General features: G+C 67.9%; 54 protein-coding genes and 1 pseudogene (2 of these 55 cut by a window edge). 36 read left to right on the top strand and 19 right to left on the bottom strand.

Features of this window, described 5'->3' with window-relative positions; all coding sequences use genetic code 11:
• From GTH33_RS02180 to GTH33_RS02145, 8 genes are all read left to right on the top strand, one after another.
• Positions 1–1,296: the 3' portion of a TldD/PmbA family protein gene (locus GTH33_RS02180; RefSeq protein WP_163956897.1), read on the top strand. Its footprint begins 339 nt before the window's first position; the window shows 1,296 of its 1,635 coding nt (coding positions 340–1,635); the start codon falls outside the window, past its left edge; its stop codon occupies positions 1,294–1,296.
• A gap of 12 nt (positions 1,297–1,308) precedes the next feature.
• Complete coding sequence (locus GTH33_RS02175) at positions 1,309–2,643, top strand: TldD/PmbA family protein (protein ID WP_163956896.1); 1,335 nt, start codon at positions 1,309–1,311, stop codon at positions 2,641–2,643.
• Between the two features lie 133 nt (positions 2,644–2,776).
• Complete coding sequence (locus GTH33_RS02170) at positions 2,777–3,502, top strand: DUF4159 domain-containing protein (protein ID WP_249054962.1); 726 nt, start codon at positions 2,777–2,779, stop codon at positions 3,500–3,502.
• Positions 3,503–3,602: 100 nt separating this feature from the next.
• Positions 3,603–4,589: an AAA family ATPase gene (locus GTH33_RS02165; protein WP_163956895.1), complete on the top strand. Its 987-nt coding sequence runs from the start codon at positions 3,603–3,605 to the stop codon at positions 4,587–4,589.
• Positions 4,582–5,454 carry a DUF58 domain-containing protein gene (locus GTH33_RS02160; protein WP_163956894.1) on the top strand — a complete coding sequence of 291 codons (873 nt, stop codon included), beginning with the start codon at positions 4,582–4,584 and terminating at the stop codon, positions 5,452–5,454. The genes GTH33_RS02165 and GTH33_RS02160 overlap by 8 nt, the downstream gene beginning before the upstream one ends.
• A complete protein-coding gene (locus GTH33_RS02155) occupies positions 5,451–6,578 on the top strand; it encodes a BatA domain-containing protein (RefSeq protein ID WP_163956893.1) in 1,128 nt (375 codons plus the stop codon). Before GTH33_RS02160 ends, GTH33_RS02155 begins: the two co-directional genes overlap by 4 nt.
• Positions 6,575–8,677 carry a DUF4175 domain-containing protein gene (locus GTH33_RS02150; RefSeq protein ID WP_163956892.1) on the top strand — a complete coding sequence of 701 codons (2,103 nt, stop codon included), beginning with the start codon at positions 6,575–6,577 and terminating at the stop codon, positions 8,675–8,677. Before GTH33_RS02155 ends, GTH33_RS02150 begins: the two co-directional genes overlap by 4 nt.
• Positions 8,674–10,404 (top strand): carboxypeptidase regulatory-like domain-containing protein, encoded by a 1,731-nt coding sequence (locus GTH33_RS02145; RefSeq protein WP_163956891.1) that lies wholly within the window; start codon positions 8,674–8,676, stop codon positions 10,402–10,404. Before GTH33_RS02150 ends, GTH33_RS02145 begins: the two co-directional genes overlap by 4 nt.
• Here the strand turns inward: GTH33_RS02145 and GTH33_RS02140 are convergent.
• From GTH33_RS02140 to GTH33_RS02130, 3 genes are all read right to left on the bottom strand, one after another.
• Complete coding sequence (locus GTH33_RS02140) at positions 10,401–12,986, bottom strand: sensor domain-containing protein (protein ID WP_163956890.1); 2,586 nt, start codon at positions 12,984–12,986, stop codon at positions 10,401–10,403. The two genes, GTH33_RS02145 and GTH33_RS02140, sit on opposite strands and share 4 nt — an antisense overlap.
• Before the next feature lie 112 nt (positions 12,987–13,098).
• On the bottom strand, positions 13,099–13,587 hold the full coding sequence (locus GTH33_RS02135; protein WP_163956889.1) for a group I truncated hemoglobin: 489 nt from the start codon (positions 13,585–13,587) through the stop codon (positions 13,099–13,101).
• A 43-nt stretch (positions 13,588–13,630) separates the two neighbouring features.
• Positions 13,631–14,482, bottom strand: coding sequence for a DUF3034 family protein (locus tag GTH33_RS02130; protein WP_208403955.1), 852 nt, complete (start codon positions 14,480–14,482; stop codon positions 13,631–13,633).
• Between the two features lie 154 nt (positions 14,483–14,636).
• On the opposite strand from GTH33_RS02130, the gene GTH33_RS02125 reads away from it, so the two are divergent.
• The 8 genes from GTH33_RS02125 (at position 14,637) to GTH33_RS02095 (ending at position 24,145) form a co-directional block, all read left to right on the top strand.
• Positions 14,637–15,194, top strand: a complete 558-nt coding sequence (locus GTH33_RS02125) for a cupredoxin domain-containing protein (RefSeq protein ID WP_243848161.1) — start codon at positions 14,637–14,639, stop codon at positions 15,192–15,194.
• A complete protein-coding gene (locus GTH33_RS18095) occupies positions 15,194–16,459 on the top strand; it encodes a HAMP domain-containing protein (protein WP_249054960.1) in 1,266 nt (421 codons plus the stop codon). Before GTH33_RS02125 ends, GTH33_RS18095 begins: the two co-directional genes overlap by 1 nt.
• Positions 16,363–17,541, top strand: a complete 1,179-nt coding sequence (locus GTH33_RS18090; protein ID WP_249054958.1) for a putative bifunctional diguanylate cyclase/phosphodiesterase — start codon at positions 16,363–16,365, stop codon at positions 17,539–17,541. Before GTH33_RS18095 ends, GTH33_RS18090 begins: the two co-directional genes overlap by 97 nt.
• A gap of 242 nt (positions 17,542–17,783) precedes the next feature.
• A complete protein-coding gene (locus tag GTH33_RS02115; protein ID WP_163956886.1) occupies positions 17,784–18,752 on the top strand; it encodes an alpha/beta hydrolase in 969 nt (322 codons plus the stop codon).
• Positions 18,753–18,842: 90 nt separating this feature from the next.
• Complete coding sequence (locus GTH33_RS02110; protein WP_163956885.1) at positions 18,843–19,340, top strand: methylated-DNA--[protein]-cysteine S-methyltransferase; 498 nt, start codon at positions 18,843–18,845, stop codon at positions 19,338–19,340.
• A 222-nt stretch (positions 19,341–19,562) separates the two neighbouring features.
• Entirely contained in the window at positions 19,563–20,900 is a 1,338-nt protein-coding gene (locus tag GTH33_RS02105; RefSeq protein WP_163956884.1) for a dicarboxylate/amino acid:cation symporter, read from the top strand.
• 117 nt (positions 20,901–21,017) lie between these two features.
• Positions 21,018–22,511, top strand: a complete 1,494-nt coding sequence (locus tag GTH33_RS02100) for an alginate export family protein (protein ID WP_163956883.1) — start codon at positions 21,018–21,020, stop codon at positions 22,509–22,511.
• A gap of 11 nt (positions 22,512–22,522) precedes the next feature.
• Positions 22,523–24,145, top strand: coding sequence for an NAD-dependent malic enzyme (locus GTH33_RS02095; RefSeq protein WP_163956882.1), 1,623 nt, complete (start codon positions 22,523–22,525; stop codon positions 24,143–24,145).
• A 139-nt stretch (positions 24,146–24,284) separates the two neighbouring features.
• Here the strand turns inward: GTH33_RS02095 and GTH33_RS02090 are convergent, their stop codons facing one another.
• Both GTH33_RS02090 and GTH33_RS18085 read right to left on the bottom strand, forming a co-directional pair.
• Entirely contained in the window at positions 24,285–26,621 is a 2,337-nt protein-coding gene (locus GTH33_RS02090) for a hybrid sensor histidine kinase/response regulator (protein WP_249054956.1), read from the bottom strand.
• On the bottom strand, positions 26,582–27,292 hold the full coding sequence (locus GTH33_RS18085) for a PAS domain-containing protein (protein WP_249054954.1): 711 nt from the start codon (positions 27,290–27,292) through the stop codon (positions 26,582–26,584). Before GTH33_RS18085 ends, GTH33_RS02090 begins: the two co-directional genes overlap by 40 nt.
• A gap of 104 nt (positions 27,293–27,396) precedes the next feature.
• Between GTH33_RS18085 and GTH33_RS02085 the strand changes: the two genes are divergently transcribed.
• Positions 27,397–28,464 (top strand): enoyl-CoA hydratase/isomerase family protein, encoded by a 1,068-nt coding sequence (locus GTH33_RS02085; protein WP_163956881.1) that lies wholly within the window; start codon positions 27,397–27,399, stop codon positions 28,462–28,464.
• An 11-nt stretch (positions 28,465–28,475) separates the two neighbouring features.
• Positions 28,476–29,252, top strand: a complete 777-nt coding sequence (locus GTH33_RS02080; protein ID WP_163956880.1) for an enoyl-CoA hydratase — start codon at positions 28,476–28,478, stop codon at positions 29,250–29,252.
• A gap of 60 nt (positions 29,253–29,312) precedes the next feature.
• Here GTH33_RS02080 and tmk read toward each other — a convergent pair whose 3' ends face one another.
• From tmk to GTH33_RS02065, 3 genes are read right to left on the bottom strand one after another with little or no spacing between them, the layout of a single operon-like run.
• Positions 29,313–29,951, bottom strand: a complete 639-nt coding sequence (tmk, locus tag GTH33_RS02075) for a dTMP kinase (protein WP_163956879.1) — start codon at positions 29,949–29,951, stop codon at positions 29,313–29,315.
• A gap of 13 nt (positions 29,952–29,964) precedes the next feature.
• On the bottom strand, positions 29,965–30,390 hold the full coding sequence (locus tag GTH33_RS02070) for a DUF2147 domain-containing protein (RefSeq protein ID WP_212592674.1): 426 nt from the start codon (positions 30,388–30,390) through the stop codon (positions 29,965–29,967).
• A 22-nt stretch (positions 30,391–30,412) separates the two neighbouring features.
• Positions 30,413–30,691 carry a chorismate mutase gene (locus tag GTH33_RS02065; protein WP_163956878.1) on the bottom strand — a complete coding sequence of 93 codons (279 nt, stop codon included), beginning with the start codon at positions 30,689–30,691 and terminating at the stop codon, positions 30,413–30,415.
• 121 nt (positions 30,692–30,812) lie between these two features.
• Between GTH33_RS02065 and GTH33_RS02060 the strand changes: the two genes are divergently transcribed.
• On the top strand, positions 30,813–31,823 hold the full coding sequence (locus GTH33_RS02060) for a polyprenyl synthetase family protein (protein ID WP_163956877.1): 1,011 nt from the start codon (positions 30,813–30,815) through the stop codon (positions 31,821–31,823).
• A 240-nt stretch (positions 31,824–32,063) separates the two neighbouring features.
• Here GTH33_RS02060 and GTH33_RS02055 read toward each other — a convergent pair whose 3' ends face one another.
• Both GTH33_RS02055 and GTH33_RS02050 read right to left on the bottom strand, forming a co-directional pair.
• Positions 32,064–32,996, bottom strand: a complete 933-nt coding sequence (locus GTH33_RS02055) for a cation diffusion facilitator family transporter (protein ID WP_163956876.1) — start codon at positions 32,994–32,996, stop codon at positions 32,064–32,066.
• Between the two features lie 91 nt (positions 32,997–33,087).
• Positions 33,088–34,323 carry a phospholipid carrier-dependent glycosyltransferase gene (locus tag GTH33_RS02050; protein WP_163956875.1) on the bottom strand — a complete coding sequence of 412 codons (1,236 nt, stop codon included), beginning with the start codon at positions 34,321–34,323 and terminating at the stop codon, positions 33,088–33,090.
• A 398-nt stretch (positions 34,324–34,721) separates the two neighbouring features.
• Between GTH33_RS02050 and GTH33_RS02045 the strand changes: the two genes are divergently transcribed.
• From GTH33_RS02045 to GTH33_RS02030, 4 genes are read left to right on the top strand one after another with little or no spacing between them, the layout of a single operon-like run.
• Entirely contained in the window at positions 34,722–35,927 is a 1,206-nt protein-coding gene (locus GTH33_RS02045) for a trans-sulfuration enzyme family protein (protein ID WP_163956874.1), read from the top strand.
• Entirely contained in the window at positions 35,924–36,322 is a 399-nt protein-coding gene (apaG, locus tag GTH33_RS02040) for a Co2+/Mg2+ efflux protein ApaG (protein WP_163956873.1), read from the top strand. Before GTH33_RS02045 ends, apaG begins: the two co-directional genes overlap by 4 nt.
• Entirely contained in the window at positions 36,319–37,107 is a 789-nt protein-coding gene (locus GTH33_RS02035) for a LysR family transcriptional regulator (RefSeq protein ID WP_163956872.1), read from the top strand. The genes apaG and GTH33_RS02035 overlap by 4 nt, the downstream gene beginning before the upstream one ends.
• Entirely contained in the window at positions 37,104–37,628 is a 525-nt protein-coding gene (locus GTH33_RS02030) for a GNAT family N-acetyltransferase (RefSeq protein ID WP_249054952.1), read from the top strand. The genes GTH33_RS02035 and GTH33_RS02030 overlap by 4 nt, the downstream gene beginning before the upstream one ends.
• A gap of 15 nt (positions 37,629–37,643) precedes the next feature.
• Here the strand turns inward: GTH33_RS02030 and GTH33_RS02025 are convergent, their stop codons facing one another.
• Entirely contained in the window at positions 37,644–38,945 is a 1,302-nt protein-coding gene (locus GTH33_RS02025) for a serine hydrolase (RefSeq protein ID WP_163956870.1), read from the bottom strand.
• Entirely contained in the window at positions 38,903–39,757 is an 855-nt protein-coding gene (locus tag GTH33_RS02020; RefSeq protein WP_163956869.1) for an ABC transporter permease, read from the bottom strand. The genes GTH33_RS02025 and GTH33_RS02020 overlap by 43 nt, the downstream gene beginning before the upstream one ends.
• Before the next feature lie 64 nt (positions 39,758–39,821).
• Between GTH33_RS02020 and GTH33_RS02015 the strand changes: the two genes are divergently transcribed.
• A complete protein-coding gene (locus GTH33_RS02015) occupies positions 39,822–40,526 on the top strand; it encodes a GcrA family cell cycle regulator (RefSeq protein ID WP_163956868.1) in 705 nt (234 codons plus the stop codon).
• 400 nt (positions 40,527–40,926) lie between these two features.
• Here GTH33_RS02015 and GTH33_RS02010 read toward each other — a convergent pair whose 3' ends face one another.
• Positions 40,927–41,769 carry an outer membrane protein gene (locus GTH33_RS02010; protein WP_163956867.1) on the bottom strand — a complete coding sequence of 281 codons (843 nt, stop codon included), beginning with the start codon at positions 41,767–41,769 and terminating at the stop codon, positions 40,927–40,929.
• Positions 41,770–41,949: 180 nt separating this feature from the next.
• Between GTH33_RS02010 and parE the strand changes: the two genes are divergently transcribed.
• The 7 genes from parE (at position 41,950) to queE (ending at position 50,090) form a co-directional block, all read left to right on the top strand.
• Positions 41,950–43,932, top strand: coding sequence for a DNA topoisomerase IV subunit B (parE, locus tag GTH33_RS02005; RefSeq protein ID WP_163956866.1), 1,983 nt, complete (start codon positions 41,950–41,952; stop codon positions 43,930–43,932).
• Positions 43,933–43,994: 62 nt separating this feature from the next.
• Positions 43,995–45,125 carry a hypothetical protein gene (locus GTH33_RS02000; protein WP_243848159.1) on the top strand — a complete coding sequence of 377 codons (1,131 nt, stop codon included), beginning with the start codon at positions 43,995–43,997 and terminating at the stop codon, positions 45,123–45,125.
• A gap of 109 nt (positions 45,126–45,234) precedes the next feature.
• A complete protein-coding gene (locus GTH33_RS01995; protein WP_163956865.1) occupies positions 45,235–46,431 on the top strand; it encodes an aspartate aminotransferase family protein in 1,197 nt (398 codons plus the stop codon).
• A gap of 150 nt (positions 46,432–46,581) precedes the next feature.
• Positions 46,582–47,499: an ornithine carbamoyltransferase gene (gene argF / locus GTH33_RS01990; protein WP_163956864.1), complete on the top strand. Its 918-nt coding sequence runs from the start codon at positions 46,582–46,584 to the stop codon at positions 47,497–47,499.
• A gap of 114 nt (positions 47,500–47,613) precedes the next feature.
• Entirely contained in the window at positions 47,614–48,522 is a 909-nt protein-coding gene (gene hslO, locus GTH33_RS01985) for an Hsp33 family molecular chaperone HslO (RefSeq protein WP_163956863.1), read from the top strand.
• Between the two features lie 229 nt (positions 48,523–48,751).
• The gene (gene queC / locus GTH33_RS01980; RefSeq protein ID WP_163956862.1) at positions 48,752–49,450 is read left to right on the top strand and encodes a 7-cyano-7-deazaguanine synthase QueC; all 699 of its coding nucleotides are present in this window, start codon (positions 48,752–48,754) and stop codon (positions 49,448–49,450) included.
• Between the two features lie 7 nt (positions 49,451–49,457).
• Positions 49,458–50,090, top strand: coding sequence for a 7-carboxy-7-deazaguanine synthase (gene queE, locus GTH33_RS01975; protein ID WP_163956861.1), 633 nt, complete (start codon positions 49,458–49,460; stop codon positions 50,088–50,090).
• A 49-nt stretch (positions 50,091–50,139) separates the two neighbouring features.
• Here queE and GTH33_RS01970 read toward each other — a convergent pair whose 3' ends face one another.
• From GTH33_RS01970 to lipB, 3 genes are all read right to left on the bottom strand, one after another.
• Positions 50,140–50,892: a hypothetical protein gene (locus GTH33_RS01970; RefSeq protein ID WP_163956860.1), complete on the bottom strand. Its 753-nt coding sequence runs from the start codon at positions 50,890–50,892 to the stop codon at positions 50,140–50,142.
• Positions 50,893–51,077: 185 nt separating this feature from the next.
• Positions 51,078–51,341 (bottom strand): hypothetical protein, encoded by a 264-nt coding sequence (locus GTH33_RS01965; RefSeq protein ID WP_163956859.1) that lies wholly within the window; start codon positions 51,339–51,341, stop codon positions 51,078–51,080.
• 90 nt (positions 51,342–51,431) lie between these two features.
• The gene (gene lipB / locus GTH33_RS01960) at positions 51,432–52,148 is read right to left on the bottom strand and encodes a lipoyl(octanoyl) transferase LipB (RefSeq protein ID WP_163956858.1); all 717 of its coding nucleotides are present in this window, start codon (positions 52,146–52,148) and stop codon (positions 51,432–51,434) included.
• A 171-nt stretch (positions 52,149–52,319) separates the two neighbouring features.
• Between lipB and GTH33_RS01955 the strand changes: the two genes are divergently transcribed.
• Positions 52,320–53,174, top strand: coding sequence for a DUF7847 domain-containing protein (locus tag GTH33_RS01955; protein WP_243848158.1), 855 nt, complete (start codon positions 52,320–52,322; stop codon positions 53,172–53,174).
• On the top strand, positions 53,171–53,920 hold the full coding sequence (locus GTH33_RS01950) for a hypothetical protein (RefSeq protein ID WP_163956857.1): 750 nt from the start codon (positions 53,171–53,173) through the stop codon (positions 53,918–53,920). Before GTH33_RS01955 ends, GTH33_RS01950 begins: the two co-directional genes overlap by 4 nt.
• On the opposite strand, the pseudogene GTH33_RS01945 reads toward GTH33_RS01950, so the two are convergent.
• Together GTH33_RS01945 and hemF are read right to left on the bottom strand one after the other, a co-directional pair.
• Positions 53,917–54,515, bottom strand: a pseudogene (locus tag GTH33_RS01945) (GNAT family N-acetyltransferase). The gene GTH33_RS01950 and the pseudogene GTH33_RS01945 sit on opposite strands and share 4 nt — an antisense overlap.
• Before the next feature lie 7 nt (positions 54,516–54,522).
• Positions 54,523–55,380, bottom strand: a complete 858-nt coding sequence (gene hemF, locus GTH33_RS01940) for an oxygen-dependent coproporphyrinogen oxidase (RefSeq protein ID WP_163956856.1) — start codon at positions 55,378–55,380, stop codon at positions 54,523–54,525.
• 177 nt (positions 55,381–55,557) lie between these two features.
• Between hemF and GTH33_RS01935 the strand changes: the two genes are divergently transcribed.
• The gene (locus GTH33_RS01935) at positions 55,558–56,208 is read left to right on the top strand and encodes an AcvB/VirJ family lysyl-phosphatidylglycerol hydrolase (protein ID WP_249054950.1); all 651 of its coding nucleotides are present in this window, start codon (positions 55,558–55,560) and stop codon (positions 56,206–56,208) included.
• Between the two features lie 185 nt (positions 56,209–56,393).
• Here GTH33_RS01935 and GTH33_RS01930 read toward each other — a convergent pair whose 3' ends face one another.
• Positions 56,394–56,852, bottom strand: a complete 459-nt coding sequence (locus tag GTH33_RS01930; protein ID WP_163956854.1) for a tRNA (cytidine(34)-2'-O)-methyltransferase — start codon at positions 56,850–56,852, stop codon at positions 56,394–56,396.
• A gap of 194 nt (positions 56,853–57,046) precedes the next feature.
• Between GTH33_RS01930 and petA the strand changes: the two genes are divergently transcribed.
• On the top strand, positions 57,047–57,613 hold the full coding sequence (petA, locus tag GTH33_RS01925; RefSeq protein WP_163959531.1) for a ubiquinol-cytochrome c reductase iron-sulfur subunit: 567 nt from the start codon (positions 57,047–57,049) through the stop codon (positions 57,611–57,613).
• 16 nt (positions 57,614–57,629) lie between these two features.
• On the top strand, positions 57,630–57,671 hold the 5' portion of the coding sequence (locus GTH33_RS01920) for a cytochrome b (protein ID WP_163956853.1). Its footprint extends 1,269 nt past the window's final position; 42 of the gene's 1,311 nt are visible here — the first part of the coding sequence; the start codon lies at positions 57,630–57,632; the stop codon falls past the right edge of the window.

Here is a 57,671-nt window from a genome sequence, read left to right as displayed (position 1 = left end):
GCCAAGGCGGCGCAGCTCGCGGTCGCCATCGCCAAGGCGAATGCCAAGACGCAGACTGCGCCCGTCCAGCTGGCGCCCACGCCCGGCGTCGGGTCGGTCAGCTGGAAGACGCCGATCGTCAAGAATGCGATGGCGGTGCCGCTCAAGGACAAGGTCGACCTGTTGCTCGGCGTCAATGCCGCCGCACAGGGGGCTGGTGCCAATTTCGTCAATTCAATGCTGTTTCTGGTCAACGAGCAGAAGTATTTCGCCAGCACCGACGGATCGTACATCGACCAGGACGTCCACCGCATCTGGGCACCGATGACGGTCACCGCGATCGACAAGGCGAGCGGCAAGTTCCGTACCCGCGAAGGCCTGTCGGCGCCGATGGGCATGGGCTTCGAATATCTGGACGGCAACGCCAAGGACAGGTTCGTCTCGCCCAACGGCGTCGTCAATTACGGCCTGTCCTACGACATGAAGGAGGACGCGATCGCCGCTGCGAAGCAGGCGCAGGCAAAGCTGAAGGCGCCGTCGGTCAAGCCGGGCAAGTACGACCTTGTCCTCGACCCGTCGCATACCTGGCTGACCATCCACGAAAGCATCGGGCATCCCCTCGAGCTGGACCGTGTGCTCGGCTACGAGGCGAATTACGCCGGCACGAGCTTCGTCACGCTCGACAAGGTGAAGGAGCGATTCCAGTACGGCAGCGCCAAGGTCAACATCGTCGCCGACAAGCTGCAACCCGGCAGCCTCGGCGCGGTCGGCTATGACGACGAGGGCGTGAAGACCAAAAAGTGGGATTTGATCCGCGACGGCAAGCTCGTCGATCTGGAAGCGATCCGCGACCAGGCGAAACTTCTGGGCAAGAGCGCGTCGGACGGGTGCTGCTACGCCGACAGCTGGTCGAGCGTGCAGTTCCAGCGCATGCCCAACGTCAGCCTCGAACCCGGCAAGGCGAAACAAAGCGTCGCCGACATGATCGGCGGGGTCGAGAACGGCATCTACATCGTCGGCGACGGCAGCTTCTCGATCGACCAGCAGCGCTACAATGCGCAATTCGGCGGTCAGCTGTTCTACGAGATCAAGAACGGCAAGATCACCCAACAGATCGAGGACGTCGCCTACCAGATCCGCACGCCGGAATTCTGGAACGCCTGCGTCGGCGTCTGCGATGCCAGCGATTACCGGATGGGAGGGAGCTTCTTCGACGGCAAGGGCCAGCCGGCGCAGGTGTCGACCGTCAGCCACGGGTCCTCGACCGCGCGGTTCAACGGCATCAACGTCATCAACACCGCCCGTTCGCTCGGCTGAGGAGACACGATCATGGCAATCTTCACCGAAGAGCAGGCACGCGCTATCCTGACCAAGTGCGTCGCGCTGTCGAAGGCGGACGAATGTACCGCCCAGCTGACCGGTTCGATCGACGGCAACATCCGTTTCGCGCTGAACAACATCTCGACCAGCGGCATCGTGTCGAACGCCGACCTTGCGGTGCAGGTCGCGTTCGGGAAGCGCGTCGGCACCGCAACGATCAATGCGTTCGACGATGCCTCGCTGGAACGCGTCGTCCGCCGGGCGGAGGAACTCGCCCGCCTGGCGCCCGAGAACCCGGAATTCGTGCCGGCCGTCGGCAAGCAGACCTATAAGGCGACGCCGACGTTCAGTCAGGCGACGGCCGACATCACGCCGGAATATCGCGCCAGGGTGGCGGGCGATTCGATCGCGGCGTGCAAGGCGCAGAAGCTGATCGCCGCCGGCTTTCTGCAGGACGGCCAAAGCTTCGTCGCCTTTGCCAATTCCAAGGGCAATTTCGGCTATCAGCGTGCCAGCGGCGCCGATTACACCTGTACCGTGCGTAGCGAGGACGGGCGCGGATCGGGCTGGGTCGGCCGCAACGTACAGGACGTCAGCACCTTCTCCGCCGCCACCGACATCCGCACCGCGGCCCGCAAGGCGGCAGGATCCGTAGACGCACGTGCGCTGGAGCCGGGCAAATATACCGTCATTCTGGAACCGGCGGCGGCAGCCGGCCTGATCGGTTTCATGTTCAATTTCTTCGGCGCGCGCGAGGCCGACGAGGGGCGCAGCTTCCTGTCGAAGAAGGGCGGCGGCAACAAGATCGGCGAACAGGTGTTTGACCCGCGGGTCAACATCTACGCCGATCCCAACCACCCCGATGCGCCCGCGATGCCGTGGGATGACAATGGACTGCCGCGGTCGCGCTTCCAGATCGTGCAGAACGGCAAGATCGCGAACCTCGACTATTCACGCTACTGGGCGCAGAAGCTGGGCAAGCCCGCCACCGCCGAACCGGGCAACATCATCATGGATGGCGGTACCAAGTCCACCGCCGATCTGGTGCGCGGCACCCAGAAGGGCATTCTGGTGACGCGGACGTGGTATATCCGGATGGTCGATCCGCAGACGGTGCTGCTGACCGGCCTGACGCGCGATGGCACGTTCTACATCGAAAACGGCGAGATCAAATATCCGTTGAAGAACTTCCGCTTCAACGAAAGCCCGGTCATCATGCTCAACAACATCGACGAACTGGGCAAGCCCGTGCGCGTGAAGGGTGACGAGGGCGACACGATCATGATGCTGCCGCCGATGCGCCTGCGCGACTTCACCTTCACCTCGCTGTCGGACGCGGTGTAATCGGACGGGCATTGGGAAGGACACCAGCTTGCCCGGCCTCCGCCGTCACCCCGGACCCGTTCCGGGGCAGACGGTGCCGCATGCCAGGCGGCCGATGAGTGTGCGGAACGGTGGGCCCCGGAACGGGTCCGGGGTGACCACGGGCATGGGGCGGGCGCCTGGACTGACCCGCCACGACGTCCTTCGCGGCATGATCTTCGCGCTCGCCTCCACCCTCGTTCCCCGCGCCGCTGCCGCGGCGGGGGCCTATGACTTCTGGTTCACGCGGCTGCGCTACGACAGCGGCGACTGGGACGTCGACCAGCGCATGCCCAGCAACCTGCTGACCTCGCTGGTCGATTACACCAATCTGCGGATCGACCCGAAGGAACGCGTTGTCGCGCTCGCCGACCCCAAGATGCTGACCGCGCCATTCTGTTACATGGCGGGCCACCGGCTGGTTGAATTCAACGCTGCCGAACGCCGCAATTTCGAACGCTACGTCCGCAGCGGCGGCTTCGTGTTTGTCGATGATTGCAATCACGATATCGACGGCCTGTTCGCGCAAAGCTTCGAACGGCAGATGCGCGCGATATTCGGGCCCAAGGCGCTCGCCAAGCTGCCGCCGAAGCATCCCATCTTCACCAGTTTCTTCAAGTTCGACGGGCCGCCCAACACCGGGTTCGAACTCAACGGGTGGGGCGACGACCTCGTCCATGAATATCTGCGCGGCATCACCATCGATGGCCGGCTGAACCTGCTCTACAGCAACAAGGACTACGGGTGCGAATGGGATTACGACTGGCGCAACAAGCGGTTCCTGGCGCAGGACAATACGAAGTTCGGCGTCAACATCGTGATGTACGCGCTCAATTCGTGACAGACCGTCAGCGCGGGCGCAGCGCAGCAATCCAGGGTGGCATGCCCGCGATGCTGGATCGCTGCGTCGCGTCGCTCCTCGCAAGGGCGGGGTCCGTGGCATGACCGAAGCCGATATCGAAGTGCGCCTGTCCGGGCTCGCCGACCTGCGCGCCGCGATCGGGCAGGCGATCGTCGGGCAGGCGGCGGTGGTCGAGCAGCTGCTGATCGGGCTGATCGCCGGCGGCCATTGCCTGCTGGAGGGCGTGCCGGGCCTCGGCAAGACGTTGCTGGTCCGCTCGCTCGGCGAGGCGCTCCACCTCGATTTCCGCCGCGTCCAGTTCACGCCGGACCTGATGCCCAGCGACATCCTCGGCACCGAATTGCTCGAGGAGGACCATGGCACCGGCAAGCGCCACTTTCGCTTCCAGCAGGGTCCCGTCTTCACCAACCTGCTGCTCGCGGACGAACTCAACCGCACGCCGCCCAAGACGCAGGCGGCGCTGCTGGAGGCGATGCAGGAACGCACCGTCAGCTATGGCGGCACGACGCATGTGCTGCCGACGCCGTTCTTCGTACTCGCTACCCAGAACCCGATCGAACAGGCCGGCACCTATCCGCTGCCCGAAGCGCAACTCGATCGTTTCCTGCTCCACGTCCGGCTCGACTATCCGACCGAGGCGGAGGAGCGCGACATCCTTGCAGCGACCACCGGCAGCGGGCTGGCGACGGTGCCGCGGGTGATGTCGGGCGACGACGTGCTGGCGCTTCAGTCGCTGGTCCGCGATGTCCATCTTAGCCCCGATCTGCTCGACTGGATAACACGGTTGATCCGCGCCACGCGGCCGGGCGAGGCGATGCCGGACGCCGTGCGGAGTTACGTCCGCTGGGGCGCCGGCCCCCGCGCCGGCCAGTCGCTAGTCCTCGCCGCAAAGGCGCGCGCGTTGCTGCACGGCCGATTGGCGGCAACGCGTGAAGACGTCGCGGCGCTCGCTGCGCCGGTGCTGCGCCATCGTCTGATCCTCGCCTTTGCGGCGGAAGCGGAGGGGATCAGTCCCGATACCGTCGTCGACCGGCTGCTCGCCACGGTTCGAGGACCCGGTGCCTGACCTGATCCCGGCGGACGTCCGCCATCGGCTGAAAGGATTGAGCATCGTCGCCCGCCGCGCCATCGGCGATCGCGGACTGGGGATGCACGCCAGCCGCGCGCGTGGGTCCGGCCTGGAATTCGCGCAATATCGCGCCTACGAACACGGTGACGAACCGCGCCAGATCGACTGGAAGCTCTACGGCCGATCGGACAGGTTTTTCGTCAGCGAAGCCGAGCGCGAGAGCCCCGTCGCACTGTGGATACTGCTGGATGCGAGCGCATCGATGAATCAGGCCGATGCGGCGGGCAGCCGGCTGGATGCGGCAAAGGGCCTCGCCGCCGCGCTCGCCGAGCTGGCGCTGATGCATGGCGACCGTTTCGCGCTGGCGACGCTGCGCCCGGACGCTCTCGATCTGGTTCCCGCCGCTGGTGGCGCACGCCAGCGCGATCGGCTCCACATGGCGCTGCACGCGCTCAAGGCGCATGGCGGCTTTCCGGCAGAGACGACGCTGACGCCGCTATGGGATCGCATCGGCGGGCGCGACATCGTCGCGATCCTGTCCGATTGGTTCGATCCCGCGTGCCTCGAACTCGCACGCAGGCTGTCCGCGGCCGGACGCGACGTGCTGGCGATCCAGATCCTGACCGTCACGGAGCGCGATTTCGACCTCGACGGCGGATACAAATTCCGCGATCCGGAAACCGGCGAGGAACTGCTCGGCGATGCGGCGGCGTTGCGCGCCGACTATCTGGTCCGCTTCGGCGCTGCCCAGGCGGCACTCGCCGCCGCATGCGCCGCGGCTGGCATCCGCCATGCGACGCTCGTTCTCGACGAGCCGCTTGATACGCCGTTGCAGGCGTTGTTCGGACGCGCCGCCCGGTGAACCTGCTGTTTCCCCTTGGCTTGGCCGCGCTGGCGAGTGTGCTGGTGCCGCTGGCGCTGCACCTTGCGCGCCGCACCGAACAGCAGCCTTTCGATTTCGCCGCCTTGCTCTGGCTGCGCCAAAAGCCGCGTCCGCGGCATCGTCCGCGGTTCGACGAACGGCTGTTGCTGGCCGTACGCCTGTTGTTGCTGGCGGGTGTGGCGCTGACACTGGCCCAGCCGGTGCTGCCCGGCACCGAAGGCTCGGATGCGGTGATCGCCGTCGCCCCCGGTGCCACCGTGCCATCGTCTGGCACGGCACGCCGGGTCTGGCTCGCGCCCGGCTTTCCCGCGATCGACACGACACCGCCCGTCGGTCGGCAGCCGATCGCCAGCCTGATCCGCGAACTCGACGCGCAATTGCCGGCGAAGGCGCCGCTGACCATCGTCGTCCCTCATATATTGGACGGCGCAGACGCGGAACGGCCGCGGATGTCGCGTGCCGTGACGTGGCGGATCGACGGCCGGGGGACGGCGCCGGCTGCGATCGCCATGTCCTTACGGCCGATCGTTCGATACGATGCTGCGCTGCCCGGCTATCGCTATATCGCCGCCGCGGTTCGTGCACTCGGCGGCACCGACGTCGGCGCCCTGTCGGCAGTGCTTCCGTCCGTGGATGACGCGGTCGATGCGCCGGCCGGGCCTGCGCTCGTCTGGCTTGGCGCGGGCGCATTGCCCACCAGGGTCAACGCCCTCGCAAGGGCTGGCGGCATCGTGCTGGTCGCGTCCGCGTCGACGATACCGGCGGCACCATCGACGGTCATCTGGCGCGACACAGACGGATCGGCGTTGGTCGAGGCTCAGCCGCTGGGCCGCGGCCGGATCCTTCGCTTTACTCGCCCGCTCACGCCGCCGGCCATGCCGGCGTTGCTGGAACCGGACTTTCCCCGTCGCCTTGCCGCGTTGTTCGCCGCCGCGCCCGATCCGGGCCGTGTCCCTGCGAGCGCCTACACGCCCGTGCGCGGTGCGCCGGCGCCATCGCCGCCCGCCCGCCCGCTCTCTCCCTGGCTTGCCGTCGCCGTCGCGGCGGTATTTTGTGTCGAACGCTGGTTGGCCACCCGCTCGACCCGCGCGCCGTCACCATGAACGCCGATGCACGGACCGACCGCTGGACGCGTCCGGCGCGGTGCCTCGTCTGGCAGCGGACGGTGGCGGTTGGCGTGCCGCTCGCCATCCTCGGCACAGCCATTGTCTGGCGATTCGGTGGCATCCTGCCGGCGCTCGTCGTCCTGGCGGTGGCGCTCGCATGCGTGGCGGCGATCGCGCAGGTCCGCGGCCGCCGGTTCGATCGCCGCTGGCTGATCGCGGCGCTCGATGCTGCCCGCCCTGATCTGGAGGACAGCAGCGACCTGCTCTTCGCCGCATCCGACACGCTTACCCCGTTGCAGCGCGTCCAGCGCGACCGTATCGCCGCCCGCGTCGACGCCGTGGCGATGCCGCCGCTCGCCGTGCCGCACGGTCGCGGAGGTGTCGTCATCCTTGCCGCGATCAGTCTGATGGCCGCAGCACTCGTCGCGGCCTGGCCTGACCGACCCGGTGCCGCGCTCGCACCGGCGGAGGAAGGATTGCCCGCGCTTCGCGGCGTCCCCCGCCTGACCGCACAGGCGCTGGAGGTGGTGCCGCCTGCCTATACCGGCCTGCCGCCCAGATCGTCGAAGATCCTCGATGTGCGCGTGCCGGCGGGATCGCAGCTGCGCTGGACGCTGCGGTTCGCACCCGACCCCCGCGATGCCGCGCTGGCGACGATCGGACATGCGGCGATCGCGCTGCGCCACGAGCGTCGCGACTGGCTGGCGACGTATCGCGCGGACGCATCGCTATTGTATCGTGTCGCCGCCGCCGGGGCGGAACGGGCCGGACTGCCGCCGCTGCACCGGATCGATACCATCGCCGATCGCCCACCGCAGGTCCGTCTCGATACGCCGAATGTGCCGCTGACCGTGCTATCCGCCGGCCAGCGCAGCGCCGTCGTCGCCTTTGTCGCGACCGACGATTACGGCGTTGGCGCCAGCGCTCGCCTGCGCATCGTCGTCGCGCAAGGCGAGGGCGAGAACGTCCGTTTTTCCGAACGCCTCTTGACCCTGTCCGGTAGCGGCGGTCCGCGCGAACGCCGTTTCACCACACGGCTCGATTTTCGCGCGCTCGGGTTCACGGAAGCCGGCGACGTCGTCGCGCAACTGATCGTCGCCGACACCCGTGCGCCATCGGCGCAGCAGGTGCGCGGCCCCAGCATCATCCTGCGGCGCCCCGCCGCGGTCGCCCAGGGCGGTGGCCTGGAGGCGATGACCCGCCAGGTCATGCCAGCCTATTTTCGCAGCCAGCGCCAGATCATCATCGATGCGGAGGCGCTGCTCGCCGAACGCCCACGCCCGCGGGCCGATCGTTTCCTGTCGCGCTCCGATGCGATCGGCGCCGATCAGCGACTGCTGCGCATGCGCTATGGCCAGTTCATGGGCGAGGAGGTCGGCGGCGGCGCAACCAATGCGATGCCGACCAACGACGACGAGGATGACGCGAAGGTCGCGGGCGCGGAGGCCGATCACGATCACCCCGCCGCCGCCACCGCCGGCTTGGGCGTCACCGAAGACGTGACCGCGGAATATGGCCATACGCATGACGAAGCCGAGGCCGCGACGCTGCTCGATCCAGGCACGCGCGCGACACTGCGCCAGGCGCTCGACAATATGTGGCAATCCGAACGCGCGCTGCGTCAGGGCGAACCGCGTCAGGCCTTGCCCTTCGCCTACAAGGCGCTGCGGTTCATCAAGCAGGTGCAGCAGGCGACGCGCATCTTTCTTGCGCGGACCGGCACCGATCTGCCCGCGGTCGACATGGCGCGGCGGATGACCGGCGAGCGTGGCGCGATGGGGACACGGGTGCTGCCGTCGGCCGCCGCCGATCCGGTCGATGCGACCCCCGCCGCAATCTGGCGGGCGCTCGACGGACCGCGGCAGGATGCGGCGCTCGACGCGCTGTCGCGCTGGCTGCGCGCCAGCCCCGGTGTCGCCGATCCGCTGGCGCTGGCCGGCGCGATCGACACGGTGCGGCGCCGGCCGGACTGCAGCCGCTGTCGCGAAGCCTTGCGCGCGCAGATGTGGCAGGTGTTGCCCCGCCCGGTGCCCGGCCTGGCACGCCGCGGTGACGGCGGCGTGGTCGGTCGCCGCTATCTGGATGCGTTGCCATGACCCCGGACCGGCTCGTGGCGATGCTGCTGGTGATCGCGGTGGTCGCGGCATGGTGTCGTTTATGGCTGTGGCAGCGCGGAGCGCCGGTACGCAGCCCGTCGTGGCGGGTCGCTGCCCTGGCCGCGTTGCAGCCGGTGCTCGCCGGCGCGCTCTACCTCACGCTCTTCGCACCGTCCCGGCAGATCACCGCCGATACGCTGGTGATCGCGACCGAGGGTGCACCGCGGCTGATCCAGACCGGCACAGGCGAAACGATCGTCGCCCTGCCCGAAGCCGGCGCCATACCCGGTGCACAGCGTGAACCCGATCTTGCCACCGCATTGCGCCGCCATACCGCTGCCGCCGCGATCCGCATCGTCGGCAGCGGCCTCGTCGCGCGCGATCGACCGGCAGCGGCACGAATGACGGTGACCTATGCCGCACCCTCCGTGCCGCGGGGACTCGTCGCGCTCACGCCGCCCGGGCCGGTTGCGCCCGGCGCGCGCTTCGACGTGCTTGCCCGTATCGAGGGCGGTGGCAGTGCCACCCTGGTCGATCCTGCCGGCCGCGTCGTCGATACCGCCCGGCCGGACGCCGACGGCAACGTCGTCCTGCATGGCGTTGCGCGGGTCGCCGGTATCGCGCTGTTCGGGTTGCGCCTGACCGGTGGCGATACCGCAGCGGTGCCGGTCGTCACCGTCGCGGCGGCACCCGCCAGGGCAGTGATCCTCGCCGGCGCGCCGGGGCCCGAAGTCAAATTCCTGCGTCGTTGGGCCGCCGATGCGGGCCTGACGTCGCAGGAGCAATTGGCGGTGGGCGGCGGCCTCGCGCTCGGCGAGGCACCGACGACATTTGCCGGATACGATCTCGCCGTGCTCGACGATCGCAGCTGGACGGCACTCGGCGGCGGCGCCCGTGCCGCTCTGGTGCAGGCGGTGCGCGGCGGCATGGGGTTGATCGTGCGCCTGACCGGGCCGGTGCCGCACAACTGGCAGGTGGCTGGGCTCGCCACCGGCGGCGGTGCCAGCATCGTGCCGTTGCGCCTGGCGCCCGCCGCACCGAGCCAGGCGGCGCTCGACGCGCGGCGCGGCCCCGGCAGCCGCGATGCCCCGGCGTCGCTCGCCGCGCCGCTTGACGAGGTGCCGGAGCTCAGCCGCGTCGCCACCACGATCGGCGGCATTCCGCTGCTCCGCGATGCACGCGGCACGCCGTTCGCCGCCTGGCGCAATGTCGGCCGCGGACGCGTGGCGATCGTCAGTCTGGTCGACAGCTTCGCGCTGGTCACCAGCGGCAACGGCGATGCCTATGCCGACCTCTGGAGCACGCTCGCCACGACGATCGGGCGCGCCGGCTCCTCCGGTGCCGGTCCCGGCTCCGAGACGCTTGCCTGGGCCGGGCAGCGCACGATCGTCTGCGATATCCCCGCCGCCGGCGCCACTGCCGTCGCACCCGATGGCGCGACGACCGCATTGCTCGCCGATCCTGCCGCACGAGGCTGCGCGGGATATTGGCCACGGCTGCCCGGCTGGCACCGCATCGCCGGCGGCCTGCGCTACATCCATGCCGCCGGCGCCTTGCCACAGGTGCGCGCCGCCGAGCGACGCGATGCGACGCTGGCGCTGGTCGGCGATCGTGCCGCGTCGATCGCCGGGGCGCGGGGGGACGACCATGCACCGTCATGGCGCTGGTTCCTGCTGTTCCTCGCTGCCGTCGGCCTGACGTGGTGGCTGGAGCGTCGCCGCCGCTAGCGCCAGCCGACCTGCCGCATCGCCATCGCGCGGTGCAATGCGTCCGGTACGAGTTCGCGCGGCACGCTCTTCCCGAACAGATATCCCTGCGCCATGTCGCATCCCCGGTCGAGCAGGTAGCGCGCCTGCGCGGCGGTCTCGACACCCTCCGCCACCACCGTCATGCCCAGTCGGTGGCCCAGCGCGACCACCGCATCTATGATCGCCGCATCGCCCGGATCGGTGTCGAGATTGCTGACGAAGCTTCGGTCGATCTTGATGGTGTGGACGGGAAACGCCTTGAGGTGGGTCAGCGAGGCATAGCCGGTACCGAAATCGTCCAGCGCGATGTGCACGCCCTCGCGGCTGAACGTCTCCAGCGTAGTCGCGACGCATTCCGCGCCACGCCCGACGAAGACGGTTTCCGTTACCTCCAGCTCCAGCCGTTCCACCGGCACCCGGGCGCGTACCAGCCGCCCGAGAATGCGGTCGGCCAGATCCTCGCGGCGGAATTCGGCCGGTGACAGGTTGAAGGCGATCCGCCCGAAGTCGATGCCGTCGTCCAGCCAGCGCCGCATGTCCGCGACGATCGCCGACAGCATTTGCTCGCTCAGGTCGATCGCCAGTTCCAGGTCCTCGAACGCAGCGGCGATGGTCGCGGGCGATTGCGGCCCCAGCGACGGGTGACGCCAGCGCAGCAGCGCCTCGAACCCGCAGACGTGGCCGCTGTCGAGCGCCACCTTGGGCTGGTAGAAGGGCATCAGCCGGTCATCGCGGATGACGTCGCGGGCGATGCTCAACATCGATGAACGGCGTTGCAGGTCGGCGCGCATGTGTGGCTCGAACGTCGCCAGACTGCCTCGCGCCTGCGCCTTGGCGGCATAGAGCGCGATATCGGCGGACTTCAGCAGTTCGGCCGCGTTGGCGCCATGCGTGGGAAACAGCGAACCGCCCGCGGTCGCTTGGCAATCGAGGATCCGGCCGTCGTGCGACAAGGGTTCGCGCACCACCCGCAACGCCGCCTGTACGCTTGCGATGACCCGCCCCGCATCGCCGTCATGTTCGATGACCGCACCGAATTCGTCGCCACCCAGGCGGGCGAGCGCACAGTGGTCGCCCAACGCACCGCGCAGCCGTTCGCCGAAGGTACGCAGCACGACATCGCCCGCATCGTGACCGACCGTATCGTTCGTTTCCTTCAGGTGATCCACATCGAACAGCACCAGCGCCAATCCATGGCCCAATCGCTCGGCCTGTTCGATCGCGCTTTCCAGCCGCTCGCCGAACGCCGCCCGATTGGGCAGGCCGGTCAGCGCATCGTGATGCGCGGCAAAGCGGATCCGATCCTCGGCGGTGCGTTCCTCGGTGACGTCGCGGGTGGTGACGAGCACCCGGCTCAACACGCCCGATGGCGCCTCGATCCGCCATCCGCCGGTCTTGATCCAGCGTTCCTCGCCGGTATCGGCGCGATGGATGCGCAGCATCGTCTCGAAACGATGATTCCCGTCGCCCGCCTCGACGGCGGACACCAGCGCCTGCAACCGGTGGCGGTCGGCCGGAATGACCAGCGCCAGCGCCACGTCGACACTCGCCGGCTGGGACAATGGCAGGCCCAGCATAGCCTTGAACTCGTCGGACCATTCGCGCCGATCTCCCAGCGCGTCGTAATCCCAGATGCCGAGTCCGGCGGCATGGGCGGCCAGCCGGAACCGCTCCTCGCTTTCGCGCAAGGCATCCTCGGTCAGTTTGCGGTCGTGGATGTCCTCCAGGGTGCCATACCAGCGCAGGACCTCGCCAGCCGCGTCCAGCCGCGCCGCGGCGCGTGCCCTGAACCAGCGATAGCCGCAATGCGGCGTGCGCAGCCGGTATTCGACGTCCACCGTCCCCCTGGTCGCGATGGCCTGTGCCCAGATGCTTTCTGTCGGCGCGACGTCGTCGGGGTGGAGCGAGGCCAGCCAGCGGCCGCCCATCGCATCGCAAGCCTCGCCGCCGGTCACCACCGTCCATTGCGAACTCACCGCATCGATCTGGCCATCGGCGCGCGCGGTCCAGCTGATCTGCGGATTGAGTTCGACGGTATGGCGATAATGTTCCTCGCTCTCGCGCAGTTCGGCCTCGGCCGCCCGGCGCGCGGTGACGTCCTGCGCCAGCGTGATGGTAGAGGCGGCGATGCCCGCGCTATCGCAGACGAAAGAGACGTTGACCTCGCACCAGATCACGCTGCCGTCCGGGCGTATGAAGCGCGTTTCCACCTCGAACGGGGCGGATCGCGCCATATGGGCACGATAGGTCGCCAGCACCTGCGGCAGGTCGTCAGCATGGATGAAGCTTTCCAGCGAAAGGCTGGACAGATCGGCGGCACGGCGGCCCGTCAATTCGCAGAAGCGGGCATTGACGTTCAGCGCGCGCTGCTCGCGGTCGAGGTGCAGCAGGCCGATCCGCGCCCTGCTCAGCGCATCGATCAATGGGAGCGTGCGATTGCCGCCGGCAATGGATGCGCTCGTGCCACCAGGGGATGCACGGTGCCGCACCGACCCGATGCCGCAGTCTGCGACGTCGTACGTTTCGACGCGGTCGAACCCCCTCTCGTCCCAACGATCCACATCCACTCCTTCCAGCGCCACGCTGTGGGTGGGGCATCGGGTGTGGTCACTTAACGATCTGTAACAAAACCATTTTGAGGAGGATTGGGGGAATGCGTTCGCGCGGTGTCGGTCACTCTTTGGGACGTGGTCCGCGAATCTTCACGATGTCGCGATCCATGGGCGCCAGCTTGGCCAGAAACCGGTTCTGAGCGGCGAAGCCGACATGTTCCTCGCGCATCGCAGCCTGCAGATTCTCGACCAGCGCGGCCAGATCCGCATGCTGCACGCCCATGTCGGCATGCGCGGGCCGCATCGCCCGTCCGGTGTATCGGCAGCCGCCGCCCAGGATATAACAGAACTGCTCCTTCAATACGCGGCGCAGGCGGACAAGGTCCTGGCCCTTGAAGATGTCGCTGATCCGCGGATCGACGATATTGCGCGCCACCAGGCCATCGACGATCCGATCGACGCCGGCCTGTTGATGAAAGGCGCGCCACATGCCGTCACCCTTGAACGGCGTGGCGCCGGCATTGGCATCGGACTGGACATAGGGTGCGACCGGCTGTTCGTCGGCGGGAGGCGCGACTTGCAGGCTGAGGAGCAGCAGGGGGACGATCATGATCGGGTCTCGGGGGGCGAAGAGGAGAGGTGGACGGGTGGGGTCAGAACCCGCCCTGCACGGACAGGAACAGGCCGCGCTGGTTGCGTACGGTCGCGATATCGCCGAGGTCGACGTAAGCGGCGGTGAGCGACACGTTGCGATGCACCGCCCAGGCCGCGAACAGGTCGTAGCTGTCGTCTTCTTCGGCGAAGCCCAGATTGTCGGGCTTCGTGCGATATTCCGCGCCGACGACCAGCTTGCGGGTCAGCATCTTGGCGAGCGACCCTTCGAACTGTGCGGTCCGGTCGTTCTGCCGCGGCCCGCCAAAGCCGAGCAGGCCGAACTGGTTGGCCTTGGTCAGGCGCAGCGTCGCATCCGCGACGATGCCCTGCGCCAACCACAATTTGGTGGCGGCGACGTAAAAGTCTGCGCTCTTGTCCCCGTCGGCTCCGACCGCCTTCACCACGGCGCGTCGTTCGGCGATCCGGTACTGCACGCCCGCGGAAACCTGTGGCAGCATCGTGTCCTGCGCCCAGACGGCATCGCCGACCAGCTTGACCTTGGCACCGACGATATGCTGTCCGAACGTAAAGCCGCGACCGAGGCCCAGTGCCGCGCCCGCGGCACGGGTGTCGAACCGCTGATAGGCATAGGACAGCTCGATCCGGTCGGACAGGCCGATCGCGGCCCCCGCGCTGCTCAGATCGAAATCGGGCAGCGCGACATAGGTGGCATGCGCGGTGCCGCCGATCCCGTCTTCGGTTTCGTTGCCCGCGATCACCGCCCAGGATGCAAGGCCGCCGCCCGCCGCGCCATCGACCGTCGACACACCGTTGGTGAGCAGCAGCTTGCCGCCGCCACGTCGCTGGTTGGCAGCGGCAGGCCCGGCCAGCATCGTGAGCGCGGCCAGCATCGTGGCCAGGCGTATCGTGTTCGTTCCCGACATGACCCGCCTGTGCAGCCGATGTGGTAAACGTTCGGTAAGGGCGGCCTTTAGAATTCGGCAATGTCGCCCGTTCTACAGGCCTTGGATGTACTGCAAGTCCATTTTGGCCGCTTCGGTCCTAATGTCCCTGTCCGCCGGGGCCGGTGCCGCGACGGTGTCGATCACCGTCCGCAACGCCGACGGATCGCCCCTGACCGACGGCGTCGTGCTGATCGACAGCACGGCCGCGGGGCGTCCCGTGCCGCATGGACCCTATGTCATGGAGCAGAAGCAGATCGCGTTTCAGCCGCATGTGCTGATCGTGCCGGTCGGTGCGCAGGTCGCGTTTCCCAACCGCGATCTCGTGCGGCATCACGTCTATTCGTTTTCCAAGGCCAAGCGGTTCGACCTCAAGCTGTACGGACGCGAGGACCAGCGCAGCATCGTGTTCGATACGCCCGGCGTCGTCGCCCTCGGCTGCAATATCCATGATACAATGAGCGGCTTCGTCATCGTCACCGCCACGCCATTCTATGCGCGGACCGATACGGCCGGTCGCGTGACGATCGCGGGCGTGCCCGCCGGGCCGGTGACGGTGCGATTGTGGTCTCCGTCGGTCCGCGCCGCTGGCAACACCCTGAGTCAGGCGGCGACGGTTCCGGCCGCCGGCTATGCCACGACGCTGACGATCCGCCGCTGATGCCCATGCCTCGCCTGCGGTTTCGCACGCTCAGGGGGCGGTTGGCGGTGCTGTACACCGGGATGTTCGCGCTTGCGCTGGCGGTACTGGGCGTCACGGCACAGGTGATGATCTGGACGCATGCGCGCGCGTCCGTGTCCGCGGAACTGGCGGCGAGCGGCAGCGTCTACGACGGATTGTGGGCGCTGAGGGCGAAGACGCTGACGGGAACCGCGGACGTCCTGTCGCGCGATTTTGGCTTTCGCACGGCGGTGGCGACCGGCGACCGGCCGACGATCGAATCGGCCCTAGCGACGCTGCGCGCCCGCGCCGGGGTGCAGCGCGCGATGCTGGTCGAACAGGACGGCAGCGTGATCGGCGCGACCGGACCGCTGGCGACGACCATTGCCGATCTGCCCGATCAGATGCAGGGCGGCCGCCACGATGCGGTGCTGGTCTCGCAAGGCCGCATCTATCGCGTCGTCGTGTCGCCGGTGCTGGCGCCGATGCAGATCGGTTCGGTCGTGCTCGCGCTTCCGCTGGACGCAGCGGAGATGCGCGGGCTCGAACGGCTGTCGGCGATCCCGCTCACCGCGACCATGCTGTACCGCGATGGTGCCGGCAGCTGGCAGTCGATGGACGGTTCGATCGACGCCGATCCGGGCGTCGATGCGCTGGTCGCCGCCTCGCAGCGCGAACGGTCGCTGATGACGCTCGCCTTGCCCAGCGGTCGCGCCTTCACCATCGCCAAGCCGCTTGCCGGGCCGAACGGCAGGGCCGATGCCGCCTTGCTGATCCGCTATCCGTTGCAGGCGGCGCTCGCCCCCTATCTGCCGCTGCAGGTCGGGCTGGCGCTTGCCGGCCTGATCGGTATCGCGCTGGTCGTATTCGGCAGCCTGCGGCTCGCCCGCAAGATCACGCAGCCGTTGTTCGAACTCGACGCCGCGGCGCGCACGCTCGAAGAGGGCGCCCGCACCGAGGTGACGGTCACCGGCGAAGACGAGATCGGCCGCCTCGCGCAGTCCTTCAACCGCATGTCGCAGGGCATCGTCGACCGCGAGAACCGCATTTCGCATCTCGCCTTCCACGACACGCTGACCGGCCTGCCCAACCGCACCTCGTTCCGCCAGGCGCTGGATCAGGCCCTCGCCCGCACGTCGCGCGCGGGCAGGGGGGGCAGCAGGTCGCCGTGCTGTGCCTCGACCTCGACGGGTTCAAGGGGGTCAACGACACGCTGGGCCATCCGGTCGGCGATGCGCTGCTGTGTACGCTGGGCACGCTGCTGACCCGGCTGGCGCCGGACGGGCTCGTATCCCGGCTGGGCGGCGACGAATTCGCGATCATCCTGTCGGGGTCCGTCGAGGCGGATCGGCCGCGCGGGCTGGCGCAGGCGATCCTCGATGCGGTCTCGCGTCCGCTGGAGGCGGCGGGCCATCGGATCGCTTCGGGCTTCAGCATCGGCATCGCGATGGCGCCAGCCGACGGCACCGACCCCGACCAGCTGCTGAAGAACGCCGACCTGGCGCTGTACCGCGCGAAAAAGGACGGCCGCGGCGTCTTCCGCTTCTTCGAAGAGGCGCTCGACATCGCCGCGCGCAAGCGCCGGCAGATGGAACTGGACCTGCGCGAGGCGTTGATGACCGGCCAGTTCCGGCTCAATTTCCAACCGATCTATGACCTGAAGGCCGACCGGATCGGGGGATTCGAAGCGTTGCTACGCTGGCACCATCCGACCCGCGGCGAGGTGTCGCCCGTCGAGTTCATCCCGGTGGCCGAGGATACCGGCCTGATCGGCGGCATCGGCGAATGGGTCCTGCACGAGGCGTGCCGCCACGCGGTCGACTGGCCCGACCATGTCCGCGTCGCCATCAACGTGTCGCCGCTGCAGTTCCGCAGCCAGGGCTTTGCCGCGATCGTCATGCAGGCGCTGTCGCGCAGTGGTTTGCCCGCACGCCGGCTGGAGGTCGAGATCACCGAATCGGTATTCCTGGACGGTGAGGACCACGTGCTGGCGCTGCTGCATCAGCTGCGCAATGTCGGCGTCCGGGTCGCGCTGGACGATTTCGGCACCGGTTACTCCTCGCTCAGCTACCTGCGCAGCTTTCCGTTCGACAAGATCAAGATCGATCGCTCGTTCGTCACCCACGTCGCCGACGATGCGAGCAGTGCCGCGATCGTGCGCGCGATCGTCGACCTTGCCGCGGCCCTGCATATGGAGATCACGGCAGAGGGCGTCGAGGATGCCGACCAGCTCGGCTGCCTGCGTGGCCAGGGCTGCGACAGCATCCAGGGTTTCCTGCTCAGCAAGCCCGTCGAATTCGATGCGATCGCCCGGCTGCTGCCGGCACGGCTGGCAAAGGCCGCCTAGCGCGGATCGACATTCAGCTGTCTACCTCCCCGGCGCAGGCCGGGACCCAGTTGGGGCAGTTGAACAATCAGGCGCTTCCCAGCGTCACAGCTGCTTTCCCGACTGGACCACGGCTTCCGTCGGGGAAGCAAGATGGTCCAAATGCCGCCGCGCCGTTTGAATGTCGATCCGGCCTAGAGGCATTGACCGGCCCCCTCCGGCTTGCAAGACCGACGTCATCGGTGGCTGGCGGGAGTGGGCGCATGGACGAACTGACACGGCGCGGCCTGATCGGAAGCGCGGCCGCCATGGCGTTCGCCGGACCCGCCTTTGCCCAGACCGATGCGGGTGACGAGGTCGTGCCGCTCTGGCCCGGTGCCATCCCCGGCGCGCGGGGCACCCGCATCGTGCGCAAGGTCAACGATCGGGCGAAAACGGCGGCGACGCACGATCGGTCGATCACCGGCATCGATGCGCCCGCGCTCGTGGTGAAGCGGCCGGCGCGGCCGAACGGTTCGGCGGCGCTGTTGCTGCCGGGTGGTGGCTATGGGTTCCTGTCCTACGATAACGAAGGGATCGAACAGGCCCGCTGGCTGAACGCGCTGGGCGTGACCTGCTTCATCCTGTTGTACCGCTTGCCTGCCGAGGGCTGGACCGACCGGCATCTGGTGCCATTGCAGGATGCGCAGCGCGCGATGCGCGTGATCCGCGCCGGCGCCGCCCGGTTCGGGGTGGAGCCGCAACGTATCGCCGTGCTCGGCTTTTCCGCCGGCGGACACCTTGCCGGATCGTTGGCGACCCGACATGCGGAGGCGACCTATACGCCCGTCGATGCCGCCGACCGGCTGTCGGCGCGGCCCGACGTGGCCGGCCTGATCTACCCGGTGATCGCGATGGACCCGGCGACCACCCACAAGGGATCGCACGACAACCTGCTCGGGCCGTCGCCCGATCCGGCGTTGATGGCTGCGGCATCGGTGGAGCGGCGGGTGACGGCGGACACGCCACCGGTGTTCCTGACCCATGCCGGCGACGATGCGACGGTGCCGGTCGCCAACAGCCTGACGATGTACGCGGCCTTGCTGGCGGCGAAGCGGCCGGCGGAATTGCATGTGTTCGACGAGGGCGGCCACGGCTTTGGCGTGCGATTGGCCAAGGGGGTGCCGGCATCCGCCTGGCCGACGCTGTTCACCGCATATGCGAAGCGCAAGGGTGTGTTCCCCGCTCCATAGGGTGCAGTCCGCGCGTTCGCCGCGACGGACGTGGGGGCGGGAAGGGGCGCGTTCCGTTCGCTTTCGCGGTCGATCGGGATATGTCGGGGCGTGACGCTCGCGACCACCTGCATCGATTCGCCCGTCGGCCGTCTGACACTGGTGGCGAGCGATGCCGGTCTGGTCGCCGTCCTGTGGCCCGGCGACGATCCGTCGCGGGTGCGGCTGGGGGTGGCGGCGCGTGACGATACCCATCCGGTGCTGATCGCCGCCGCGGACCAGTTGCACGGCTATTTCGCGGGGGAGCGCACGAGGTTCGACCTGCCGCTCGATTGGCGCGGCACCGATTTCCAGAAGCGGGTGTGGGCGGCGCTGCTGACGATCCCCTACGGCGAGACGCGCAGCTACGGCGCCGTAGCGCAGGCGATCGGCGCCCCCACCGCATCGCGCGCGGTCGGGGCGGCAAATGGCCGTAACCCGATCTCGATCATCGCGCCCTGCCACCGCGTGGTCGGCGCCGGCGGGCGGTTGACCGGCTTCGCGGGCGGGCTGGATGCGAAGGCGACGTTGCTGGCGTTGGAACGCCGGGCGGGTGAACTGCCATTCTGAGGCGACCGCCGGAAAGTGTGCAGGAATCGGCACACTTTGGGCCGCTTTCGACTCGCTACTGGGAAGCCATGTGCGGCGAAATTCCCTAAATTGCTGTTTTATAATCACAATTTATTGTGCGTTACGCCGTTGTCGCGGCCTTGGCCGGCAAGGCATGGTCGGTCGACGCCAAAGGGCCATCAAGAGCCCGTTCGCGTTGCCCCAGAGGATGAAAGGCTGCCCATGACCATCAGCATCGCGCAAGCGCCCGTTACGTCGCCGGCGGCGAAGCCGTGGTACGCGCAATTGTATTTGCAGGTGCTGGTCGCGATCATCGCGGGCGTCCTGCTGGGCCATTTCGCGCCGCAGACGGGCGAGGCGATGAAGCCGGTCGGCGATGCGTTCATCAAGCTGGTGAAGATGGTCATCGCACCCGTCATCTTCCTCACCATCGTCACCGGTATCGCCGGCATGCGCGACCTCGGCGCGGTCGGCCGCGTCGCGGGCAAGGCGTTCGTATACTTTCTGTTCTTTTCCACGCTGGCGCTGATCGTCGGGCTGATCGTCGCCAACGTGGTGCGGCCGGGATCGGGGCTCAACATCGATCCTGCCAGCCTCGATTCCAGCAAGGTCGCCGAATTCGCCGAAAAGGCGCATGACAGCACGATCACCGGCTTCCTGACGGGGATCATCCCCGACACGTTCCTGTCGTCGCTGACCCAGGGCAACATCCTGCAGGTGCTGTTCGTGTCGATCCTGTTCGGCATCGCGCTGGCGCTGATCGGCGATCGCGGCACCAAGGTGCTGAGCGTCCTCGAGGACGTGTCGCTCGCCTTCTTCAAGGTGGTCAGCATCGTCATGAAGGCAGCCCCGATCGGCGCGTTCGGCGCGATGGCGTTCACCATCGGCAAATACGGCGTCGGCACGCTCGCCAATCTCGCGATGCTGGTGGGCACCTTCTACTTCACCTCGCTGCTGTTCGTGCTGGTCGTGCTCGGCACCGTCAGCTGGCTGTGCGGTTTCTCGATCCTGCGCCTCATCGCGTACCTCAAGGCCGAACTGCTGCTTGTGCTCGGTACCTCGTCGTCGGAAAGCGCGCTGCCGGCGCTGATCGAGAAGATGGAGCGTGCCGGCTGTCCCAAGTCGATCGTCGGGCTGGTCGTTCCCACCGGTTATTCATTCAACCTGGACGGGACCAACATCTACATGACGCTGGCGGCGCTGTTCATCGCCCAGGCCTGCAACGTCGACCTGACACTAGGCCAGCAATTGCTGCTGCTGTCGGTAGCGATGCTGTCGTCGAAGGGGGCGGCGGGCGTCACCGGCGCGGGCTTCATCACGCTGGCGGCAACGCTGTCGATCGTGCCGAGCGTGCCGGTCGCGGGCATGGCTCTGATCCTTGGCGTCGACCGGTTCATGAGCGAATGCCGCAGCCTGACCAACTTCATCGGCAACGCGGTCGCCACGGTCGTCGTGTCGCGCTGGGAAGGCGCGCTGGACAGCGAACAGCTGGATGCGGCCCTGCATGGCCGGGCGCCGCGCATCGACCAGCTGCCGGCCGACGCGGTTCCCGCCGAATAATCGCGCGCCTCGTCTCCACTCTCCCGCGGCCGCTCCTCCCTCTTCCGACGGATGAGGGAGGGGACAGCGAAGCGTTTGAAGGGTGAGGGCGAGTGCGGTGCCCCCGAAGGATCGCCCATGCATCGACCATTCCGCGCGCTCGGCGCCACCGCCCTCCTCACCCTCGCCACCGCTGCTGCGCACGCGCAGACCAGCGTCGCGCCCACCGAAGCCGGCCAGACCCGCAACCCCGCGACACCGACGGTCACCGCCTATCCGGCCGCGGCGATCGGTGACGGCGCCACCACCAATGGCTTCAATCTGTCACGCTGGGCGGAGGACTGGAGCAGCTATCGCGACCCCAGCAAGCGCGACGATGTCTTCGACCGCCTGAAGTTCCTGCCGATCGACGGCGACGGCGACGTCTATCTCACGCTGTCGGGCGAATTGCGCCTGCGCGTCAACCACACCACCAATCCCAACCTGCGCGATGCTCGCGCCCAGCGGCAGGACATCAACCGGATCTTCGCGGGCGCCGATCTGCACGTCGGCCCCCATCTTCGCGCCTTTGCCGAGGTCGCGCACGGCGGCATATCCGGCGTCGAACTCGGCGCGCCGGCGGCGACGCTGCGCAACGACCTCGTCCTCCAGCAGGCCTTCGTCGAAGGGAATGCCGATGTCGGCGGCGTCGCGATCGGCGCACGCTACGGCCGGCAGGAATTCACCGACGGTCCGAACCTGCTGGTGTCGCAGCGGGACAACAACACCATCCGCTACACGCTGAACGGCATTCGCGCCTGGGCACGGGGCAGCCGGGTGCGTGCCGACGTGTTCCACCTGAAGCCGACGCAATATGGCGATCTTGGCCCCGACGACGACATCGTCGATCCCGCGCGCCGTTTCTCGGGCGTGACATTGGGCTTTGCCGCACCGGCGACGTGGCTCGGCGGGTCGAAGCTGTACATCGATCCCTTCCTCTGGCGGCGGCGCAACATCGTCGGTGCATGGGGTGGCCGGATCGGCCCGGCGACGCGCTATTATGTGGGCACGCATATCTGGGGCGATGCCGGACCGCTGACGATCGACTGGACGGTCAATCACCAGTTCGGCCATTACATCGATCAGGACATCGATGCCTGGCAGGTGTTCCTGGCCCAGACCTATCGCCTTGGCGCATCGAAGAGCGCGCCGCGGGTCGGCATCCACCTCGATTACGCCTCCGGCGGCGGCGGATATGGCAATGGAAAGCTCCGCGACGCCTACGCCCCCTTCGGCAACAACATCTACTACAGCTACGGCCTCTTCCTCACCCCCTCCAACCTCGTCACGGTGGCGCCGAACGTCACCTTTTCGCCGCTGGCCAAGGTACGGCTGACGGCGGAATACCAGCTGGCGTGGCGCGACAGCACCACCGACGCCGTCTATCGCGCCAACGGCCAGCCGTTCGCGGGAACGCAGCTGATCCGCGACGCCAAGATCGGTGACGTCGCACGGCTGCAGGCGGTCTGGTCGATCGCGCCGCGGCTGTCCGTCACCGGCCGCTACGAACATTTCGCCGCCGGCCCATCGCTGACCAGGGCCGGCTACAAGAGCTCCGACTTCCTTGCCGGCTGGCTCAGCTTCCGTTTCTGAAGGTCCCCCATATGCCCCCCGCATTCCACGCCGCCGCCCGCGCCCTGCTGTCCGATCCGTTGACCAACAAGGGCACCGCCTTCACGGAAGCCGAGCGCGACCGCCTGGGCCTGCACGGGTTGCTGCCCCCTCATGTCGGGACGCTGGACAGCCAGATCGCGCGGCGTCGGCGGGTACTCGACGGGATGGCGGACGACTTCCACCGCTATGCCTTCCTGCGCGAATTGCAGGATTCGAACGAAGTGCTGTTCCATGCGCTGGTGCAGGCCGACCTGCCGCGGATGCTGCCACTGGTCTACACGCCCACCGTCGGGGCGGGGTGCGAACGGTTCAGCGAGATTTGGCGCAAGCCGCGCGGACTGTTCCTCAGCCATCCCAATCGCGACCGTATCCCCGACATTCTCGCCGACCCGGCGCTCGACCGGGTCAAGGTGATCGTGGTGAGCGACGGCGAACGCATTCTGGGGCTGGGCGACCAGGGGGCGGGCGGCATGGGCATTCCGATCGGCAAGCTCGCGCTCTATACCGCGTGCGCCGGTATCCACCCGGCCGAAGTGCTGCCGATCCTGCTCGACGTCGGCACCGACAATGCGGGGCTGCGCGACGATCCGCTCTACGTCGGCTGGCGCAACCCAAGGGTGCGGGGCGAGGATTATGGAGGTTTCGTCGACAGCTTCGTATCGGCGGTGACGGATCGCTGGCCGGGCGTGCTGCTGCAATGGGAGGATTTTGCAGGTCACAATGCCCATGACCTGCTTGCCCGGTATCGGGACCGGTTGCTGAGTTTCAACGACGACATCCAGGGAACGGCAGCGACCGCGGTCGGTACACTGCTGTCGGCGATCCACCGGACCGGCGCCTCGCTCATCGATCAGCGGATCGTGCTGTTCGGTGCCGGGGCGGCAGGAAGCGGCGTCGCGGAACTGTTGGTGCAGGCGCTGCGGGCGGAAGGATTGGACGAAGCCGCAGCCCGCGCCCGGATCTGGGCGGTGGATCGCGATGGACTGATCCTGTCGGATATGGCGAAGCTGACGCCGCCGCAAATGCGGCTGGCGCGCCATCCCGCCGAAGTGGCGGGATGGATGCGCGATGCCGAGGGCGGACTTGGCCTGCTGGAAACCGTCCGCGCGGTCCGGCCGACGGTGCTGATCGGCGCGTCCGGACAGGCGGGCAGCTTTACCGAGGCGGTCGTGCGGACGATGGCGGAGGGCTGCGCCCGACCGGTGATCTTTCCGCTATCCAACCCGGTGTCGCGTGCCGAGGCGCATCCGGCCGACGTGCTTGCCTGGAGCGACGGCCGCGCGATCGTGGGCACCGGCAGTCCGTTCGGCGTTCCCGGCGTCACCCAGGTCAACAACGTCTACATCTTTCCCGGCGTCGGCCTGGGGGCGTTGGCTGCGGGCGCGACGCGGGTCACCGACGGCATGTTCATGGCCGCGGCGCGCGCATTGGGCGCGATGGGCGGGGCGGGGGAGACGTTGCTGCCAGCGATCGAGAATCTGCGCAGCGTGGCGTTGCGGGTCGCCGTCGTCGTGGCTGCCGCGGCGCTGGCAGACGGGGTCGCCAGCGCCGGCGACGAAGAGCTGACCGAGGCAAGGATCGCCGCACTGATGTGGGATGCAGCGTACAATTAGGCGTGTACGATCCGACCCGGCCCCATGATCCCGGTCCAGTATCGGGAGGGGGCGGCGGGGCGGCCAGTCAACGCTATCGTCCCCGGTCGCCCCCTTCGTCACCGATACACGGTGCCAGCCCATCCGTGGCGGGAAGGGATCAGTTCTCGCGTTCCAGCCGGTGTTCGTTCGCCACTGCGATTTCGCGCCCGGGCAATGCCGCGGCGATCGCCGCCTGCAACGCCTCGGTGCCATAGGGCTTGGCGAGCAGTACCGCGCCCGTACCCGGCGGTACCGCCGCGGTGTCGCCGGTGGCAAAGACGATGCCGATGCCCGGCCGCAACGCCCGCGCCTTGACGGCGAAGTCGGGACCGGAGGCACCTGGCAGGTTGACGTCCGTCACCAATGCATGAATCGGCACGGTCTGGAGAGCGGTCATCGCATCTTCGGCGCTGGCGGCATCGACCACGACATAGCCGCTGGCCTGCAACAGTTCGGCGGTGGTGGCGCGGATCACCGCATCGTCCTCGACCAGCAACACCGTGATCTGACCCTGCCCGCCCGCCGACGGGCGGAGCGCGACGGGTGCGCTGGTCAGCTGCCGCGCGGCGAGGCCAGCGTTGCGCTGGCGCTGGTTGGCGAGCACGTGCCGGAATTTCCGGGCCAAGGCTTCGCGCGTGTAGGGCTTTGACAGCAGCTCGACGCCGACGTCGAGCCGGCCGCCGTGCACGATCGAATTCTCGGTATAGCCGCTGGTGAACAGCACCGCCAGGTCGGGCAGCCGCTCCTTCGCCTTGCGCGCCAGTTCCGGGCTCTTCAAGGTGCCGGGCATCACCACGTCGGTGAACAGCATGTCGATCGCAATGCCGCTTTCGATGACGTTCAGCGCACTCTGGGCATCCACCGCCTTCAGCACGCGATAGCCGAGGTCGCCCAGCATCTCGACCACGGTCGCGCGGACCTCATCGTCGTCCTCGACCACCAGCACCGTCTCGGTGCCGCCCTCGATCGTGCCGAGGTCGACCGTCACCTCGACGTCCTCTGCCTCGCGGCTGCGCGGCAGGTACAGCTTGATCGTGGTGCCCTCGCCGACCTCGGAATAGATCTTCACATGGCCGCCCGACTGTTTGACGAAGCCGTAGACCATCGACAGGCCGAGGCCTGATCCCTTGCCTTCGGATTTGGTCGAGAAGAACGGCTCGAACACCTTGGCGACGACGTCCGCGCTCATGCCGCTGCCCGTATCGGTGACTGCGAGCATGACATATTGCCCGGCCTGCACCTCTTCGTGGCGGCGCGCATAGGCATCGTCGAGATGGGCGTTGGCCAGTTCGATCGTCAGCTTGCCGGTGCCGTCCATCGCATCACGCGCGTTGATCGCGAGGTTCAGGAGCGCGTTTTCGATCTGCACCGGATCGATGAAGCAGTTCCACAATCCACCGCCGAAGATCGTCTCGACCTCGATCCCCCCGCCGATGGCGCGGCGGAGCATGTCGTCCATGCCCTGGACGAAGCGGGTGACGTTGACGACCTTCGGCTCCAACGCCTGGCGCCGGCCGAAGGCCAGCAGTTGCGCCGCAAGTTTCGACCCGCGCGACACGCCGGCCATCGCGTTGGCGACCCGGCGTTCGGCGCGGTCGTTGCCGGCGATGTCCTTCGACAGCAATTGCAGGTTGCCGGAGACGACCTGGAGGAGGTTGTTGAAATCATGCGCGACGCCGCCGGTCAGCTTGCCGATCGTCTCCATCTTCTGCGATTGCGCCAGCGCCGCCTCCGCCTGACGCCGCTCGCCGATTTCGGCGATGACGCGAGCCTCGAGGTTCTCGTTGAGCTGGCGCAGCTGTTCCTCGGCACGCTCGCGGTGACGGACCTGGCGCTGCAGATGGTCGGCCTGATCGCGCAGCGTCTGTTCGGCGGCGCGCTGTTCGGTGATGTCGGTGTGGACGCCGACCCATTCCAAAATTTCGCCCGCCGCATCCTTGATCGGCAGCGCGCGGATCAGGCAGTTGCGCCACGCCCCGTCGTGACGACGCACGCGATGTTCGAACACGAAGACCGATTTGGCGGCGACGGCGGCATTCCACGCCGCGACGGTGGCGGCGGCATCGTCCGGATGGACCGCATCGGCCCAGCCGTATTCGGTGTAGGCGTCGACATCCTGTCCGGTCAGTGCGCTCCACCCCGGCTGGTCGCCTCGCATCCGGCCATCGGCGGTGTTGGTCCACAGGACGCCGTGCACCGCCTCCATCGCCGCGCGGAAGCGGTCGTTGCTCGTCCGGACGGCGGCCTCGCGCTCCGCCCGCTCCTCGATATCGGTGACGAGGACGTGGAAGCCCAGCACAATACCATCGGCATCGAAGCGCGGCAGGTAGCGGATGTCGGCACGGCGAAAGCCACCGTCCCGATGCGACATCCGCCCTTCCGACTGGATCGATTCGCCCGCGAGCGCGCGTTCGATCAGCGGCAAGCGTTCGGCATAGACCTCCGCCCCCAACACGTCGCGGAGATGGCGGCCGGTGACCTGTTCGGGGTGAGCCCGAACCAGTCGAGATAATAGCTGTTGGCGAAGCGATAGACGTGATCGACCCCGACGTAGGAGATCAGCACGGGCAAAGCGTCGGTGATCGCACGCAGTTCGGCCGCGCCCGCCGCGACCGCGATCTCGGCGCCGACACGGGCGGTGTTGTCGATCACCGTGCACATCACGCCGCCGACGCTGCCGTCGTCGAGGTGGACGGGCGTGTAGAACAGGTCGAGGAAGAAGCGCTGCTCCGCACCGTCGTTGCCGCGGGCCAGCATCATCGGCTGGTCGTGGAAGGCGACGACCTCTCCATCGAAACCGCGGTCGAGGATGGTGCGGTTCCAGTCCCACAGGTCCGGCCAGACCGACGCGACATCCATGCCCATCGCCTGCGGATGCCGGTCGCCGGCGATCGCCGCATAGCCGTCGTTATAGATCATGACGTGGTCCGCGCCCCACATCAGCACCTTGGGCACCGGCGAATTGACGATGTTGCTGACCGTCGTACGCAGCGCCGGCGACCAGTCGGCGATCGCGCCGAGCGAGGTCCGGCTCCAGTCGAATGCGCGGATGAGCGTGCCGCAGGCGCCGCCGTCGACCGGCCAGGCGGCGGGGTTGGGCGTAGGCGCGGAAAAGGTCGAGGACATGCGCGTGGGATGAGCGTTCCCCCGATGCCTGTCAAACGCCCGGAGCCGCTAATTCGCCGGTTCGGTATGGACGCGGGGCCTGCTGCGGGTCAAAGGCGGATGGCATGAGCGATGACCTGCTGACCACGACCGAAGGCGCCGTCGGCCGGCTGCGGCTGAACCGCCCCAAGGCGCTGCACGCGCTGAACCTTGCGATGTGCGAGGGGATGCTGACGGCATTGGAGGCGTGGCGGACGGATGCGGGCATCGCGGCGGTGATGCTGGATCATGCGCCGGCGCCCGATGGCGACCCCAGATTGTCGCGCGGATTCTGTGCCGGCGGCGACATCCGCATGCTGAGCGAAAGCGGCGCCGGCGATGGCGCGGCGGCGCGCGCGTTCTTCCACACCGAATACCGGCTGAACCATCGACTGTTCACCTATGCCAAGCCGACGGTCGCGTTCATGGACGGGGTGACGATGGGCGGCGGCGTCGGCATCGCGCTGCCGTGCCGTTGGCGCGTCGCGACCGAGAACACGCGCTTCGCCATGCCGGAAACCGGGATCGGCCTGTTCCCCGATGTCGGCGGCGGCTGGTTCCTCGCACGGTTGCCGGGGCGGATCGGGCAGTTCCTCGCGCTGACCGGGCATCGGCTGGACGGCGCGGAGGCGTATGCGCTGGGGCTCGCCACGCATTATCTGCCGGCCGCGGCACTGGACGAGGCGAAGGCGGCGATCCTCGCCGATCCGCAGGGCATCGCGTCGACGCTCGACCGGCTGGGCATCGTTCCGCCGGAGCCTAAGTTGCTGGCGCAGCGCGCCGCCATCGACCGGCTGTTCGCATCGGACACGCTGGAGGACGTCTTCGCGGCACTGGCCGCGGATGATGGCGACTTCGCGCAGGCGCAACTGGCTATCCTGCGGACCAAGAGCCCGCAGGCGATGAAGGTATCGCTGCGGCTGCTGTACGACGGCGGGCTGATGCAGAGCTTCGCCGACGAGATGCGCCAGGAATATGCCGTTGCCAGCCGGGTCGTGCAGCGCCACGATTTCCTGGAGGGCGTGCGCGCGGTTATTGTCGACAAGGACAATGCGCCGCGCTGGCAGCCGGCGACGCCGGATGGCGTCACCGATCACGTCATCGACCAGATCTTCGCGCCGCTGCCCGAGGCGGAAGCGTGGACGCCCGCATAAGGAGAGTAGCTGTGTCCGATTATCAGACCATCCTCGTCGAACGGCGCGAGCGCGTCACGCTCGTCACGCTGAACCGGCCCGAGGCGCTGAATGCATTGAACGCGCAGGTACTCGACGATCTGCTGGCGGCGCTGGCAGACTTCGATGCCGATGACGGGCAGGGCTGTGCCGTGCTGACCGGCAGTGCCAAGGCGTTCGCGGCGGGAGCGGACATCAAGGAAATGCAGGCGATGGACTTCGCCGCGATGTACGGGCGCAACCATTTCAGCGGCTATGAGCGGCTGACGCAGACGCGCAAGCCGATCATCGCCGCGGTCGCCGGCTATGCGCTGGGCGGAGGGTGCGAGCTGGCGATGATGTGCGACTTCATCCTCGCCGCCGACACCGCGAAGTTCGGCCAGCCCGAGGTGAAGTTGGCGGTGAGCCCCGGCATGGGCGGATCGCAGCGGCTAGCCCGCGCCGTCGGCAAGGCGAAGGCGATGGAGATGTGCCTGACCGGCCGGATGATGGATGCCGCCGAGGCGGAGCGTGCCGGCCTCGTCAGCCGCGTGATTCCCGCTGCCGACCTCGTCGAGGAGGCGGTGAAGACCGCCGCGACGATCGCCGCGATGGCGCCGCTGGCGGTGCTGGCGAACAAGGAGATGGTCAACGCAGCCTTCGAGACGACGCTGGCGCAGGGCGTGCAGTTCGAGCGGCGGCTGTTCCACGGGCTGTTCGGGACGGCGGACCAGAGCGAAGGCATGGCGGCGTTCGTCGAGAAGCGGCCGGGGGCCTGGACGGGGCGGTAGGGCACAACCTGCCCGTATCCCCTCTGCGGGCCAGAAGCGGAGGCGGTTGCGGGCGGCGTCCTAGCGTTTGAGAAACCGTTCTACCGCTGCCAGCGCCGCTGCTTGCACTGCGTCCGGCGTGCCGCTGGCGTCCACCACGACGTGCCGGTCCGGAGCCGCCGCCGCCTGCGCGAGGAACGCAGTGCGGATGCGCTGGTGGAAGGGCAGGTCGAGGCTTTCGAAGCGGCCTTCGTCGATCGCGTCGACCGCAAGCCGCCGGCGGCTGCGGACGAGGCCGATGGCGGGGTCGAGATCGAGCACCAGCGTCAGGTCCGGCCACAGATCGTCAACCATCGCCGCATGCAGGTCGCGGATCATGCGTTCGGCCATGCCGCGCCCAGCGCCCTGATAGGCGAGCGTCGATCCGGCATAGCGGTCCGACACCACCACGCGCCCCGCCGCCACCGCGGGCAGGACGACGCGGGCGACGTGCTGGACGCGGGCGGCGGTCATCAGCAACAGTTCCGCGCGTGGATCCCAGGCGTCGTCGGCGCCCGACAGCAGCAACCCGCGCAGCGCCTCGCCCTGCGGCGTTCCGCCCGGTTCGCGAGTGCCGAGAACGTCGTGTCCCCGGTCGGCGAGCGCGGCGATCAGGTGGCGGACGACGCCGCTCTTGCCCGATCCGTCGACACCCTCGATCGCGATGAATGCCCCCGTCATCGGTGCAGCCCCATCAGTCGCGCCGCCAGATCTGCGACTTGCAGATGAACCCGCCGATCAGGCAGCCTTTCACGTTCAGCGTGTCGGCGTCGACCATCGTCACCGTCGAACCGAAGGCGCGACCCATGTCGGGAACGTAGATCTGCCCCGACCAGCGCGACGTGCCGGTCGCGCGATAGTCGCGCAACAGCGCGGTGCCGAGCAGCGGCGGATAGCCCTTCGACGTCACGTCGGCCTTCGCCTTTTCCGTCGCGCGGATCACCCAGCCGCACAATTTGTCGCCGCAGCGGCCGGTCTTCACCGCGACGCTGTTCTTCGGATTGTGCCACGTGCCGAGGATCGCCGCATGCGGATCGGCGACGGCCGGCGCCGCCGCGGCCAGAAGCACGCCGGAGAGCAGGGGGACGAGCAGGGGAGCGGGGAGCAGGGCGGCGATCACGGTCGCAAAATGGTGCGCCGGGTCATCCGCGCAAGCGTTCGTGGTGACGGATCACCTCATCGATGATGAAGCGCAGGAATTTCTCGCTGAATTCGGGATCGAGCTCGGCCTCTTCGGCCATCTGGCGCAGGCGGGCGATCTGGCGTTCCTCGCGGCCGGGATCGGCGGCCGGCAGGCCCGATGTCGCCTTGTGACGCCCGACCGCCTGCGTCACCTTGAAGCGTTCGGCGAGCAGGTGGACGAGCGCGGCATCGATATTGTCGATGCTCTTGCGATAGCCTTGCAGCACGTCGTCGCTCATCTTCGTAACCTTCGGTGACGCAGAACGCGTGAGCGTTCTGTCATAATGCCCCCATGGGGTGTGTTGCGGCTGCGAGCAAGGCTTGCGTTCGCGCGGGCGAGGGGCCAGAGCGCGGGGCGAGATGTCCGCTACCATCCACCGCCTCGACAACCGCGAGCCCTCGCTGGAGCCGATGCTCCAATTGGTCGCGGGTGACATGAACGCCGTCAATCAGGTGATCCTCGACCGCATGCAGTCGCAGATCCCGCTGATCCCGGAGCTTGCCGGCCATCTGATCGCCGGCGGCGGCAAGCGGATGCGGCCGATGCTGACGCTCGCGAGCGCACGGCTGATCGGATATACCGGCACGCGTCATCACCGGCTGGCGGCGTCGGTCGAGTTCATCCACACCGCGACGTTGCTGCACGACGATGTCGTCGACGGATCGGACATGCGCCGCGGCAAGCGCGCCGCCAACCTGATCTGGGGCAATCCCGCCAGCGTGCTGGTCGGGGATTTCCTGTTCAGCCGCAGCTTCGAACTGATGGTCGAGGACGGCAGCCTCAAGGTGCTGAAGATCCTGTCCAACGCCAGTGCGGTGATCGCGGAGGGCGAGGTCAACCAGCTGACCGCGGCCCGCCGCATCGACCTGGGCGAGGATCGCTACCTCGACATCATCAATGCCAAGACCGCGGCGCTGTTCGCCGCCGCCTGCCGCATCTCGGCCGTGGTGGCGGAGCGCAGCGAGGGCGAGGAAGCGGCGCTGGACGCTTATGGCCGCAACCTGGGGATCGCGTTCCAGCTGGTCGACGACGCCATCGATTACGTGTCGGATGCGGGCACGATGGGCAAGGACGCCGGCGACGACTTCCGCGAGGGCAAGATGACCCTGCCGGTCATCCTCGCCTATGCGCGCGGCGATGCCGAGGATCGGCGGTTCTGGAAGGATGCGGTCGAGGGGCGTCGGGCGTCGGACGAGGATTTCGCGCATGCCATCGATCTGGTGCGCAAGACGCGTTCGGTCGACGATACGCTGGCGCGGGCGCGGCATTACGGCCAGCGCGCGATCGACGCGATCGGTGGTTTCGCCAACGGCAAGGCCAAGGATGCGATGATCGAGGCGGTCGAGTTCGCGGTCGCCCGCGCCTATTGAACGGGCCGCTGCCTGCCAATGAGCGGGCGAAGTTGAACAACATGAACAAGTGGGGCACTCGTGGGGAAACGATCGCGGTCGATCGTTTCCGTTCCGATGATGATCCTTGTCTGTCAAAGAGCCGGTGCGTGCGCGACGGCCCCTAGCGGAACGATCGGCCTGTAGGACAGATCGATCGATATTATCGTAGCGTTACAATCACTTGCCGCCGACGGCGTCCAACGGTTGTACCGCCGAACCTCAGCAGCTGTCGCAATCGCCGCCGGTTTCCACCTGCAAGGTCGCGTGACCGATGGCGAATCGGTCGTGCAGCATCCCCCGTGCGGTGGACAGGAACGCATCACCCGGATTGCCGCCGGGGATCACCAGATGCGCGGTCAGCACCGGCTCGGTGGTCGACATCGGCCAGATATGCAGGTCGTGGACCCGCGCGACGCCAGGCAACGCCAGCAGCGCGGTGGTGACCGCGTCATAGTCGATCGCGCGCGGCACCGCGGCGAGCGACATCTCCACCGTCTCGCGCAGCAGGCCCCAGGTCTGCCACAGGATCAGCGCCGCGATGACGAGGCTGACCAGCGGATCGATCCAGCCGATCCCCGTCGCCCAGATCGCCACGCCCGCCAGCACCACGCCCGCGGACACCGCCGCATCGCTGACCATGTGCAGATAGGCGCCGCGGATATTGATGTCGCCCTTGCGCCCGCGCGCGAACAGCCACGCGGTCAGCGCGTTGATCGCGATGCCGATCGCGGCGACGACCGATACGGTAAGGCCGGCGACGACGGGCGGATCGTCGAACCTTTGCACCGCCTCCAGCACGATGGCGCCCAGCGCGACCAGCAGGAACAGGGCGTTGGCGAGCGCGGCGAGGATCGTCGACCCCTTCAGCCCATAGGTGAAGCGCTTCGTCGGCGCGCTGCGCGCCAGTGCCGCGCCGCCCCACGCAACGGCAAGGCCGAGCACGTCGGACAGGTTATGGCCGGCATCGGCGATCAGCGCGACCGATCCCGTCCACAGGCCGGCGCCCGCCTCTGCCAGGACATAGACGATGTTGAGCGCGATCCCGATCGCAAAGGCGCGGTCGAAGGACGCCGGCGCATGGGCGTGGCCATGTCCGTGGCCGTGTGTGTGACCGTGGCCATGCGCATGGCCGTGATGATGATGTCCGCCCAAAGGAACCCGCCCGGCTGAGGTGTCGTGCCGCCGGCCTATCACCGCTGCGGCAAGAGATACTAGGACGTCGTGACGCAAAAATCGGACGGGTTCAGACCCAGGAACCGAACCATGTCCAGTGGCGGAACGACGACGGACCGCGCAGCGCGGCGGCGCTGAGGATCGGGTAGAAGTGGATAAACATCACCGCGGTCAGCGCCAGGAACCCCTCGTCCCAATAGCGCAGGCGCACTCGCCAGTGATCGAACATCGCTGCGATCGCGATGCCCAGCCAGATGCTCGACAGATAGTAATAATAGAAGAAGCCGAGCGATTTGGGGATGATCGCCCACATCGCGATGCTGGCCACCCACAACAGCGCGACGCCACCCGCGCGTACGTTGCCGTCGCGCATCCACGCCGCAAGGCAGGCGAGGACGGCGAGCAGGCCACCCCACATCACCGCCGGATTGCCGAGCATCAGCACGCCGCGCTGCGCGCCGTCGGCGGGCTCGTAGAAATACCAGATCGGCCGCCAGTCGAACGGCCAGGTCCACCACGCCGATTGATAGGTGTGCGGCGGCAGCACCTGCGTCTGCTGGTGGTACATGTCGATCTGGAACGTCAGCAGCCGCGCGAACGTCAGCGGTTCGCGCGCATAGAGGAATGCGGGCCAGAAGGTGGCGAGGTAGACGACCGCAGCCGTGATGCCGAGCAGCGCGAGCGCGACCAGCGGGGGCATGCCCTGCCAGAGCGCCGGCCGCCGCCAGCGCGCGACCAGATAGCAGAGGCCGGCAAACCCCAGATAGGGCAGCGCGGTCCATTTGGTGCCGATCGCCAGTCCGAACAATGCGGCGCCGAGCAGCCAGCGCCACCAGACGGCAGCGCCCTTCGCCTGCATCGCCCACAGCAGCGCGGCAAGGGCGGCGACGACGAACGCCGCCATGAACCCGTCGAGCATGGCGATGCGGGCCTGCACGAACACGGTGAAGTTCAGCGCGACAACGACCGCGCCGACGCTGGCGGTGCGGACGCGGCCGAACAGCAGCCACAGGATCGCAAAGACGCCCATGACCACCGCGCTCGCCGCCAGCGTCGACACGGCGCGCCAGCCGAGCGGACCATCGCCGAACAGCATCATGCCGAGCGCGATCAGCGTCTTGCCGAGCAGCGGGTGTTCGATGTTCACCGGCCCGACGAGGTCGCGCAGCATCCGCGCGGCGGGGACGTAATGCACCTCGTCGAACACCAGCACGTGCGGCGTGGTCAGCCGCCAGCAGAACAGCAGCTGGGCGAGCAGGCCGATGCCGCAGGCGGCGGGCAGGGGACGGGACAGGAACGCGCGCACGGCGGGCGTTGTCGTTCGACGGCGGCCGGTTGGCAAGCGCTTGGGTGTATCGATATTCAGCCTCCTGCCTCCCCGGCGGAAGCCGGGGTCCAGTTGGGGCCGGCTGGTGATGAAGCGCATGCCAGCGTCACAGCGGCTTTCCCAAGTGGGCCCCGGCCTCCGCCGGGGAAGCAAGCTGGTTCAAATGCCGCCCTCGCTATTGAATGTCGATCCGACCTGGCGAGCCCACCCCGGCACGCGCGGGCACGGGACGTGACGAAGGGGCGGCCCGGCGGCCGACGCCATGACGCTGCCGCCGTGCCATCCGGCTGCGGCGAACGGTCCCCACCCCCGTGCCGGGGCGGGCGTGGACCGCCTTGCCCTTGCACCCCCCGCCCGCGTCCGGCAAAGCGGCGGGCATGAAGCGCAAGGCAGGCCAGGACCCCTCGATCACCCAGCATTGGCGGCCCGCGACGCTCGCCGTGCGTGGCGGCACCGCGCGCAGCGAATATGGCGAGACCAGCGAAGCGCTGTTCCTCACCTCCGGCTATACCTACGACAAGGCGGCCGACGCGGCGGCGCGGTTCGCGGGCGAGCAGGAGGGGATGACCTATTCCCGCCTGCAGAACCCGACGGTCGAGATGCTGGAAAAGCGCATCGCGCTGCTGGAGGGGGCGGAGGCGTGCCGGACGATGGCGAGCGGCATGGCGGCGATGACCGCGGTGCTGCTGTGCCAGTTGCAGGCGGGCGATCACCTGGTCGGCGGGCGCGCGGCGTTCGGATCGTGCCGCTGGCTGACCGATACGCTGCTGCCCAAGTTCGGCATCGCGACGACGATCGTCGATGCCCGCGATCCGCAGCAGTTCCTCGATGCGGTGCGGCCGGAAACCAAGGTGTTCTTCTTCGAGACGCCGGCCAATCCGACGATGGACGTCGTCGACCTGCGCGCGGTCTGTGCGATCGCACGCGAACGCGGCATCACCAGCGTCGTGGACAATGCCTTCGCCACCGCGGCGTTGCAGCGGCCGATGGACTTCGGGGCGGACGTCACCGCCTATAGCGCGACCAAGATGATGGACGGGCAGGGCCGCGTGCTGGCCGGCGCGGTGTGCGGTACGCAGGATTTCATCGACAACACGCTGCTGCCCTTCACCCGCAATACCGGGCCGACGCTGTCGCCGTTCAACGCCTGGGTGGTGCTGAAGGGGCTGGAGACGCTGGACCTGCGCATCACCCGCCAGTCCGAAAACGCGCTGAAGGTCGGCCGTTTTCTGGAAGCGCGCGTGCCGCGGATCCTCCATCCCGGCCTCGCCAGCCACCCGCAGCATGATCTGGCGATGAGCCAGATGGTCGCGACCGGTCCGATCTTCGCGTTCGAGGTCGCCGATCGCGCGCAGGCGCACGGCCTGCTCGATGCACTGGCGCTGGTCGACATCAGCAACAACATCGGCGATTCGCGGTCGCTGATGACCCATCCCGCATCGACCACCCACGCCGGCGTCGCCGAGGACAAACGGATCGAGATGGGCGTCACCGAAGGCATGCTGCGCCTGAACGTCGGGCTGGAGGATGCGCAGGACGTCATCGACGACCTCGACCAGGCGCTGCGGCAGGTCGGCCTGTGAAGGAATTCTTTCCGCACGCGACCACGACCGACGGGGTGACTGTGCGCGTCGCGGTCAGCTATCTGCCCGAACAGTCCGAACCGCGGCGCGGCCGCTGGTTCTGGGCCTATCATATCCGCATCGAGAACGAATCGGAGCGTGCCGTCCAGTTGCTGACCCGCCACTGGGTCATCACCGACGGCCGCGGCGCGCGCCATTCGGTGGAGGGCGAGGGCGTCGTCGGCGAACAGCCACTGATCGCACCGGGCAGCAGCTTCGACTATGTCTCGGGCTGCCCGCTCCAGACGCCGACCGGCGCGATGGAGGGCAGCTATCGCCTGATCGGCGAGGATGGCGCGCATTTCGACGCGGCGATCCCGAAGTTCGGGCTGCACGCGCCGGCGGTCGATTCGTGAAGCGGACGCACCTGCCGCTGAACGGGCTGCGCGTGCTCGACGCGGCGGCGCGGCACCTGAGCTTCACCCGCGCCGCGGACGAGCTGGCGGTGACGCCGGCGGCGGTCGGGCAGCAGGTCCGCGCGCTGGAGGATACGCTGGGCGTGGTGCTGTTCCGCCGGACCACGCGGGGGCTGGAACTGACGCCGGAGGCGGAGGCGGGGCTGGGCGCGCTGCGCGACGGCTTCCTCCAGTTCGAGGAAGCGGTGCGGGCGATGCAGGCGGGGCAATCGTCCAAGTCGCTGACCATCGCCGCGCCGCGCGACCTGACCGAGAAATGGCTGATGCCGCGACTGGCCGAAATCGCGCAGCGCGACGGCGAATTGCGCTTCATATTGCTGTCGGCGGACGATGCGATCGATTTCACCGAAGCGAACCTCGACCTCGCGGTCCGCTGGGGCGAGGGGCCGGGCGAGCATGAGGGCGAGGCACTCGAATCGGAGGGCATGGTGACGATCGCGGCGCCACTGGCCGGTGATGCGGTGATCGGCTGGCCCGGCGCGCCGGGTGGCGACGGCCCGACGCTGGTGCGGGTCGCGGATGCGGGGCTGGCGATCGACGCCGCGGTCGCAGGACTGGGCCGGGCGACGGTACCGGAACTGTTGGCGGCGCGCGCGATCGCGGCGGGCAAGGTCGCGGTGGTCGGCGATGCGCAACCGTCGCGGCTGGGGTATTGGCTGGTCGCGCCGCTGCCGCAATGGCGGCAGGCGAAGGTGCGTGCGCTGGTCGATGCGCTGACGGCGTGACCGGTCTGCCGACGCTGGCGACGGCGCGGCTGAGGCTGCGGCGCCGGGTGCCGGACGATGCCGGGGCGTTGTTCGCGACGATGGCCGATGCCGGTGCGATGCGCTGGTGGTCGTGCGCGCCGTTCGATTCGGTCGACGCCGTGCGGCAACACTTCGGCGATGGCACGTTCGGCGGGCGGGCGTGGGCGGTGACCCGTAGCGACGACGATACCGCGATCGGCTTCGTCGTGGCCAACGCGCATCGGCAGGCGGGTGTGGTCGAGATCGGCTATCTGATCGCGCGCGACGCATGGGGCGCGGGCGTGGCGCGCGAGGCGGTCTCGGCGGTGGTGGCGCACCTGTTCGCCAGCGGCACACGGCGGGTGTTCGCCGATTCCGATCCGGACAATGCCGGCTCGATCCGGTTGCTGCGTGCGATGGGCTTTACGCTGGAGGGACGGCTGCGCGCGGAGTGGGAGACGCATATCGGCGTGCGCGATGCGCTGATCTTCGGCCTTTTGCGGGACGAGTGGCGCGGCTGACCCGGCCGCGTGCGATCAGCCGGCGACGAGGGATAGCGCGCGCGTCACCAGCGGCAGGAACGTCGCTTCGTCGACGGTGCCGTCGCGGCGGTGCCAGCTGGCGCAGACCGCATACCAGCGACCGTCCTTCGCCTGCGCCAGCACGTCCAGCGCGATCACGCCGGGTTCCGACCCGCCCTTGAAGCCGACATAGGCGAAGCGTGCCGCCGTTGCCGGATCGACGCCGGGATTGATCGCCAGCACGCCGCGCACCACCGGCCCCGCGTCGCGCAGCGCGCCGAGCAGCCGTGCCATGTCGCGTGCCGAGGCGAACCATTCGACCGATGTGTTCGCCAGCGGACCGGACGAGAACATCAGCGGGTCGAGCGCAGCGGCGGCGATCCGCGGTGCCTGCGCCGCCAGCAGCGCGCTGCGCCGGGCCGCATCGCCGCTCGCCCAGGCGGCGGTGAGCGCGGGGTCGCCCTTGATGACGAACGCCTCGCGCGTGGTGAGCACCGGACCGCGGCCGCCGTATCGCGCCGCCATCGCATCGACCCGCTCGCGGCCCAGCGCCGTCAGCAAGGTGTCGGTCGCGGTGTTGTCGCTGATCGAGATCATCAGCGTCGCCAGCGTCTGGATCGTCACCGGCGTCGCCGCCGGCCAGCCTTGCAGGATTCCCGATGGCAGCGATGGCGTGCCCACCGGCACGACCGTGTCCCAGCGGATATCGCCGGCGGCGACCTGCCGCGCGGCCTCTGCCAGCACCCACAGCTTGAAGGCGGAGCCGAGCGGTGCGGGGGCATCGCCGTCGACCTCCAGCACCGGCGCGCCGCCGTCGAGCGGGTATATGCCCAGTTGCACGGTGCCCGGCAGGGCGGCGAGGTCGGCCCGGATCTTCGCGGCGGTGTCGCCGTGCAGCGCCGTACCGGTGACGAGCAGGCCGGTGATCGCGTGCGGGGCGGCTGGGGCCAGCGCCAATCGCATCGTCGCGCTGCCGCGGTCGTAGGCGATGGTCGCCAGCGCCGCCCAACGGCCGATCGGATCGATCCGTTCGACCCGGCGCGGTTCGCCGAGCGTGGCGCGCAGCTGCCTGGTCAGCGCGGCGAAGCGTTCGGCCGGCACCGCCGCCTTGAACACCGGCGCGAACGCCGCGTCATAGCCGGGCTTTCCCCCCAGTATCGCGACCAGCGCATCGGCGCGGGTGCGCACCGCCGGATCGGGCGCGACGGCCGCTGCCGGGGCGCTTTGTGCGGTGGCCGGCGCCGCGGGCAGCAACGCCAGTGTGAACGCGGCGATCAGTTCTTGAGCTTCCAGCCTTTTCGCAGCAGCAGATAGCATGACACCCCCAGCACGATGTCCACCGCGAGGATCGCGATGCTGCCCACGGCGATGGGCGAATCGGACGTACCGAGGAAACCGTAGCGAAAGCCGGAGATGATGTAGAAGAACGGATTGGCGTGGCTGAATGCCCGGAACGTCGGCGCGAGGCGGTCGACCGAATAGAAGGTGCCGGACAACAGCGACAGCGGCGCGATCACGAAGTTCGTGACCGCGGCGGCATGATCGAACTTCTCCGCCCAGATCGAGGTCAGCACGCCCAGGAACGACAGGAACGCCGCGCCGAGGAAGCCGAACCACAGGATCGCCAGCGGATGGACCGGCGTCACGTGCACGCCCGGATACAGCGCCATCGCGCACCAGCAGATGAAGCCGACGATGAACGCCCGCGTCATCGCCCCGCCGACCAGCGCGGCGAGCAGTTCCGCCGACGAGAGCGGCGGTTGCAGGTAATCGACGATCGTCCCCTGGATCTTGCCGACGAGCAGCGAAAAGCTGGCGTTGGCGAAGGCCGGGCCCATCATTCCCTGCGCGATGATGAGGCCGGGGGCGATGAAGTCGGCAAACGGCACGACGATGCCGCCGACGTGGACGGGGCTTTTGGCACCGGTGGCGATGGTGAAGACGATCAGAAACAGCAGGGTCGTGATCGCCGGCGCCCATACGGTCTGGAGGTGGACCTTGAAGAACCGGCGCACCTCCTTCACATAGAGGGTCTTCAGGCCGCCCCAATTCACGTTCCGGATGACCGGTACGCCGGGTGCGGACCGGATCGCCGATTGGATTTCGCCGATTGGGGGCTGGCTGCTCATGGGCACAGCGGGTAACCGCAGCCGCAGTCGCCCGCAACCCGGCGCGAGAACGAGGAAGACAAGAATGTCCTGGACCGACGAGCGGATCGACACGCTCAAGACGATGTGGGAGGCGGGGCAGACCGCCAGCCAGATCGCCGAGGCGCTGGGTGGCGTCAGCCGCAACGCGGTGATCGGCAAGGCCCATCGCCTGGGCCTTCAATCGCGCCCGTCGCCGGTGAAGGCCAACGAACCCGTCGCGGTGGCGGCGCCCGTCGCCCCGGAACCCGCACCGGTCGCGCCGGAGCCGGCGCCGGTGGTCGCTGCACCGCCAGCGCCGCCGCAGCCCGAGCCGGCACCCGAACCGGTCGCCGCCATGGCGGTCGAGGACGAGGACGACGAGGATGACGTCGAGGAAGCAACCGCGGCGCCGGCTCCGGTGCGCGAGCCGCAGCCGATCCTGCGCTCGGTCGGCCCCGGCGGCTTCGTCCGTCAGTCGCCCGGCGAACAGCAGCCCCCGGCGACACCGGCGCCCCCGCGCCGGCTGGTTCCGGCCAAGCCTTCGCCGGAGATCGCGGGCAAGACGACGCTGCTCGACCTCAACGATCGCATCTGCAAATGGCCGCTGGGCCATCCGGGCGAGCCCGATTTTCATTTTTGCGGCGACAAGGTGAACCCGGGCTTCCCCTATTGCGTCGCGCATTGCGGCCATGCCTATCAGGCGCAGCTGCCCCGCCGCGACCGTCGCCCGCCGCCGCCACTGCCGTTCGGCGGCCCGCGGGTGCGCTGAGCCGGCAAGCCGGCGCACGCACCCGAAGGGCCGCCCGGCCGGCGCGGCCACCAGCCGCGTCCGACGTCATGGGCTTTGCCCATGACCGGGTTAGAAAAGGGCCGCTTCCCACGAGGGAGGCGGCCCTTCTGGTTTAAACCCCCCCGGTTTGGGCGTCCGGCGCAGCCAAGTGGTGGAGGGTGGCCCCCACGATACCGCCCGTGGCGGTCCCCGTCGTCGTTTCCCCCATACCGGGGAGGATTGCGGACATGGAAAAGGGCCGGCCTCCGTTGGAAGCCGACCCTTTTCATTTCGTGCCACGCCGCGGCAAAGCCGCGTCGTCAAACGGAGCTGGCGCTACGCTGGCCGGGGCCGAACGAGTCCTGCGCTACGCCTTGCGTAGCGCAGGCCGTCCTGTGACTCAGAAGCGGAATGCCGCCGTCGCGCGCAGCGAGTGCCAGCGGAACTTCTCGTCCGAACGACGGAAGTCGGTGGTGGCGCCGCCTGCCGCCAGGACGAACGGGTTGGTCGCCGGAGCGGTACCCTGCGACACGCGCACGCGGGCGTCGTCGTCGTTATACTGGTGGTAGGTGTATTCCATGCCGACCGAGAAGTTGCGGCCGAGCTTCTGCTCGATGCCGCCGCCGCCGATGAAGCCGAACTGCTTCTGCTTGCCGAACTGGGCAAAGCTGTTGGCGGTGTTGGTCGAGGTGAAGCTGCGGTTGATGTTGGCGTAACCGGGGCCGAACGTGCCGTAGAACAGCGTCGTGCCGGGTGCGTAGCCGACACGGCCGCGGATGCTGGCTTCCCACTTCACGTCGCGGGTCATCACGTAATTGGCGGGCGTGGTCGAGAAGCCGCTGACGCTGTCGTTGATCTCGGTCTTGCCGAACTCGCCGAGCGCGCCGACGACGATGTTACCGCGCTGCGTATCGGCGCCAACGCGCGCGTAATAGGACCAGCCGTCCTTGTCGTTGCGGCAGCTGCCCGGCAGCGGCGTCGCGCCGACGGCACGACCGTTGCAGAAACCGGGCGAGAAGGCGTTGGCGCCTGCGGCCGTCGACACCGTGTCGCCGAAGCTGCCGTTCGAACCGCGATCGAACAGGATCGACGAGCCGACGTCATTCGGCTGCACGTCGTAACCGCCCGAAGCGCCGACGTAGACGCCGCTGAACGGGGCGGGATCGCCCGACATGTCCTGCGCCTGTGCGGCGGTCGCGAAGGAGGCGGCGGCGATGGCGCCGAGGAACAAAGTGGTACGCATGGTGTCTCCCGAGAAGCTGTTGCAATCGGTCGAGGAACGTTCGCGACAGCCATAATATGCATCGCCGCGGCCAAAATGCCGGAGCTGTGATATAATTGCACCAGCCGGGACATAAGCGAGCAACATTGCGGACCGGCGGGCGCTGGTATCGACGGCGATGTTCCCTTATGGTTCCATGCGATGGCCCAAGACCTGTTCGCGTCCGCCGCGGCGCCCGCCAATGCTTATGATGCCTCGTCGATCGAGGTGCTGGAGGGGCTGGAGCCCGTCCGTCGCCGTCCCGGCATGTATGTCGGCGGTACCGACGAGCGCGCGCTCCACCACCTCGCGGCCGAGGTGCTCGACAATGCGATGGACGAGGCGGTGGCAGGGCATGCGACGCGGATCGAGGTGACGCTGGAACCGGGCAACCGGCTGACCATCGTCGACAACGGTCGCGGCATCCCGGTCGACCCGCATCCCAAGTTTCCCGACAAGAGCGCGCTCGAGGTGATCCTGTCGACGCTCCATTCCGGCGGCAAGTTCGCCGGCAAGGCCTATGCGACCAGCGGCGGCCTGCATGGCGTCGGCGTATCGGTGGTCAATGCGCTGTCGTCCGACACGCTGGTCGAGGTCGCGCGCGATCGGCAATTGTATCGCCAGCGGTTCAGTCGCGGGGTGACGCAAGGGCCGCTGGAGCATGTCGGTGCCGCCCCCAATCGTCGCGGCACGTCGGTGGCGTTCACGCCGGATGCCGAGATCTTCGGCCCCGAACTCGCCTTCAAGCCCAAGCGATTGTACCAGCTTGCCCGGTCCAAGGCCTATCTGTTCGCCGGCGTCGAGATCCGCTGGCATTGTGCGGCCGAACTGGTCGAGGGCAGCGATACCCCGGCAGAGGCAGTGTTCCAGTTCCCCGGCGGCCTCGCCGACCACCTCAAGGAACAGATCGGCACGCGCGAATGCGCGACCGCCGATTTCTTTGCGGGCAGCCAGGATTTTCCGGGCGAGCAGGGGCGGGTGGAATGGGCGGTCGCCTGGCCGCTGTGGAGCGATGGCAGCTACAGCTGGTATTGCAACACCATCCCGACGCCCGACGGCGGCACCCACGAACAGGGATTGCGTCAGGCGCTGGTCCGCGGCCTGCGCGGTTTCGGCGAACTGGTGCACCAGAAGAAGGCGAAGGACATCACCGCGGACGACGTGATGATCGGCAGCGAGCTGATGCTCAGCGTCTTCATCCGCGAACCGCAATTCCAGAGCCAGACCAAGGATCGCCTGACCAGCCCGGAGGCGGCGGGGCTGGTCGAAAAGGCGGTGCGCGACCATTTCGACCATTGGCTCGGCCACAACATGGACCGCGGCAAGGCGCTGCTCGGCTATGTGCTCGACCGGATGGACGAACGCCTGCGCCGCAAGCAGGAGCGCGAGGTCAAGCGCAAGACCGCCACGTCGGCCCGCAAGCTGCGCCTGCCCGGCAAGCTGACGGATTGCGCCAACGACGGCAACGAGGGCACCGAGCTGTTCATCGTCGAGGGCGATTCGGCGGGCGGATCGGCGAAACAGGCGCGGGACCGGAAGACGCAGGCGATCCTGCCGATCCGCGGCAAGATCCTGAACGTCGCATCGGCGACCAGCGCCAAGATCGTCGCCAACCAGGAGATCGCGGACCTGATCCAGGCGCTGGGCTGCGGCACCCGCAAGGATTGCGACGCTGCCCAACTGCGCTACGAACGCGTCGTCATCATGACCGACGCCGATGTCGACGGCGCACATATCGCGACGCTGCTGATGACCTTCTTCTTCCAGGAGATGCCGGATCTGGTCCGCCGCGGGCATCTGTATCTGGCGCAGCCGCCGCTCTATCGCCTGACCGTCGGCGCCAAGTCCCTGTACGCGCGCGACGACGCCCACCGCGCCGAACTCGAGCGCACCGCGTTCAAGGGCAAGAAGGTCGAGGTGGCGCGCTTCAAGGGCCTCGGCGAGATGAACCCCGGCCAGCTGCGTGAAACGACGATGGATCCCAAGACGCGGGGCATGATCCGCATCACCCTGCCGCAGGAATATGAGGAGCGTGCCGGAGTAAAGGATCTGGTCGATCGCCTGATGGGCAACAACCCGGCGCACCGCTTTGCTTTCATCCAGGAAAATGCCGCTCGCATGGATGAAGAGGCGATCGACGCATAGGATCTGGACTAATATTCGATCGTCCAGCATCCTTTGAACATTGGCGGTTGGGAGGTTTGGCGATGATAGGGGTGGTGTTGATATTTCAAGCTGCCGCCGTGCCCTCCGGTGCGCCATCCCCTGATAGCGATATCGTCGTGGTGGCGCGTCAAGTCGCAGGCGCCAAGCGTGCGCTGGAGGCCTGCATCGCCCGGCAATGTCTACCGAATGAGGAGATCAGGGCTGCGCTCGTCTATTCCACGCGGCAATTCCTGGCGGGCGATTATACGGCCGCACGGCAAACCCTGATGAAAACACGGCATCGAACTGCGAAGTTCGATGCCCAATATCCGGTTGCGGTGTCGGATCTGCACCGCGCGCTCAACAGCCTTGCCAATCTGGATGGTCATCCGGATGCGGCAAGGCTGTCGGCATTCGATGCAACCGATGCCCTGCGGGCAGGACTGGCGCCGGACCATCCGCTGATCCTGCTGCAACGTCTCGACACCGCCAGACAGTTCGCAAGGGAAGGGCACCTCGAATCGTGCACGCAGATTCTAAACAACGTCGTCTCGAAAGCGCACAAGCAGGGTTATTATAGCGTAGAGGCGCAGGCGCTGTTCCAGGGGGCGGCACTGTTTGCGGCGCTTGCCACTGCCGATCCCGCCTATCGGAACGCGGCCAAGCTATGGCGCAATCGCATTGCCGACAGAACCGAAAACGAGTTTGGCGAATACCGCGACGCCTTGAAACTGTTGGACGCGCAGATTGCTACCCTTGCCGTCAGGCGCCGCGATCGGGATCGCGTTCTCGCGAACTCCAAACCCATCGCGACGACCGAGGCGATGTTGCTCAGGGAACCGGAAGTGCGCGACTTTGGCTTGGTGGGCACCGACGCCAACACCAAACCCGAATGGGCAGACGTTGCGTTTTGGGTACGGGCGGATGGGTCGGTCGCGGATGTAATGGTGTTGGGCCGGTCCAAAAGCCTCCCGGGCGCTTGGCTCGCGCGGAAACTGACCGCTGTGGCCGGCAGGCGATATGCGCCCCTCAAAAATCCTGTCGACCGCCGGGGAATGTACAGGGTCGAACGCTACTCGATGGTCTATCCGCTTTTGCCGATCACAGAGTCTCGCATACCGGTTCGATCGGGCAGGGGGCATTTGGAAACGACCGACATCACATTGGCCTATCGGCAGCCGCCCGCCAGTTGAGACGGGGTGTTCGCTGCCGTGGTTGACCCATCCCGGGCATTGCCGGTACATGCGATCGCGGGCGGTCCGACGGGCCGCCCTTTCTCGTTTGGAGAAGAGGAGACCTCTCGTGACCATTACGCCGCTCATGCCCGTCTATCCACGGTGCGGGGTGCGTCCGGTCCGAGGTGAGGGGTGTTACCTCATTTCTGAAGACGGCACGCGCTACCTCGACATGGCCGCTGGAATCGCGGTCAACGCGCTGGGCCACGGCCATCCGCATCTGACCAGGGCGATCGCCGAACAGGCTGCGACGCTGATGCACGTCAGCAACCTGTACGGCAGCCCGCAGGGCGAGGCGCTGGCGGAGCGCATCGTCGCCAACAGCTTTGCCGACACCGTGTTCTTCACCAATTCGGGCGCCGAGGCGGTGGAATGCGCGATCAAGACCGCCCGCCGGTTCCACTTCGCGGACGGCAATCCGCAGCGGCACAAGATCATCACCTTCAACAACGCCTTTCACGGGCGGACGATGGGGGCGATCTCGGCGACCAACCAGCCCAAGATGCGCGATGGTTTCGAACCGCTGCTGCCCGGCTTCGCCTATGCGCCGTTCAACGATCTCGACGCCGCGCTGGCGCTGATCGACGACGAGACCGCGGGCTTCATGGTCGAGACGATCCAGGGCGAGGGCGGTGTCTCGGTCGGCACGCCGGAGTTCATCACCGGCCTGCGCAAGGCGTGCGACGCGCACGGCCTGCTTCTGATCCTCGATGAGGTGCAGTGCGGCTATGGGCGCACCGGCAAGATGTGGGCGTATGAGCATTATGGCATCGAACCCGACATCATGTCGGTCGCCAAGGGCATCGGCGGCGGCTTCCCGCTCGGCGCGTGCCTTGCCACCGAACATGCGGCCAAGGGCATGGTGATCGGGACGCACGGATCGACCTATGGCGGCAATCCGCTGGCGATGGCGGCGGGGCAGGCGGTGCTCGACGTGATGCTCGCGGATGGGTTCCTCGCCAATGTCGAGGCGATGGGCGAGCGACTGCGCGGTGCGCTCGAGCAGATGATCCCCAACCACGACCACGTCTTCGAGGGGGTCCGCGGCAAGGGGCTGATGCTGGGCCTGAAGCTGAAGGCCGGGGTCGAGCCGCGCGAATTCGTCGCGCACGCCCGCGACAATCACCAGCTGCTGCTGGTCGCTGCGGGCGAGAACGTCGTCCGCATGCTGCCGCCGCTGGTGATCGAGGACACGCATGTCGCCGAATGCGTCGACAGGCTGAGCGCGGCGGCGCGGGTGTTCGTGCCGGCGAGCGACGACTGACCAAGGCTCCCTCTCCCGTCGGGAGAGGGAAGGGGCCCGCGCCGAAGGCGTGGGAAGGGTGAGGGTGACGCCAAGGCGACATCGCCCTCACCCTTCCGCCCTTCGGGGTCCCTCCCTCTCCCGGAGGGAGAGAGATTGAAGGAAGAGACCATGCGCCATTTCCTGAACCTGTCCGATGCCGGCGCCGATGGCGTCGCCGCGATGCTGGCCGATGCGATCGACCGCAAGGCGGCGCGTGCCGGTTTCCCCAGGGGGCGCGCCGATGCGGATGCGCCGCTTGCCGGCCATGTGCTGGCGATGATCTTCGAAAAGAATTCAACCCGCACCCGCGTCAGCTTCGACATGGCGATCCGCCAGCTCGGCGGCACGTCGATCGTCATGGATGCGGGATCGATGCAGCTGGGCCGCGGCGAGAGCATCGCCGACACCGCGCGCGTGTTGTCCGGCTACGTCGATGCGATCATGATCCGCACCGACGACCATGCCAAGGTCGAGGATATGGCGCGATACGCCGGCGTGCCGGTCATCAACGGTCTAACCGACTTCTCGCATCCCTGCCAGATCATGGCCGACCTCCAGACCATCCTCGAGGACGGCAAGGCGCTGCCCGGCCTGAAGGTCGCCTGGCTGGGCGATGGCAACAACGTGCTCGCATCGCTGATGGAGGCGGCCGGGCTGATGCAGTTCGACGTCATCGCCGCCTGTCCGCAGGGGTTCGCGCCGCCGGAGACGGACATCGCGCTGGGGCAGGGCCGGGCGCGCGTCGTCGCATCCCCGCAGGAAGCGGTCGAGGGGGCCGATGTGATCGTCACCGACACATGGATTTCGATGGGACAGGCGCATGCCGACACCAAGCTGGCGGCGATGATGCCCTATCAGGTCGATGCGGCGCTGATGGCGCGCGCCAAGCCCGACGCACGCTTCCTCCACTGCCTGCCCGCGCATCGTGGCGAAGAGGTGGTGGATGCGGTGATCGATGGTCCGCAATCGCTGATCTGGGCCGAGGCGGAGAACCGGTTGCATGCGCAAAAGGCGGTGCTGCGCTGGGTATTCGGGCAGATCGGATAACCCCTGCCTCCATTCCGTCGTCCCGGGGTTCGCCGGGATGACGGACATGGCGAGGTTCTGGGCCACGCCCCGCCAAACTTGACCCCCACCCGCCCGCATCCCATCTCCCACCCCATGCAACAGCCAATTGACCTTGATCGCGCGCTCGGGTTCGCGATCCCTTCCCGCTCGGCGCGTGGCCGGGTGGTACGCCTCGGCCCCGCCCTCGACGCGGTGCTCGCCGCCCATGCCTATCCACCGGCGATCGAGGCGCTGCTGGCGGAGGCGCTGACGCTCGCGGCGCTGATCGGGTCGACGCTGAAGGACCCGACGGGCCAGCTGACGATGCAGACGCGGACCGACAATGGCGTGATCCAGCTGCTCGTCTGCGATTATCGCGGGGGCGAGGTGCGCGGCTATATCGACTACGATGCCGACAAGCTTGCCGCGGCGCCGGAACAGCCGACGCTGTTCGCGTTGTTCGGCCAGGGCTATCTCGCGATCACGTTCGACCTGGCGACCACCGGCGAACGCTATCAGGGCATCGTGCCGCTCGACGGAGAGACGCTGTCGGAAGCGGCGCAGAGCTATTTCATCCAGTCAGAGCAGATCCCCAGTCTCGTCCGTGTCGGGATCGCGCGCGGCGACGACGGGCGGACGATCGCCGGCGGCCTGTTCCTCCAGCATCTGCCCGAGGGCGAGGTGGGGCGCGAACGCCTGCACACCCGGCTCGACCACCCCGAATGGGAGCATGTCGAGGCGCTGGGGCGGACGACGGGCGTGGACGAACTGGCCGATGCCGCATTGCCGCTGGAAACACTGGTGTGGCGGCTGTTCAACGAGGAGCAGGACGTACGCGTGCTCGCCTCGACCTCGCTGTCGCGCGGGTGTCGCTGTACCGGCGATTACATCGCCAGCGTGCTGTCCAAATTCTCGATCGAGGAACGGCGCGAAATGGCGGACGACGATGGCCTCATCCAGGTCGATTGCGCGTTCTGCGCGACCAAGTTCCCGGTGCCGGCGGAGGCCGATCCGGTCGCCTGACGGCGCCGCGACGGGGGTGATCCGCCCGGTTCGTCGCGCCGCCGCCGGGCTGGCCACCAACCGGTCTTAGGGGGATGTTAACCCATGCGCACTAGACAGGGTGCGTGATCATTTTCGAATGCCTCACGCTTTTCTCCCTTAAAGAGCGGGTACGCTCTTCCCCTTCAAAGGGCCGCCTCATCCGCGGCCCTTTTCTTTTGGGCATCATGGGTCTAGCGCCGCGCGGATCATGACTAACGCACCTTTGGCCGTCGTGCTCGTCTCGGGCGGGCTCGATTCGATGATCTCCGCCGCCAGCGCGCGAGAGGCTGGCTATCGCCTGCTCGCCCTGTCGGTCGACTATAACCAGCGGCACCGTGTCGAGCTGGCGGCGGCGCGCCGCGTCGCCGTGGCGCTCGGCGCCGAGCGCCATATCGTCCTGCCGCTCGACCTGTCGGCATTCGGTGGTTCGGCGCTGACCGATGATATCGACGTGCCGAAGGATGGCGTCGGGACGGAAGACGGTGGCGGTATTCCGGTCACCTACGTTCCCGCGCGCAACACCATCTTCCTCAGCCTGGCGCTCGGCTGGGCAGAGGCGGCGGGCGCGCGCGACCTGTTCATCGGCGTCAACGCGCTCGATTATTCGGGTTATCCCGATTGCAGGCCGGAATTCATCAGCGCCTTCGAAAGCCTCGCGGAGATCGCCACCAAGGCCGGCGTCGAGGGTGCTCCGTTCAAGATCCACGCGCCGCTCCAGCATATGACAAAGGCGGATATCGTGCGCGAGGGGACGCGGCTGGGCCTGGACATGGGGATCAGCTGGTCGTGCTACGATCCGGCGCCGGGCAGCGTCCATTGCGGCAGCTGCGACAGCTGCCGCCTGCGATCCAAGGGGTTCCAGGAAGCCGGCATTCCCGATCCCACGGTCTACGCCGTCCAGCCGTGACGCCGCGATGAGCTATGCGGTCAAGGAGATGTTCCTCACCCTGCAGGGCGAGGGGGTCAACGCCGGACGGCGGGCGGTATTCGTCCGCTTCGCCGGCTGCAACCTGTGGAGCGGGCGCGAGCAGGATCGCAGAACGGCGATCTGCCAATTCTGCGACACCGATTTCGTCGGCACCGATGGCCTGGGCGGTGGCAAGTTCGGCGAGGCCGCGGCGCTGGTCGCGGCGGTCGAGAATTTCTGGGGCGATGGCGTAGCCGAGCGCTTCGTCGTGCTCACCGGGGGCGAACCGATGCTCCAGATCGACGATGCTCTGGTCGATGCGTTGCACGCCGCCGGGTTCCGCATCGCGGTGGAGACCAACGGCACCCTAGCCGCGCATCCGGGCATCGACTGGATCTGCGTCAGTCCCAAGGCGAACAGCGTCGTGGTGCAACGGAGCGGTGACGAGCTGAAGCTGGTCTGGCCCCAGCCGGGAACGGATATCGACGAGGTGGAACGCTGGGACTTCGCGCATCGGCTGTTGCAGCCGATGGACGACGCCCGCGGGGCCGCCAACGTCGAAGCGGCGATCGCCGTGGTGATGGAGCGTCCGCACTGGCGCCTGTCGCTGCAGACGCACAAATACCTGGGGCTGCGCTAGCGCCCGGCGATGCGCCTCCCCACGGCGATCGTGGGAAGGCGCAGTTCGATCAGCGCAGGGCCGTTTCCGTGCCCGGCGTCTTCGCGGTCGTCGCCACCGACGTCACGGGCGACGTCACGGTCGCGGCGGGCGGCCATGCGAATACGCCGCACTTCTTGACGACCCATTCGCCCTTCTTGTCCCAGCAGATCGGGTCGAAGCGCGGCTTGGACGCATAATCGCGGCCCAGATAGCGTTGGAAATGCTGTTCGCCATATGGGGTCAGGCTGTTGCGCAGCTCGCGGATGCGCGCCATCGCCAGATCGCCGAAGGTGCCGCGCGGCACGAACGTGGCGTCGCGGCCGATCTCGCTCGCGGTCTGGCAGAAGCCGAACTGCGCGGCGACGGTGGCATAGCCCGAATAGGTGCGCGTGCCGAACTGGTCGAGCGCCGCCTGGCCGGCCTTCGCCGTCTTGCCGGTGCGGAGGAAATATTTGGTCAGCGTGTCGAACGACCCCTTCAGTTCGGCCTCGTGATCCTTCAGCACCGCATTGTAGTTGTTGACGGTCAGCAGCGTCGGTTCGAACTGGCATTGCAGCGCCGCGACGTTGAGCGCGGCGCGCATGCTCCACGCCATCGCCGCGCGCAATTCCGCGTCGGTCGCGCCGGGCAGGGGCTGGCCCAGGCCATCCTCATGCCCCTTCACCGCCTCGCCACGGAAATCGTGCGATCGCAGGAAGAATTGTGCCGAGGCGGGCGTCGCCACCGCCGTCAGGCCGATCGCCGCGCCGCCAAGCGCCAGCGCGGTACGCAACAGGTTCATGTTCCAACTTCCTCCCTAACGGGCATTTATCGGGGGATTCTAGATGGTTTTGGGGTTGGACCCAATCCCCGATTAAGCATGTTCGAATAAAAAGCGACGAAACGTGCCAAATCGTTGGAACCAAAAGAAAAGGCCGCCCGGTTGCCCGGACGGCCGTTTCACCACCGTAATAACCCGAAGGGCTATTACATCGCGTTGGTGGTCATCGTGTCGTTCGACATCATGGTGTCATTCGACATCATCGTGTCGTTCGCCATCATGCCACCGTTCATGCTGCCGTCGACGGCAGTCATGTTGTCGCTCATGGTGCCCATGTCGTCGGTGGTGTTCATGTCGGTGACCATGGTGTTGTCGGTCGTCGTCTCGGTCTTCGGACCACAAGCCGACACGGCGAGGGCAGCGCCGGCGATCAGCGAGCCGGTCAGGACCTTGGAGATGAGTGCACGCATTGGAAGCTCCCTAGATATAGGATTTGGACGGCTTGCTGGCCCTTTTAATACCCAAATCGCAGTGGACATTAATCGCATAACGTCCTGCCCTCAAGCCTCGTTTTCCAATCCACGCTTTTCGGCAGTGCAGGAGAGCGACGACAAGAACGCCGGAGCGGTGAACGCCAGGGCCGCGTCAAAGGTTGCAAGGGCGGGATCATGGCCCAGGGCGGCAAGGCTGGTGACCGGATATTCGGGCAGGCCGCACGGCACGATGCCGTTGAAATGGCTAAGGTCTGGGTCGATGTTGACCGCCAGGCCATGCAGCGTGATCCAGCGCCGGACGCGCACGCCGATCGCTCCGATCTTCGCCTCCGGCCCACCATCGCGGGTCCAGATGCCGACGCGTCCTTCGGCGCGAAAGGCCGACACGCCATATTCGCCGAGCGCCGCGATCACCCAGCCTTCGACGGCATGGACGAAGCAGCGCACGTCGCGGCCACGGGCGTTGAGGTCGAGCACCATGTAGACGATGCGCTGGCCCGGCCCATGATAGGTGTGCTTGCCGCCACGCCCCGTCGCTACGACCGGAAAGCGCGGATCGATCAGGTCGGCGTCCGACGCGCTCGTGCCCGCGGTGTAGATCGGCGGATGCTCCAGCAGCCAGATGAGCTCGCGTGCCTCGCCCGCCAGCACCGCCGCTGCGCGCGCCTCCATCGTCGCCAGCGCTTCGTCATAGGGTGTCAGGCCCGGCGACACGCGCCATTCGATGCCGTCCACGTCCTCGTGCACGTGGCCCGCCACGTCCGTCGCATTCCCTGCCGTCATCGCTGCCATGTGAGCGAGCGGGGGCGGCGTTGCAAGGCGGGGAGGGGGCAAGGCCGGGGGGCAGGGCGGCAGAACAGGCGCGGTGCGCGATCCGCCGCGCATGGATGGCCAAGCCGCGGCGCTTGGGCTAACCGGACGCGCTTGCGGCAAACGGGGGGCCAGATGGTCAGGATGGGCGATGTGTGGGACCGCACCATGGAGGTGCTGAACGGGCGTGGCGGGATGCTGGCCGGCATCGCCGTGCTGGCGCTGTTCGTACCGGCGGCGATCTCCGCCGCGATCACGGCCTATGCCATCCCCGTTCCGCCGGCGGCCCCGGCGCCCGGCATCGCCGCCCTCGGCGCGCTGGTGACGATTGCGGTGCTCGTCGCCGCCTTGTGGGGGCAGCTGTGCATCATCGCCGCGTCCAGCGATTCGGCCGTGGGGACGGTCGAGGCGCGGCGGCTGGCGAACCGCCGCCTGGTGCCCGCGATCCTGCTCGCGCTCGGGCTGGCCGCGATCATGGTCGTCGCCATGCTGCCCGTCGTCGTGCTGCTGACGCTGGCCGGTGTCGATGTCGTCGCGATGATGCAGGGCGTCAGACAGACGGCGGTGGCGCCGGGCATGACGCTGCTCGTTTCCGCCTATACTCTTGCCGCGTGCGTCGTCCTGCTGTTCGCCGGCGCGCGCATGCTGCCGCTTTACGCCGTGGTGCTGCACGAACGGCGCGGGCTGGGCGCGATCGCCCGCAGCTGGCGGCTGACCCGCCGCCACACCTGGCGACTGGTCGGCGTGACCTTGCTGTTCTTCATCGTGCTGGGAATCGCCACCAGTGCGGCGCAGTCGGTCGGCGGCCTGATCGTCCGCATCATCCTGGGCGCGGATGCGCGCGCGACCGTCGGCTTTGTCGCGGCACTGATCGGCCAGGCGATGTCGACCGCGTTGACGCTGGTCGCCATCGTCTTCTCCGCGCAATTGTACGTCGCGCTCGTCGGGCGCGAGGCGCGGCTCGCCGAGCGCGCAGGTGCCGACCGGATTGCAGCGTGAGGGTCACGCTCGCCGCGCTGCTGGCCGATGCCTGGGCGTTGTTCCGCCGCGATGCGGACCTGCTGCTGCGCGTCGCCGGCCTGTTCTTCTTCGTGCCTACCTATGCGCTGCTGCTGCTCGTCGGGCCGCTGCCGATGCCCGATGCCGACATCGCGGATACGCAGGCGCGGGCGCAGAAATGGATGACCGCGCTGGACGGCTGGGTCGGCGATTACGGCCTCGGCTCGGTTGCGGCCTATGCCATCACCTATTTCGGGCTGGCGGTCCTGTTCTGCCTGTTCCTGGATGCGGAGCGGCCGACCGTGGCGGCGGCGGTGCAACGCGCCGGGCGGCGCTTTCCCCGCTTCATCCTGGCGATGGTCGTCGTATCGATCCCCGCGGGGGCGGGCATGTACATCCTGCTGCTGCCCGGCCTGTGGCTGATGAGCCGGTTCATGCTGGCCGGGCCGCTGCTGTTCGCGCAGCCGCGGATGGGGGCGATGCAGGCGGTCCGTCGGTCGTGGCGGATGACGCGGCCGGCGCAACTGTCGCTGCTCGGCGCGATCGTCACCGTCTATCTCGCCGCGATCCTGACCGGCCAGCCGTTCATGCTCCTGTCGCGCTGGCTGGGCGGCGAGGGCGGCGGCAACCCGGTCGGCGTCGCCATCGTCGAAGCGCTGGCGGCGGGGGTCGCGATGCTCACCCAGCTCGCCGGTGCGCTGATCGCCGTGGCCGCCTATCGCCGGCTGTCCCGCGCCGCGGGCTAGGCGCCGGTATCGGGCCCGAGGTAGGGGATGTGCGCGCCCATATCGGGCGCCAGCAACCCGAGCGCGCGGGGGTCGGGAAAGGTCTCGATCGTCCGCCGCACCGCGATGAATCCCTGCGCCCGGTAGAAGTTCAGCGCGGACGGATGATCCAGCGTGCAGGTGTGCACCCCCAGTCGCGCGATGCCGGGCAGCCACGCCCGTGCCATCGCCTCCGCCATCAGCCAGCGGCCATGGCCCTTGCCGGCCAGTTCCGGCACCAGCCCGAAATAGGCGAGCTCGCACATACCGGCGTGGCGGAAGTCGAGCTCCAGCAGCCCGATCTCGATGCCAGTTGGGTCGATCGCGGCGAACACCTGGACCTGCGGATCATGGATGATCGCGGTCAGCGCGGCATCGTCCATCGCCAGCCGCGAATACCACAGCCACGGCCCGCCGACGCGCCGGAACAGGGTGCGATATGTCTCCGGCCGGGGCCGATCCCACCGCACCAGCCGCAACGGCGAGGGGGCAGGGGGCGCAGCGGCGGACGCCGCGTCATCTCCAGCGTGGTGACCACCGTGGCAAGGTCGCCCGGATCGACCGGGGTCAGCGCCATGGCGTCGTCACTCCCACGTGGCGAGCGGCGGCAGGCTCATCAGGATCGCATCGATGTTGCCGCCCGTCTTCAGCCCGAACAGCGTGCCGCGATCGTAGACGAGGTTGAATTCGGCATAGCGGCCGCGCCAGTTGCGCTGCGCCGCCACGTCCGCCGCATCGAAGGCATCGTTCATCCGCCGCCGCACGATTCGCGGATAGACGTCCAGGAACGCTTCGCCGACCGCCCGGGTGAAGGCGAGGTTGGCGGCGAAATCGCCCTCCAGATGGTCGTAGAAGATGCCGCCGACACCGCGATGGACCTTGCGGTGGGGGATATAGAAATACTCGTCCGCCCACGCCTTGAAGCGGGGGTAATGCGCCGGATCGTGGGCGTCGCAGGCCGCCTGCAGCGTGGCGTGGAAATCGGCGGTGTCGCCGGCCACCGGCAGGGGCGGGTTGAGGTCGGCGCCGCCGCCGAACCACCGTTTGGTCGTCACCAGGAAGCGGGTGTTCATGTGCACGGCGGGAACGTGCGGATTAACCATGTGCGCGACCAGGCTGATGCCGGTGGCGAAGAACCGCGGGTCCTCGCCCGCGCCGTGGATGGTCTTGCCGAAATCGCCGTCAAGATGCCCGCCGACGGTCGAGACGTTGACGCCGACCTTCTCGAACACCTTGCCCTTCATCACGCCGCGGACGCCCCCTCCGCCATCATTGGCGCCGCCCGGCTCGCCCGACGGGTCGGTGCGATCCCAAGCGATATAGTCGAACGCCGCGTCCGATCCCGCCTCGCGCTCGATCGCCTCGAATTCGGCACAGATCCGATCGCGCAGATGTTCGAACCAGCTACGGGCGGCGGTCTGTTCGGCGTCGAGGGTCAGCATCGCCGCGCTTTAGCCAATTGCGCCGCCCGAAGTCGAGCATGACGCTGGCCTCGCACCCGCATCGCTGGCAAGTCGCGGTGGATGAGCCGTCTTTCGCGCCGATCCCCATTTCGTCGATCCCCGTTTCGCCGATCGCTTTTCCGTGGCCTGCGCGTCGCGGCGGTCAGTTCCGCCTTCGTGTGCACCTTCGTCGCCGCCGCCGGCTATTTCGACAGGGACCCCGTCCACGTCTATCCGGCGGTGCCACCGGCGGCGGATATCGCGGTCGTCAACGTTTCCGGCGACATGGGGCTGCGCTTCCTGCTCGGCGCGTCGACCTCGCGCGGGTTGACCGCGCATCACCTGCCGGTGGTCGGCATCGCCTCGCCCGTCGTCTTCCGGCGGCGGCGGACCCGGGCGGAGGTGGACGCCTTCATGGCCGATGTCGTCCGCACCGCCCTGGCCCGCACAGGCCGATCGCGGATCGTGGTGATGGGGCAATCCTATGGCGCGGACATCGTGCAGACGGGGCTGGCGAACCTGCCCGCCGATCTGCGCCGCCACGTGGCGGCGATCGTGCTGGTCCTGCCGGGCGATTCGGTGTTCTTCCGCGCCGACCCGACCGGCTGGTCGTATCACGGCACGCCGGACAACGTTGCGGCCACCACCGCCAATACGCTGACCTGGGCACCGCTTACCTGCATCTATGGCGTCGAGGAGGACGACAGCCTGTGTCCGCTGCTGCACGTGCCGGGTGCGCACATCATCGGCATGCCGGGCGGGCATAACATCCGCCACGACGAAACCGGGCTTCTGAACCATGTGCTCGCCGCGATCCGGGCGGTTTGAGATTGGTGGTCGCGCGAAGGCGCGCAGACGCGAAGAAACAAGGGGTTCACTCGGAGGCACGGAGGCGCGGAGGGGTTTCGTTCCGGGCAACGACATCCGCGGACACCGCCGATCTGCTCGTGCACAAGGTTCGAAAGACTTCGCCGCCCACGCCTTCTCCGCGCCTCCGCGCCTCCAAGTCAAAATCAGGGCCAGCCGCCCGTCTGACGCAACGCCTCCGCCGCGACGATCCCCGCCGACACCGACAGGTTCATCGATCGCAGCCCCGCCGCCATCGGGATCACCACGCGCGCGTCGGCGCGCGCATGCACCGAGTCGGGCACACCCGCGCTCTCGCGTCCGAACAGCAGCACGTCGTCCGGGCGAAAGGCGAACTCGTGCAACGGCGTCGCCCCTCGCGTGGTCAGCAGCACCAGCCGGCCCTGCGCCTGCTTCGCAAAGGCGTCCCAGTCGACGTGGCGGGTCAGTGCGACGTGGTCGATATAGTCCATCGCCGCCCGCGCGACGCGCTTGTCGTCCCACTGGAAGCCCATCGGCTCGATCAGGTCGAGGGCGATCCCCAGGCAGGCGCAGGTGCGCATCACGGCGCCGACATTGCCGGCGATATCGGGTTGGTACAGCGCGATGCGCAGGGCGGTCGTCATGCCGTCGTTCCTAACGCTCGCCGCGGTCGCGGTAAAATGCTGTTGGCAAAGCGCGGGCGTGCCGTCTATCAGGCCAGCAGCCCGCCGTGGGGATGGTAGGGCTCGGTGGGCGCTGAAATCCCGACTCCTCACGGCGGTGAGGCGTTCCTCCGCGATAATAAAGGTTAGGGCAGAGACGAATGGCGACTGACAGCATGGTTCCTCCCGGTGAATCGCCGGAGCCGTTCCACGAGGAAGTCCACGACCCCCGCCGCCGCGATTTCATCAATATCGCCGCCGTGTCCTTTGCCGGTGTCGGCGTGCTGGCGATCGTGCTGCCGCTCATCAACCAGATGAACCCCTCGGCCGACGTGCTCGCGCAGTCGACGACCGAGATCGACCTTTCCAAGATCCAGCCGGGACAGGCGATCAAGTCGCAGTTCCGCAAGCAGCCGCTGTTCGTGCGCAACCTGACGCCCGCGGAAATCGCCGAGGCGAACAAGGTTGACGTCGGCAGCCTGCGCGATCCCCAGACCCTCGCCGAGCGGACCAAGCCCGGCAAGGAAAACTGGCTCATCACGCTCGGCGTCTGCACCCATCTCGGCTGCGTGCCGCTCGGCGCGGGCGAGGGCGAGAACAAGGGGCCGTTCGGCGGGTATTTCTGCCCGTGCCACGGGTCGGCCTACGATACCGCGGCGCGCATCCGCCAGGGACCGGCGCCCAAGAACCTCGTCGTTCCCGATTATGCGTTCAATTCCGACACCGTCGTCACGGTCGGCTAAGGGAGAGTAGAAGACCATGAGCTTTCCCTGGGCCAAGCATTATGAGCCGAAGCAGCCG

Origin of the sequence: Sphingomonas insulae (assembly GCF_010450875.1) — a bacterium.
Taxonomy (GTDB): domain Bacteria; phylum Pseudomonadota; class Alphaproteobacteria; order Sphingomonadales; family Sphingomonadaceae; genus Sphingomonas; species Sphingomonas insulae.
The sequence above is the reverse complement of the archived record's forward strand: the minus strand, read 5'-3'. Positions and strand labels throughout refer to the sequence as shown.

Coding starts and splice junctions, on each gene's coding strand:
- GTH33_RS02175 (WP_163956896.1), top strand. CDS start 1,309: ATGGCAATCTTCACCGAAGAGCAGGCACGCGCTATCCTGACCAAGTGC.
- GTH33_RS02165 (WP_163956895.1), top strand. CDS start 3,603: ATGACCGAAGCCGATATCGAAGTGCGCCTGTCCGGGCTCGCCGACCTG.
- GTH33_RS02150 (WP_163956892.1), top strand. CDS start 6,575: ATGAACGCCGATGCACGGACCGACCGCTGGACGCGTCCGGCGCGGTGC.
- GTH33_RS02145 (WP_163956891.1), top strand. CDS start 8,674: ATGACCCCGGACCGGCTCGTGGCGATGCTGCTGGTGATCGCGGTGGTC.
- GTH33_RS02135 (WP_163956889.1), bottom strand. CDS start 13,587: ATGATCGTCCCCCTGCTGCTCCTCAGCCTGCAAGTCGCGCCTCCCGCC.
- GTH33_RS02130 (WP_208403955.1), bottom strand. CDS start 14,482: ATGCTGGCCGCGCTCACGATGCTGGCCGGGCCTGCCGCTGCCAACCAG.
- GTH33_RS02125 (WP_243848161.1), top strand. CDS start 14,637: ATGTCCCTGTCCGCCGGGGCCGGTGCCGCGACGGTGTCGATCACCGTC.
- GTH33_RS18095 (WP_249054960.1), top strand. CDS start 15,194: ATGCCCATGCCTCGCCTGCGGTTTCGCACGCTCAGGGGGCGGTTGGCG.
- GTH33_RS02115 (WP_163956886.1), top strand. CDS start 17,784: ATGGACGAACTGACACGGCGCGGCCTGATCGGAAGCGCGGCCGCCATG.
- GTH33_RS02105 (WP_163956884.1), top strand. CDS start 19,563: ATGACCATCAGCATCGCGCAAGCGCCCGTTACGTCGCCGGCGGCGAAG.
- GTH33_RS02100 (WP_163956883.1), top strand. CDS start 21,018: ATGCATCGACCATTCCGCGCGCTCGGCGCCACCGCCCTCCTCACCCTC.
- GTH33_RS02095 (WP_163956882.1), top strand. CDS start 22,523: ATGCCCCCCGCATTCCACGCCGCCGCCCGCGCCCTGCTGTCCGATCCG.
- GTH33_RS18085 (WP_249054954.1), bottom strand. CDS start 27,292: ATGTCCTCGACCTTTTCCGCGCCTACGCCCAACCCCGCCGCCTGGCCG.
- GTH33_RS02085 (WP_163956881.1), top strand. CDS start 27,397: ATGAGCGATGACCTGCTGACCACGACCGAAGGCGCCGTCGGCCGGCTG.
- tmk (WP_163956879.1), bottom strand. CDS start 29,951: ATGACGGGGGCATTCATCGCGATCGAGGGTGTCGACGGATCGGGCAAG.
- GTH33_RS02065 (WP_163956878.1), bottom strand. CDS start 30,691: ATGAGCGACGACGTGCTGCAAGGCTATCGCAAGAGCATCGACAATATC.
- GTH33_RS02060 (WP_163956877.1), top strand. CDS start 30,813: ATGTCCGCTACCATCCACCGCCTCGACAACCGCGAGCCCTCGCTGGAG.
- GTH33_RS02045 (WP_163956874.1), top strand. CDS start 34,722: ATGAAGCGCAAGGCAGGCCAGGACCCCTCGATCACCCAGCATTGGCGG.
- GTH33_RS02025 (WP_163956870.1), bottom strand. CDS start 38,945: ATGCTATCTGCTGCTGCGAAAAGGCTGGAAGCTCAAGAACTGATCGCC.
- GTH33_RS02020 (WP_163956869.1), bottom strand. CDS start 39,757: ATGAGCAGCCAGCCCCCAATCGGCGAAATCCAATCGGCGATCCGGTCC.
- GTH33_RS02015 (WP_163956868.1), top strand. CDS start 39,822: ATGTCCTGGACCGACGAGCGGATCGACACGCTCAAGACGATGTGGGAG.
- GTH33_RS02010 (WP_163956867.1), bottom strand. CDS start 41,769: ATGCGTACCACTTTGTTCCTCGGCGCCATCGCCGCCGCCTCCTTCGCG.
- parE (WP_163956866.1), top strand. CDS start 41,950: ATGGCCCAAGACCTGTTCGCGTCCGCCGCGGCGCCCGCCAATGCTTAT.
- GTH33_RS02000 (WP_243848159.1), top strand. CDS start 43,995: ATGATAGGGGTGGTGTTGATATTTCAAGCTGCCGCCGTGCCCTCCGGT.
- argF (WP_163956864.1), top strand. CDS start 46,582: ATGCGCCATTTCCTGAACCTGTCCGATGCCGGCGCCGATGGCGTCGCC.
- hslO (WP_163956863.1), top strand. CDS start 47,614: ATGCAACAGCCAATTGACCTTGATCGCGCGCTCGGGTTCGCGATCCCT.
- queC (WP_163956862.1), top strand. CDS start 48,752: ATGACTAACGCACCTTTGGCCGTCGTGCTCGTCTCGGGCGGGCTCGAT.
- queE (WP_163956861.1), top strand. CDS start 49,458: ATGAGCTATGCGGTCAAGGAGATGTTCCTCACCCTGCAGGGCGAGGGG.
- GTH33_RS01970 (WP_163956860.1), bottom strand. CDS start 50,892: ATGAACCTGTTGCGTACCGCGCTGGCGCTTGGCGGCGCGGCGATCGGC.
- GTH33_RS01965 (WP_163956859.1), bottom strand. CDS start 51,341: ATGCGTGCACTCATCTCCAAGGTCCTGACCGGCTCGCTGATCGCCGGC.
- lipB (WP_163956858.1), bottom strand. CDS start 52,148: ATGACGGCAGGGAATGCGACGGACGTGGCGGGCCACGTGCACGAGGAC.
- GTH33_RS01955 (WP_243848158.1), top strand. CDS start 52,320: ATGGGCGATGTGTGGGACCGCACCATGGAGGTGCTGAACGGGCGTGGC.
- hemF (WP_163956856.1), bottom strand. CDS start 55,380: ATGCTGACCCTCGACGCCGAACAGACCGCCGCCCGTAGCTGGTTCGAA.
- GTH33_RS01930 (WP_163956854.1), bottom strand. CDS start 56,852: ATGACGACCGCCCTGCGCATCGCGCTGTACCAACCCGATATCGCCGGC.
- petA (WP_163959531.1), top strand. CDS start 57,047: ATGGTTCCTCCCGGTGAATCGCCGGAGCCGTTCCACGAGGAAGTCCAC.